General features: G+C 61.7%; 36 protein-coding genes and 1 pseudogene (1 of these 37 only partly in view). 18 read left to right on the top strand and 19 right to left on the bottom strand.

The window, feature by feature from the left end; genetic code table 11:
- From FY528_RS15245 to FY528_RS15270, 6 genes are all read left to right on the top strand, one after another.
- Positions 1-598: the 3' portion of a DUF3419 family protein gene (locus FY528_RS15245; RefSeq protein ID WP_149071895.1), read on the top strand. 545 nt of this gene lie to the left of the window's left edge; the window shows 598 of its 1143 coding nt (coding positions 546-1143); the start codon falls outside the window, past its left edge; it ends in the stop codon at positions 596-598.
- Entirely contained in the window at positions 595-1770 is a 1176-nt protein-coding gene (locus FY528_RS15250; RefSeq protein WP_149071896.1) for an aminoglycoside phosphotransferase family protein, read from the top strand. The genes FY528_RS15245 and FY528_RS15250 overlap by 4 nt, the downstream gene beginning before the upstream one ends.
- On the top strand, positions 1761-4427 hold the full coding sequence (locus FY528_RS15255) for a PEP/pyruvate-binding domain-containing protein (protein WP_149071897.1): 2667 nt from the start codon (positions 1761-1763) through the stop codon (positions 4425-4427). The genes FY528_RS15250 and FY528_RS15255 overlap by 10 nt, the downstream gene beginning before the upstream one ends.
- Before the next feature lie 410 nt (positions 4428-4837).
- Positions 4838-5899 (top strand): hypothetical protein, encoded by a 1062-nt coding sequence (locus FY528_RS15260; protein WP_149071898.1) that lies wholly within the window; start codon positions 4838-4840, stop codon positions 5897-5899.
- Between the two features lie 159 nt (positions 5900-6058).
- Complete coding sequence (locus FY528_RS15265) at positions 6059-6961, top strand: UbiA prenyltransferase family protein (protein ID WP_149071899.1); 903 nt, start codon at positions 6059-6061, stop codon at positions 6959-6961.
- A gap of 151 nt (positions 6962-7112) precedes the next feature.
- Complete coding sequence (locus FY528_RS15270; protein WP_187632140.1) at positions 7113-9365, top strand: efflux RND transporter permease subunit; 2253 nt, start codon at positions 7113-7115, stop codon at positions 9363-9365.
- Positions 9366-9452: 87 nt separating this feature from the next.
- Here the strand turns inward: FY528_RS15270 and FY528_RS15275 are convergent, their stop codons facing one another.
- From FY528_RS15275 to FY528_RS15310, 8 genes are all read right to left on the bottom strand, one after another.
- On the bottom strand, positions 9453-10859 hold the full coding sequence (locus FY528_RS15275) for an alpha-amylase family glycosyl hydrolase (RefSeq protein WP_149071901.1): 1407 nt from the start codon (positions 10857-10859) through the stop codon (positions 9453-9455).
- A gap of 134 nt (positions 10860-10993) precedes the next feature.
- Entirely contained in the window at positions 10994-13108 is a 2115-nt protein-coding gene (locus FY528_RS15280; protein WP_149071902.1) for a glycoside hydrolase family 97 protein, read from the bottom strand.
- 67 nt (positions 13109-13175) lie between these two features.
- Entirely contained in the window at positions 13176-14555 is a 1380-nt protein-coding gene (locus tag FY528_RS15285; protein ID WP_149071903.1) for an alpha-amylase family glycosyl hydrolase, read from the bottom strand.
- Positions 14556-14706: 151 nt separating this feature from the next.
- On the bottom strand, positions 14707-15870 hold the full coding sequence (locus FY528_RS15290) for a T9SS type A sorting domain-containing protein (RefSeq protein ID WP_187632141.1): 1164 nt from the start codon (positions 15868-15870) through the stop codon (positions 14707-14709).
- Between the two features lie 256 nt (positions 15871-16126).
- Positions 16127-17761: a RagB/SusD family nutrient uptake outer membrane protein gene (locus FY528_RS15295; protein WP_149071905.1), complete on the bottom strand. Its 1635-nt coding sequence runs from the start codon at positions 17759-17761 to the stop codon at positions 16127-16129.
- Positions 17762-17875: 114 nt separating this feature from the next.
- Positions 17876-20989 (bottom strand): SusC/RagA family TonB-linked outer membrane protein, encoded by a 3114-nt coding sequence (locus FY528_RS15300; RefSeq protein WP_149071906.1) that lies wholly within the window; start codon positions 20987-20989, stop codon positions 17876-17878.
- 511 nt (positions 20990-21500) lie between these two features.
- Positions 21501-23126, bottom strand: a complete 1626-nt coding sequence (gene susR / locus FY528_RS15305) for a SusR family glycan utilization regulator (protein ID WP_149071907.1) — start codon at positions 23124-23126, stop codon at positions 21501-21503.
- A 73-nt stretch (positions 23127-23199) separates the two neighbouring features.
- Positions 23200-23448 carry a hypothetical protein gene (locus tag FY528_RS15310; RefSeq protein ID WP_149071908.1) on the bottom strand — a complete coding sequence of 83 codons (249 nt, stop codon included), beginning with the start codon at positions 23446-23448 and terminating at the stop codon, positions 23200-23202.
- Positions 23449-23627: 179 nt separating this feature from the next.
- Here FY528_RS15310 and FY528_RS15315 point away from each other — a divergent pair, with 179 nt between their 5' ends.
- Both FY528_RS15315 and FY528_RS15320 read left to right on the top strand, forming a co-directional pair.
- A complete protein-coding gene (locus tag FY528_RS15315; protein WP_149071909.1) occupies positions 23628-24968 on the top strand; it encodes a YfcC family protein in 1341 nt (446 codons plus the stop codon).
- 131 nt (positions 24969-25099) lie between these two features.
- Complete coding sequence (locus tag FY528_RS15320; RefSeq protein WP_149071910.1) at positions 25100-26140, top strand: NAD(P)-dependent alcohol dehydrogenase; 1041 nt, start codon at positions 25100-25102, stop codon at positions 26138-26140.
- Positions 26141-26248: 108 nt separating this feature from the next.
- Here FY528_RS15320 and FY528_RS15325 read toward each other — a convergent pair whose 3' ends face one another.
- Positions 26249-26650, bottom strand: a complete 402-nt coding sequence (locus FY528_RS15325) for a DUF6960 family protein (RefSeq protein ID WP_149071911.1) — start codon at positions 26648-26650, stop codon at positions 26249-26251.
- A gap of 358 nt (positions 26651-27008) precedes the next feature.
- Here FY528_RS15325 and FY528_RS15330 point away from each other — a divergent pair, with 358 nt between their 5' ends.
- Both FY528_RS15330 and FY528_RS15335 read left to right on the top strand, forming a co-directional pair.
- On the top strand, positions 27009-28835 hold the full coding sequence (locus tag FY528_RS15330; RefSeq protein WP_262384017.1) for an alpha-amylase family glycosyl hydrolase: 1827 nt from the start codon (positions 27009-27011) through the stop codon (positions 28833-28835).
- Between the two features lie 157 nt (positions 28836-28992).
- Positions 28993-30840 carry a glycosyltransferase gene (locus FY528_RS15335; protein WP_149071912.1) on the top strand — a complete coding sequence of 616 codons (1848 nt, stop codon included), beginning with the start codon at positions 28993-28995 and terminating at the stop codon, positions 30838-30840.
- A 141-nt stretch (positions 30841-30981) separates the two neighbouring features.
- Here the strand turns inward: FY528_RS15335 and FY528_RS15340 are convergent, their stop codons facing one another.
- Positions 30982-31467, bottom strand: coding sequence for a hypothetical protein (locus FY528_RS15340; RefSeq protein WP_149071913.1), 486 nt, complete (start codon positions 31465-31467; stop codon positions 30982-30984).
- 272 nt (positions 31468-31739) lie between these two features.
- Here FY528_RS15340 and FY528_RS15345 point away from each other — a divergent pair, with 272 nt between their 5' ends.
- From FY528_RS15345 to trpS, 6 genes are all read left to right on the top strand, one after another.
- Positions 31740-32552, top strand: a complete 813-nt coding sequence (locus tag FY528_RS15345) for a DUF4198 domain-containing protein (RefSeq protein ID WP_187632142.1) — start codon at positions 31740-31742, stop codon at positions 32550-32552.
- Between the two features lie 71 nt (positions 32553-32623).
- The gene (locus FY528_RS15350) at positions 32624-32998 is read left to right on the top strand and encodes an STAS domain-containing protein (protein ID WP_073111726.1); all 375 of its coding nucleotides are present in this window, start codon (positions 32624-32626) and stop codon (positions 32996-32998) included.
- An 89-nt stretch (positions 32999-33087) separates the two neighbouring features.
- Complete coding sequence (locus FY528_RS15355; protein WP_262384018.1) at positions 33088-34104, top strand: ribonuclease Z; 1017 nt, start codon at positions 33088-33090, stop codon at positions 34102-34104.
- 26 nt (positions 34105-34130) lie between these two features.
- A complete protein-coding gene (locus tag FY528_RS15360; protein ID WP_149071915.1) occupies positions 34131-34886 on the top strand; it encodes a queuosine precursor transporter in 756 nt (251 codons plus the stop codon).
- 21 nt (positions 34887-34907) lie between these two features.
- A complete protein-coding gene (locus FY528_RS15365; protein ID WP_149071916.1) occupies positions 34908-35555 on the top strand; it encodes a hypothetical protein in 648 nt (215 codons plus the stop codon).
- A gap of 17 nt (positions 35556-35572) precedes the next feature.
- Positions 35573-36550, top strand: coding sequence for a tryptophan--tRNA ligase (gene trpS / locus FY528_RS15370; RefSeq protein ID WP_149071917.1), 978 nt, complete (start codon positions 35573-35575; stop codon positions 36548-36550).
- 263 nt (positions 36551-36813) lie between these two features.
- Here trpS and FY528_RS15375 read toward each other — a convergent pair whose 3' ends face one another.
- From FY528_RS15375 to FY528_RS15385, 3 genes are all read right to left on the bottom strand, one after another.
- A complete protein-coding gene (locus FY528_RS15375) occupies positions 36814-37662 on the bottom strand; it encodes a hypothetical protein (protein WP_262384019.1) in 849 nt (282 codons plus the stop codon).
- Positions 37663-37766: 104 nt separating this feature from the next.
- A complete protein-coding gene (locus FY528_RS15380; protein ID WP_149071918.1) occupies positions 37767-38921 on the bottom strand; it encodes a CaiB/BaiF CoA transferase family protein in 1155 nt (384 codons plus the stop codon).
- A 78-nt stretch (positions 38922-38999) separates the two neighbouring features.
- Positions 39000-39734, bottom strand: a complete 735-nt coding sequence (locus tag FY528_RS15385) for a class I SAM-dependent methyltransferase (protein ID WP_149071919.1) — start codon at positions 39732-39734, stop codon at positions 39000-39002.
- A gap of 146 nt (positions 39735-39880) precedes the next feature.
- Between FY528_RS15385 and FY528_RS15390 the strand changes: the two genes are divergently transcribed.
- Positions 39881-40915, top strand: a complete 1035-nt coding sequence (locus FY528_RS15390; RefSeq protein ID WP_149071920.1) for a Gfo/Idh/MocA family oxidoreductase — start codon at positions 39881-39883, stop codon at positions 40913-40915.
- Positions 40916-40967: 52 nt separating this feature from the next.
- On the opposite strand, the gene FY528_RS15395 is transcribed toward FY528_RS15390, so the two are convergent.
- On the bottom strand, positions 40968-42098 hold the full coding sequence (locus FY528_RS15395; protein ID WP_149071921.1) for a TlpA disulfide reductase family protein: 1131 nt from the start codon (positions 42096-42098) through the stop codon (positions 40968-40970).
- Positions 42099-42493: 395 nt separating this feature from the next.
- Here FY528_RS15395 and FY528_RS15400 point away from each other — a divergent pair, with 395 nt between their 5' ends.
- Positions 42494-44134, top strand: coding sequence for a DEAD/DEAH box helicase (locus tag FY528_RS15400; protein WP_262384020.1), 1641 nt, complete (start codon positions 42494-42496; stop codon positions 44132-44134).
- A gap of 155 nt (positions 44135-44289) precedes the next feature.
- On the opposite strand, the gene FY528_RS15405 is transcribed toward FY528_RS15400, so the two are convergent.
- From FY528_RS15405 to FY528_RS15425, 5 genes and pseudogenes are all read right to left on the bottom strand, one after another.
- Entirely contained in the window at positions 44290-45312 is a 1023-nt protein-coding gene (locus tag FY528_RS15405) for a T9SS type A sorting domain-containing protein (protein WP_149071923.1), read from the bottom strand.
- 111 nt (positions 45313-45423) lie between these two features.
- Entirely contained in the window at positions 45424-47145 is a 1722-nt protein-coding gene (locus tag FY528_RS15410; RefSeq protein WP_149071924.1) for a family 43 glycosylhydrolase, read from the bottom strand.
- 508 nt (positions 47146-47653) lie between these two features.
- On the bottom strand, positions 47654-49123 hold the full coding sequence (locus FY528_RS15415) for a glycoside hydrolase family 30 protein (RefSeq protein ID WP_149071925.1): 1470 nt from the start codon (positions 49121-49123) through the stop codon (positions 47654-47656).
- Between the two features lie 72 nt (positions 49124-49195).
- A complete protein-coding gene (locus FY528_RS15420; protein ID WP_149071926.1) occupies positions 49196-51622 on the bottom strand; it encodes a glycoside hydrolase family 3 C-terminal domain-containing protein in 2427 nt (808 codons plus the stop codon).
- A gap of 92 nt (positions 51623-51714) precedes the next feature.
- Positions 51715-51970, bottom strand: a pseudogene (locus FY528_RS15425) (sugar MFS transporter); the annotation flags it as partial.

Here is a 51970-nt window from a genome sequence, read left to right on the forward strand (position 1 = left end):
TGAGACCTACTTCGACGAAGCCAACCTGAGCCGGGGCCGCGACCCGCGCCTGTTCCGCTACGCCGAAGAATCGGGGGGGGCAGCCTTCTACCAGCGGCTGCGGCGCCAGGTAGCCACGGAGGTGCTGGCTGACAACTTCTTTTTCCGGTTTTTCTTTTTCGGGCCCGAGCACCTGCCGGAGCATATTCTGCCGATCTGCTACCAGGAAAAGAGCTTCACCCGGCTCCGGGCGCGTCTGCCTTACCTGCAGCTGCAGTCTGGCGAGGCCGTGGCCTACCTGCTGAGCCCGGCCGGCCGGGCCATTACCAAAGCCAGCCTGTCCAATATCTTCGAGTACGTGAGTCCGGTTGAATTTGCCGATGCCCTGCGGGCCCTGCGCACCCGCGGCAAGCTCCGGCTGGTGTACTGGAACCTGCTGCAAACCCAGGGCGACCCAGGCCACGGTGGCCTGCCGCTGGAAGCCAGCCCGGAGCCGGTGGCGCCCTCCCCCAATGCCTGCTTTTACCTGCCCGATGCCCGCGCCCTGGAGTTGGCGGCGGCCAGCGTGCTGGCTACGGTGGGCGGATACTCGGCCTTTACTTCGCTTTCTGCCCTATGAAAACCGCTGACTATTTTGCCCCGGCTTACCTGGAGCGGCTGCTGCGCACTACCCTGCCTTCGGCGCAGGTGCTGGCGGTAGAGCCGTTTGCCTTAGATAACTCCGCCAGCATTCTGGCTGTGCTGACGGCCGGGCAGAGCGAGCGGCCCATTGGCCATTACGGGTTGCGCGTACGGTATAGTAGCCCGGCTGGCGAGCAAACCGAAAATCTGGTATTGAAGCTCAAGCCTCCGGGGGCTGAAATATCGGCCATGCTGCAGAGCCTGGCTACGGCCTGCGGGGGCGAGCTGGGCGCGGTATATCCGGCGCACATGCTGCAGACGGGGTTTGCCAACACCCACCACCGGGAGCTGACGGTGTATGCGCAGCCGCAAGCCGGGCTGATGCCCCGGATCCGCGGTCTACACCAGGACGAGGCCACGGGGGTGTACGCCATTCTGATGGAGCACCTGGGCGAGGACCTGCAGCTGATGAACTCGGTGATGCACCCCGAGCAGTGGACCGACGCGCACCTGCGAGCGGCGCTAAGCCAGCTGGCCGAATGGCATGCCGGGCACCTGCTGCCGGCCGGCGCTCCGCCGCCCTGGGCTGATGCCCCTACCCTGGATTACATGCTGGCCCAGCGCCCTCTCTGGCAAGCCCTGCTGAATAATGCGGCTTCCCACCTGCCCGAGCTGTACCTGTCTTCCCGCACGGCCCAGCTCCAGGCCGCCCTTGATGCCCTACCCGCGTATTGGCCGGAGCTGGCAGCCGCGCCCCACACCTTGGTGCACAACGATTTAAACCCCCGCAACACCTGCTTCCGGCAAACCGACGAGGGCTTGCAGCTTTGCGCCTACGACTGGGAGCTAGCCACCTACCACGTGCCCGTGTACGACGTAGTGGAGCTGCTTTGCTTTGTGCTAACCCCGGAACGCTACGCCCAGCGCCTCGACTATCTAGAGTTCTACCGCCAGCAGCTGCACGCCCGCACCCAGCAGTTCGCCGACGCCGACCATTTCCGCCGGATTACCGGCCTGGCGGCCTTCGACTTTGGCCTGCACCGCCTGGGCATGTACCTGATGGCCCATACCGTCAGCCCCTACCCTTTCTTGCCGCGGGTGGTCGACAGCTACTTTGATACGCTCACGCAGCTGCGCCCCTGGCTGCCGGAACTGGCCTCATGCTCCTGACCGAAACCACTGGCCCAGGCACCAACGCTGTAGGCGGTAAGGCCCGCGGCCTGTACCAGCTGCGGGCTGCGGGCGTGGCAGTGCCCAACTTTGCCGTGCTGCCATCCGAAACGTTTGCCCCACTCCTTGCCCACTTGCCCACCGCTACCGACGCCGACCTGGATACACGCCAGCAGGCCCTTCGTGCGTTTCAACCAACTGACGCCGAAAGGGCGGCGCTGCAACAGGTGCTGGCGGGCTGGGGTTTTCCGGCCCGGCCCGTGGTCGTCCGTTCCTCGGTGGTAGATGAAGATGGCGCCGACAACTCGTTTGCCGGCCTGATGGATTCCTTTCTGAACCTGACCACGGAGGAAGCCGTGTGGGCGGCGGTGGCGGAGTGCGCGGCCAGTGCTTACTCGGCGCGGGCCCGGGCCTACCGGCAGCAGCGCGGCCTGCCCCCGGTGGCATTACCCGGGGTGATAGTGCAAGTGCAAGTGGCCGCCCGCACCAGCGGCGTGCTGTTCAGCACCTGGCCCGAGTACCCGCCCGAAATGGCTATCCACGCCCTCTGGGGGTTTGGGGAAGCCCTGGTGAGCGGGGCGCAGCAGCCCGATGAGTTCTACCTGCGCAAGGCCACGGGTGAAGTAAGCTACCAGCAGATTGCCGAAAAAACTCAGCAGCTCACGGCTCCCAGCACCACGTCGGGTTTGGCCGCGCAGCCGGTAGCGGCTGATGCGCAGCTAACGCCCAGCCTTCTGCCCACAGAGTTAACCCAGCTTCACGCCCTGGGCCAGCACCTGGAATCGGCTTTCGGCGCCCCGCAGGACGTGGAGTTTGTGGTAGACACTGCGGGTGCGCTTTGGGTGGTGCAGGCCCGGCCCATCACCCAGCCCATTCCAGAGCTGCTGGTGTTCGACAACTCCAACATCCAGGAAAGCTACTGCGGGGTCACCACGCCCCTGACGTTTAGCTTTGCCCGGCGGGCCTACGCCACGGTATACCGACAAACCATGCAGGCCCTGGGCGTACCACCCGCGGAAGTGGCCGCCCACGAGCCCGTCGTGACGCAGCTGCTGGCGCTGGTGCAGGGACGCATCTACTACAACATCAACAACTGGTACCGCGGCCTGCTGTTGTTGCCTTCCTTTCAGCAGAACAAGGCCGATATGGAGCGCATGATGGGGCTAGAGGAACCAGTGGATTTTGTGCAGCCCCCGCGCCGCAGTCGGCTGGAGCAACTGCGCAGCGCCCCGCGCCAAGCGGCCAACCTGCTGCGCCTGCTGGCCGCTTTTGCTGGCCTGCGCCGTGGAGTACCGAAGTTCCAGACGCAGTTTGCCGCGGCCTACCAGCGTTTCTACTCCCTGCCCCTTGCCCAGCTTAGCCAGGCGGAGCTGCTGGCCGAGAAAACCCGCTTGGACACGGAGCTGCTAGCCCACTGGACCACGCCCATCATCAACGATTTTCGGGTGATGATGTATAACGGGCGGGCTCTGCGCGGCCTACGGGCCGCGGGCGTAGCTCAGCCCGAAGAGCTGTTGCGCCGCTACCTGGCCACCGACCAGCAGCTGGCCAGCGTGCAGCCCGTGCATCGCTTGCTGAAGCTGGCCGCTGAGGCCCGCACCTTCCCCGGCCTGGCCGAGCTGGTGCGGACCTGGCCCGCAACCATAGCGGAGGAAGTAGCCCAACGTTACCCGGCGTTTCACCTTGCCGTGCAGGACTTTATTGCGGAGTATGGCGACCGGACGGTTGGGGAGCTTAAGCTGGAAACAACGACCATGCGCACGGCCCCAACCATTTTCTACCAGTATCTGCGGAACCTGCTGATGGGGCCCGATAAGACCAACGCATTGGAGCCCGCTGAAGGGGACGCTGTAACCGGGGCTGCTACGGCGGAAATAGCGGGGCTACTCCGGCAGCGCGGAGGCCTGCAGGGGTGGGCCCTAACACGCACCCTAGGGCGCCTGCAGGATGCCATTCGGCAGCGGGAGGCACTGCGACTGGAGCGGACCCGCCTGTTTGGGATGTACCGCAGCCTGTACCGGGCTGCCGGCCGCCAGCTGGCCGCGCAAGGCCGCCTGAGCCGTGCCGAAGACGTATTCTACCTGACTGAGGATGAGCTGACCGCCGCGCTTGGGGCACCGGTCGGTTTATCCTCCCCTGCTCTTCCGCTGCCATCCGTGCCTGCTACTATCTGGCTGAGTTCCCCAACGGCTACTTCCCCCGATTTGCGGGTGGTGGTAGCAGCGCGGCAACAGGAGTTTGCCGCCTACGAACAGGCCGAAGTACCGACCCGCGTAACAGTGCCTGCCTCGCCTCACCGGATGGCCCCACCCCTGGCCGCTACGGATGGCTTGTTGCAAGGCACGGGCTGCTTTCCCGGCATTGTAGAAGGCGAAGTACTGGTAGTGCGGCGCCCCGAAGACGACCTCAGCGTAGCGGGCAAGATTGTGTGCGCCCTCCGCACCGACCCCGGCTGGGCCACCTTGTTTCCCGCCTGCAAGGCCGTAGTTATTGAGAAGGGTTCCTCCCTTTCGCACTCCGTCATTATTCTGCGGGAGCTGGGCATTCCCACCATCATCAACGTGCCTGGCCTGACGCGGCAGCTGCAAAGCGGGCAGCGCGTGGTGCTCGACGGGCAAGCTGGCACCCTGCGAATACAACCCAGGCCGGCGGGCTGAAGCCGTTGTTTCGGGTTTGTTCCTGACTTTCAACCAGCAACCCGAAACAGCAGCTTCGGTAGCTACGGCATATCAGCAGTTACTTAGGGCACCGGCGGCACCGTGTTGCGTCGCTCCGGCGTGTTCTCAGCGTTTACCTGTAATAGCCTCTGGCAAAAGCTTTTTTGGATAGCCCGAAGAGGCCCCGGTGGCGGGGGATACACTTTTACAGACTAGCGCAAAAGTGTATCCCCCCAGCCGGGTACACTTTCACGCCTACCTGGAAAAGTGTGCCCGGCCGGGGGGATACATTTTTTCAGACCGACAAAAAATGTACCCCCAGCCAATACAGCCGTCCAACTAACCGCCGTGTTTTGTCTGACGCCTGCGCGGCCGACGCGTGATCATCACCCCCACTTGCACCCTTGCTTATGTTGTATTGCTTGCCTTATGACCACCAGCTCCCCGAGTCGTTCTGGCAGATTCCGGCGCGGGTGTATGCCCCTGAAGCCGCCGCACCCCGGGAGTCGCCGGAAGTGCTGGCGGCCGTGGTAGCCGAGGAAGCAGGACGCCATACCATACAGGTGTACACCGACCACGCCTCCGTGCGCCTGCTGGGCATTTTCCCCGACGACGGCCCGGATGCCTTTTTCGGCCTCTGGGAAACCCTGCCCGATGCGGCGCTCAACCAGCAGGCATTTGCCCAGCTGGCGGCCGAGGCCAAGCGGCGCGGCTACCGCCGGCTGGTGGGGCCGCTGTGCTTTACCACCTTTCACCGCTACCGCCTGCGGTTAGGCGCGGCGCCCTCGTGGGGGCAGTTTGATGCGGAACCCGTAAACCCCGCCTACTATGCCGGGCTGCTGACGGATTCGGGCTTTACGCCCACGCTGACGTTCGAAAGCCGCCTGCTGCAGCCCGCAGTAGTACCGACGGTGTACGACAACAAAGCCGCCCTGCTGGCTCAGCTTCAGCAGGTGCCATTTGAGTTTTTGCCCCTGACGCCGGACGTTTGGCAGGAACACGAAGCGGCTATTTTTGAGTTGGTCCAAGCCATTTACGGGGCCAATCCGGCCTACCGGCCGGTGTCGGCGGCGCAGTTTAAGCTGCTCTACAACCGCACCTATGCCGAGAAGCTGTGCCCGCATACCTCGGTGCTACTGCGCGAGCGAAGCACGGGGAAGCTGGTGGCCCAGAGCTTCTGCAACCCCAACTATGCCCCCCTGAACCTGCCCGCTACTGAGCCGGCTACCTTCCAGCGGCACTACCCGCTCCTGCCACACCGCACGCTGCTGGCCAAAACCGTGGGCGTGCACCCCGACTACCGCCAGCAGGGCCTGATGTCTTACCTGGGTGCCTACGGGATGGTGTCGTTCCGGGAGTACTACGACGACATCATCTTTTGCCTGATGCGCACCGACAACTTTTCCCGCCACTTCACCGACGGCTTCCCCTACGAAACGGCCCACTACGCGCTGTATGCGCGGGAGCTGTGAGGCTTGTCGTTCGGGAAGTAAGACCGTCATGCTGAGTGGAGTCGAAGCATCTCTACCGCTTCGTCCGCATCATCCAACGAAGCGGTAGAGATGCTTCGACAAGCTCAGCATGACGGACATTTTATCTTTTTCTTTCCGTTACTTCACCATCTTGCCCTCATGAATCTACCAGCTTTCGGGGCGTATCTGCGGCAGCGGTTTCCGCCCGTAAACATGGCGCTGTTTGCCATCTTGTTTGGCACCGTGTACAGCGTGGCGGCGGCTTTGCAGGCCGGGCCGGCGGCTCAGCGGGCCTGGGGCTGGCCAGAGTGGCTGGGCGTGGCGGCCACCATCAGCTTCTTTTTCCGGCTGCGGGTGTTCGATGAAATAAAGGACTACGCCACCGACCTGGAGCACCACCCCGAGCGGGTGCTCCAGCAGGGCCGTGTGACGCTAGGGCAGCTGCAGGCCGTAGCCGCCTTGGGTACGCTGCTGGAAGTGGCGTGGTCGGTGGGTATGGGCTGGCGGGCCGTGGTGGGCTGGGCGCTGGCCGTGGGCTATAGCCTGCTGATGCGTTACGAGTTCTTTGTGCCCACCTACCTGCGGCCCCGGCTCGTGCTCTACGCCCTCACCCACATCCTGGTGATGCCCCTGCTCATTGGCTGGCTGTGGGCAGCCTACGCGGCCCCGCCTTTACTCACGCCGCCACTGGGGCTGCTGGCCTTATTGAGTGTGTTTGGGGGCCTGTCCTTTGAAATAGCCCGCAAAATCAGAGTGCCGGCCGATGAACGCCCCGGGCTTGACTCCTACTCCCGCGCTCTGGGCTACGGCGGCGCCGTGGCGGCGGTGCTGCTGGTGCTGCTGGCCGGGGTGCTTACGCAGGGCGTGCTGCTGCAGCGGCTGGAAGCCCGCGCCTGGCCCTTCTGGCTGGTAGCCGTGCTCTACGCCGCTACGGCGGCAGCCTACGGCTGGAGCTTGCGCCGCCCCTCGGCCCGGGCCCTCAAGCTGGCCGAGCTGCTGACCTCCCTGTTCATGCTCAGCAGCTACGTGTCCATCATTGCGGAAATAGCGCGACGGTGGTAGCTGAGGTCAGTGAGCAGCACGCAAACACCACTAACGCGTCCTGCTGAGCTTGTCGAAGCATCTCTACCGCTTCGTCCGCATCATCCAACGAAGCGGTAGAGATGCTTCGACTCCGCTCAGCATGACCGTCTGTTACTCAACTTTCACATTGATGATTGATTTCCTCTACCGTTTCCGTTTCTGGCTGCTGACCCTGGTAGCTGGGCTGGTGGTGGTACTTACTCCCGGCGTACGCACGGCCGTGCAGATCGACAACAGCCTTTCGGTGTGGTTTCTGGAAGGTGACCCAGCCCTGCGCGCCTACCGCGACTACCAGGCCCGCTTCGGCAACGATGAGGTAGTGACGCTGGTGGTGCACGACTCCGCCGGTTTGCTGCGGACGCCCTACCTAGGCAGCCTGTCCGCCCTGAGCCAGGAGCTGGCCGCCCTGCCCGACGTAGCCGCCGTGCTGGGGCCGGGCACGACTACCATTGCCGGGCGGGGCCTGATGGCGGGGGCGCATCCGCTCCTTTCCGCCCAAACCAGCGAGGCCAAGGTGCGCCAGGACCTTAGCCGCCTGCCCACGCTTCGGGAGCAGCTGTTCTCGCCCGATTTCCAGACCACCCGCCTGCTCATCGAGCTGAAAACCAGCCCTACGTTCGATGCCCGCCGCGCAGATATTCTGGCGAAGATTCGAGGGGTGGCGGCCCGGCACCTGCCCCCGGGGCACTACTGGCTGGGGGGCGTGGGCGTGCTCTACGCGGGCCTGAACGCGCTGTCGGAGCAGGACTTTGGGCGGTTTCTGGGGCTGGGCTACGGGCTAATGTTCCTGGCTTTGCTACTGCTTTACCGCAACCTGCGCCTGCTGCTGTACGTGGGGGGCATTGTGGGGCTGGCTACCTACCTCACCCTCGGAGTGTACGGGGCTATGGGCTACCGCCTCAACCTGATGACGGTGCTGCTGCCCATGGTTCTGATTCTGCTGGGCATTATGGATGCCCTGCACATCATTAATGAGCGCAACCTCGTGCTCACCGAGCCCGGCCAGACGCCCCACTCGGCGGCCCTGACGGCCCTACGCCACACGCTGGCGCCCTGCCTGGCCACTATGCTCACCACGGCGGCTGGCTTTCTGGCCCTGGTTTCCAGCCCCATGGCCATTCTGCGCACGTTTGGGGGCTTTGCGGCCTTGGGCATTGTGCTGTGCTTGTTTTTCACGTTTCTGCTGGGCGTCCTGCTCTTGCCCGGCTACCAGGGTCGCCCGCGTGCCACCATGCAGGCGGCCGGCGGGTTGGCCCGGCTCTATACCTGGGTTGATGCCCACCCGCGCCAGCTCACGGCCCTGGCATTGGTGCTCACGGTGGCGGCCGCCTTTGGAGCGCTGCGGCTGCGGGCCGACACCTACACGTTGGGCTATTTCCCCGACGACCACGCTGTCGTGCGGGACCACCAGGCCATGCAGCGCACTTGGGGCGCCTACATGCCCCTGGAGCTGCTGGTGGAGCCCCGCCCCGGCCACACCCTGCACGATGCCGCCGTGGTACAGGCGGCAGCGGCTTTTGCAGACTCGGCCCGTACCTTGGCGGGCGTGGGCCGGGTGGCAGGCTTCCATACACTCTACCTTGCCGGCCTGGAAACGGTAGTGCCCGCCAGCCGGGCACGGGCGGCCCTGGGCAGCCAAAGCCTGCTCAACCGTGTGCACGCCCGCCTTGTCCCCGACTACCCCCAGCTCACCCGGCAGTTCATTGACGAAGCCTCGGGTACGGGCCGCATTACGGTGGCCGGCCCTATGCTCTCGGCGCGGGAGCTCACGGCGAAATCGGAGGTGCTGCTGCGCATGGCGCGCCACACGCTGGGGCCCGTGGCCACGGTGCGGGCGGCCGGCTACCAGCCACTCTACGCCCGCATCGTCGACTATGTGACCCGCTCCCAAGCCAGTAGCCTGGGTTGGTCGGCGGTGGTGATATTCGGGCTGGTATGGTGGTTTGTGGGCAGCTTCCGGCTGGCTTTGCTCACGCTGGCGCCCAACCTGCTGCCGGTGCTCTTGCTACTGGGCCTCATGGGCTGGGCCGGCATTGCCCTCGATACGGCTACGGCCAGCATTGCCGCCATTGTGCTCAGCCTCTGCACCGACGATACCGTTCATTTCGTGCATCACTACCAGCAGCTGCGCCGCCAGAACCTAGCGCCGGCGGCGGCTCGCTTTGCCACCATCACCCATGTGGGCCCTACCATTCTGCTATCCAGCGGGGTGCTCTTCGTGGGCTACTTGGCCATGACGCTGGCTTCGCTGAAAACGGTGATGCTGTTTGGGCTGCTCACAGCCGTAAGCATTGCCGCTGCCTTCTACGCCGAGCTGCTGGTGTTTCCGCTGCTGCTGGCCCGGTTTGACCGGGAGAAACCGGCGGTGGAAGCTGTGAAGTAGCCGAACCTTGCTTCAACGAGCAAAAAAATGCCTCTGCCTCCCGACGAATCCGGGAAGCAGAGGCAGTGTAGAAGAGACTATACGTCCCTATTTCTTCAGGACAATGTAGCCGTAGGGCAGCAGGGAAACCGTGCTTTCCAGCGTCCGGGAGCCGCCTTGCAGGGCATCGGTCCAGGTGGTGTTGGCTAGGGCTGCCGGCAGCGTGTACTGCACGGTTGTGTTACGCACGTTCACCAGCACCAGCGCTTGTTCGTTGCCTTCGGTTTTGGTGAAGGCGCACACATCGGCGCTGCTGTAGGCAGTAGGCGTGCCGTGGCGGAGGGCGGCGCTGGCGGCGCGGGTGCGTAGCAGCTGCTTATAGGCCTTGGTCACGTCGGGGCGGGTGTCCCAGGTCACGTTCACCGACGTGAAGGGAAATGGAATAGCCGTGCTCATCCCCGATTCCTGGCCGTTGTAGATCATGGGCACTCCTTTGTAGCAGGACGCAATGACGAAGGCCGACATGGCCCCCGCATCCCCACCAAACAGGGCCACGGGCGTGCCATCGGAGCCGTTCACGTCGTGGTTGGTGGTGTAGCGCACCACTTGCTGGGTGCCGGTGGCCTTCTGGTATTCCGACGCGTTGAGCTGGTCAAACCGGGTGGCTGGCTGCCCCCGGCGGTATACGTCCCAGAGGCCGCCGTAGAAGCTGAAGCCAAAGTTCATATCGAAGCCGACCGTGAAGTTATCGGCCCGGGTGCCCTCGGCCAGCAGCAGCAGCTTATGGGATTTAATGTTGCGCAGGGTATCCGTGGCTTGCTTCCAGAAGTCCACGGACTGGAAGTCGGCGTAGTCAAAGCGGTAGCCATCCACGTTGGCCTTGTACACCCACGATTTCATGGCCGCAATCATCTCCAGGCGCATGGGCTGGCTGGCGAAGTTGAGCTGGGCAACATCGTTGTAGGTGACGCCATTGTTGGAGGGGGATACAATGGTGCCCGCCGCATTCTGCAAATACCAGTCGGGGTGGGCCGTAATCCAGGCATGATCCCAGCTGGTGTGGTTGGCTACCCAGTCCAGCATCACGGCCAGACCACGGGCGTGGGCCGCGTCTACCAAAGTGCGCAGGTCGTCCAGGCTACCAAATTCCGGGTTCACGGCCGTGTAGTCGCGCACGGCGTAGGGCGAGTTCACGCCCCGCAGCTGACCTATCGGGTAAATCGGCATCAAATACACCACGTTTACCCCCAGGGCCTTGATGGAGTCCAGGCGGGCCGTGACGCCGGCAAAGTTCCCGGCCTGGCTGAAGGCGCGCATGTTCACCTGGTACAGCACGGCATCCTGGCGGTCGGGCACGGCCGCGAACGGGGTGCCGTACTGGGTGGGCTTTTCCGTAGCGGGCGGCGGGTCAACGGGGGCCGGCGCTACCGGCGACTCGGGCTTGCAGCCAACCAGCAGGCTGGCCGCCGTCAGGCAGGCGAGGCTATACTTGAGCGCGGTGTTGAAAAAGGACATACGATACAAATGAGTTTGTGAAGACTTGGGAAAGGCGGCGGTCAGCTACCATCGGGCAACCTGCTGAACGCCTGGGTGGCGGCCGATAGTTCGTCGCTGAGCGTCATGCAGAGCGGAACCTGGAATGACGTTGATCAACGGCTGACAGGTTTGATGCTCACAGCCGCACCACCCCCGGCCGCCAACTGCAGCTTCAGGGTTGACTTGCTGTCCACTTTCTGCTTGCGAATCTGGTAGCTCATGGGATTTTTGTCCCAGCTGGCATCTTTCCCGTCGGCGTAGATGGTCGCCTCGTAGCGCTGGCCGGGCGTCAGGAAATCCAGCTTCAGGGTTTGGGCGCGGGCGTTTTCGTCGGTGATAGCGCCTACGTACCACTCTTCCTTACCCTTGGCTTTGCGGGCCGTGGTGATATAGTCGCCGGGCTCGGCGGCCAGGATGCGCGTATCGTCCCAGTCGACGGCTACGTCTTTGATGAACTGGAAGGCATCGGGGCGCTTTTCGTAGGCTTCGGGCAGGTCGGCGGCCATCTGCAGGGGCGAGTACAGGGTCACGTACAAGGCCAGCTGCTTGGCCAGGGTGGTGTGCACCTGGCGGCCTTTGTTCTGGGCTGGGTTCCAGTCTTCCAGCTTGATCTGGAAAATGCCGGGCGTGTAGTCCATGGGGCCGCCCATGAGGCGGGTGAAGGGCAGAATGGTTTCGTGCTCGGGCGGGTTGCCGGTGCTCCAGGCGTTAAACTCGTTGCCTCGGGCGGCTTCCGAAGCCAGCCAGTTGGGGTAGGTGCGGTGCAAGCCCGTGGGGCGCACCGACTCGTGCATGTCTACCATAATCTGCCGCTGGGCCATGTTCTCGGCGGTGCGGTTGAAATGGTTAACCATCCACTGCCCGTCGTGGTGCTCCCCGCGCGGGATGATGCGGCCCACATAGCCGGTTTTCACGGCGTCGTAGCCGTGCTCCTTCATAAAGGTCAGAGCCCGGTCCTGGCGCCGCTCATAGTTGGTCACGGAGCCCGAGGTTTCGTGGTGCATGATGAGCTTCACGCCCTTGCCGGTGGCGTACTGCTGCAGCTCCGCCACGTTGAAATCGGGATAAGGCGTCACGAAGTCGAATACCTCTTCCTTCCAGTTGTTGGCCCAGTCTTCCCAGCCCACGTTCCAGCCTTCCACCAATACGCCCTCAATCCCGTTTTTGGCGGCAAAGTCGATGTAGCGCTTCACGTTGGCGGTGTTGGCGCCGTGGCGGCCGTTGGGCTTCAGAGCGTTCCAGTCGGTGGAGGCCAGCTTGAGGTTGCCGGTATCGGAGTAGTTCCAGCTGGCCTTGTTCACGTGCATCTCCCACCACACGCCCACAAACTTCTGGGGCTTAATCCAGCTGGTTTCGGTGAGGGTGGTGGGCTCGTTTAGATTCAGGATGAGCTTGGAGGCCAGCACGGCCGGGGCATTGTCGGCCACTACCACGGTGCGCCAGGGCGTGTGCTCGGGCGCCTGCAGGTAAGCCGCCGCCCCAGTGGCCGAGGGCACCAACTGGCTGGTGAGGCCGAAGGTTTTGGTGTCCACGTTCAGCATCAGGGCCGGGTAGTTCACCAGCGCGGCCTCGTGGATGTTCACGTAGAGCCCGTCGTCGGACTTGAGCATGAGTGGGGTCTGCACCCGGTTCGGCGCCGATTTTTCCTGAATCGGGGTAATGTCCGCGCTGTTGACTTCGCTTAGCTTCGAGGTGGTGTAAGTGTATTCGTTGGAGTCGTAGTCGCCGGGAATCCAGAACGCCTTGTGGTTGCCGGTTAGGTTGAACTCCGTTTTCTCTCCCTGCACCGTGAAATAGGTGAGGTCTTTTTGCCGGGGTACTTCGTAGCGGAAGCCCACGCCGTCGGCAAATACGCGGAAGACGATATCCAGCTGCCGGCCGGGGGCCTGGGCCTGCCGCAGGTGCACCGTGAGCTGCTGGTAGTGGTTGCGGATGCTTTTCACCTCGCCCCACACGGGCTGCCAGGTCTCATCTGCGTCCTTTACCTCACTGCCGATGAGCTGCAGCTGACCATCGAAGCCCGGCGTGCCGGCCAGCTCCAGGCCCAGGCGGGAAGGCGTAATCACGGCCCGTTGTCCGTAGGAAACCGTGTACGTGGGCTGCCCCGCGGGGCTGAGCGCAAAGGTTAAACTCACCTTATCGAGGCGGGCCGTGAGTGGGGCAGCCGTAGGTTGAGCGGCCCCCCGGAGGCCGGCCGTAAGCAAACAAAGAAGCAGTACTTTTCGCATGATCTAAACAAGAATTCCGACCGCGTGGGTTGTGTAAAGCCCACCCACGCCCGGAATATCGGACAAACTATTTGTGCAGCACCAGATACTGATACGGCGCCAGGGTAAGGGAGCGGGCTGCGTCGGCGGGCTGCCCACTAAAGGCGTGGCGCCAGCCGGCACCGGCCAAACTGGCGGGAATGGAGAAGAGTTTCGGAGAGCTGCGCAGGTTGACCAGCACCAGCACCTGCTCCTTACCCGCCGTTCTGGTGAAGGCGCACACGTCGTCGGTGCTGTAGGAGGTTAGCTCGCCGCGGCGCAGGGCCTTGCTGCCGTTGCGGAATTTGATGAGGCGCTTGTACTCGGCCGTCAGCGCGGGGGTGGGCGTCCAGTCGATGGGCTGACGCGCGCCCATGAAGGGTACGCGCTGGCCGTAGCCCACTTCCTGCCCGTTGTAAATCATGGGCACGGCCTGCATGTAGGCCGCCGTCACAAAGGCCGCCATTGCCCCTTGAAGGCCGCCAAAAAACTCCTGCGGGGTGCCTTCCCAGGCATTCAGGTCGTGGTTGGACACGTAGCGCACCATGCGCGCCGCGGGCGGGGCGTGGCGGTACACGGCCGCGTTCAGGGAGTCGAGCAGCTTCACGCTTTTGCCCTGGGCAAAGATTTCATGCTTTAGCACATTGATAAAGCCAAAGTCGTAGCACAGCGGGAAGCCGGCCCGGAAGAAGTGTTTTTTCTTGTCGCCCTCGGCCAGCAGCAGCACCTTGCGCCCCCGGATGGAGGTGAGGCTCTGGCTGGCTTCCTGGAAAAACTCGAACGTGGGCCCATCGGCGTAATCAAACCGGAAACCGTCGACGTTGGCCTGGAACACCCAGTAGCGCATGGCCTGAATCATGGCGGAGCGCAATTGGGCGTTCTGGAAGTCCAGCTGCACGATGTCCTTCCACTCGGGAATGGGGTTGACGAGGTTGCCCGCGTCATCGTGCACGTACCAGTCGGGATGGTCCTTGGTCCAGGCGTGGTCCCAGCTGGTGTGGTTGCCCACCCAGTCCAGCATCACGGCCAAGCCGCGGGCGTGGGCGGCGTCTATCAGCATGCGCAAATCCGTGAGCGTCCCAAACTCAGGATTCACGCTGGTGTAGTCGCGCACGGCGAAGGGCGAGTCCACGGCCTTGAGCTTCCCAATCGGGAAAATGGGCATCAGATACACCACGTTTACACCCAGGGCCTTAACCGAATCAAGCCGGGCCGTGACGCTTTGAAAGTCGCCCGCCCGGCTGAACCCGCGCATGTTTACCTGGTAGATAGTGGCGTCCGGACTGTCGGGCACGCCCCGAAAGGGCTTGCCGTACGGGGCCGGGTCGTGGTAGACGGCCGGGGGGCCGGCTTTTTGCGCCAGCCCCGGTTGGGCGCCCGCCAGCAGCGGCAGTGCCAAAAGACAGGCCGCGAGTAAGGTATTTTGCATGGTGAACAACTCAATACCAGCCCGGCAGCCCTATTGCTACCTGACTGGCGAAACGTTATTTGGTTGGTAGCAGCCAGCGGGCGGGCGGCAGACCTTCCCAAGGGGCCGGAAACCTTCCACAAGTTTCCGGCCCGGGAAAAGTATAGCCGCACTAGCGGGTTACGGCCAGGCGGCGGGTCGCTATTTTTTCCCCTACCTGGACCTTCACCAGGTATGCACCCACCGCCAGGTCGCCCGTGGCTACACTCAGTTCGTGGAAGCCGGCCGACTGGCGGGCTGCCAGCAGGGTCCGCACCTCGCGGCCCAGCAAATCCGTCACGCGCACCGATACAGCTTGCGCCTTATCAAGCACCCGGTAGGCAATAGTTGATTTTCCCTGCGCAGGGTTCGGAAACACGCTCATGGCCACCACCGCTTCTTCGGCCTTGCGGCTGCTGGTCACCACCAGGTTAAGGGCTGCCACCTGGGTGCCGGCCAGGGCCGTAAAGTCGGGGCTGAAGCCGAGGTTGTTGTTGCCATTGCCGGGAATTTCCGGAATTACATCCGACGACCAGTAGCCGTCCCCGCTCACGTAAGCGGCCATAGCGTGCACCACCGAAGCCCCCGAGGGCAGGCCCAGGGCGGCATTGTCGAACTCATATTCGAGTCCATAGGAACCCGCACCCCCTTCCGTGGCATTGCCGGGGTTGCTGGTAATGTCTCCGGTGGGCGTGGTTGGGGCCAGATAGGCTACCCGGGTGCCCGCAAACAGGCTGTAAGCACCAGTCGTGGCCGAGGCCGGCAACGTGTTGGCCGAGCCGCCGGGGTTGACGGGTGCGCTCAGTCCGTCGCCCAGGGACTTGGCCATGCCCGTGGTGGCCGTGTAGATGGCGGCCTGCACGTCGTTGGTGCCGGTGGCGGCAATGGCCACGTCGGTTTCCATCTCCATTTTGGTGCCGCCAATGCCCCCGCCCGCGAAGGTGCCAAATACTGTGGTCGTGCCCGCAATAGCCGGCAGGGCCGTGCCCACGGGCACCCCGGTTCGGTTCGGCAAATCCAGATAGAGCTGAAAGTTATTGCCACTGGCTTCCAGGGTGCCGGCCAGCCCGATGTAGAGCTTGGTGGCAGTGTTAGCCCCGTACATGCGCAGCAGGCCCGCATTGCCGAAGCCGGCCCCAGCAACGTGCGGCGTAGTAAAGGCCCCCAGGGACGTGTATTTGCCGCCGGTGGCTCCTATTTCGTTGGCGTTGATGATGCCATCCAACGTAATCTGGGCCTGGGCGCTGGTGGCGCCGGCCAGGGTGCTAATCAATGCCAGGGTAAGTGTTTTTTTCATGACGAAGGAGCGGGTGAGAAGAAAGGATAGGTGAGTGAGTGCCGCGGGCCGCGGAGCAGGCAAGGACCCTCCCCCACCGGCGCTGGGCCCAAGTGTGTCGGCCGCCATCAGGAGTATTCCGGCAACCAGCACCGGCCCAGGGCAGCCCGGTAAGTGGGGCCACCGGGCCCTGACGCAAGAGCAGCGCCAGGGCCCATGCCGCATTAGTAACCTGGCTGGTTGCCCACTGCCGGGCCAGGGCGGCCCGGCGGGCTATTTAGTTGTAGCCGTCGTTCTGCTTGAGCGTTGGGTTGGCTACCAGGTCGGTAGAAGGCAGCGGGTAGAGGTTGCGGTAGGCGGGCACATCGTGGCCCTGCTTGTCGTCGCCCGAGCCGGCGTAGCCTTTGAAGGGCCAGTTGTAGCCGGTTGTGAACTTGCCGAAGCGCACGAGGTCGGTGCGGCGGGTAGCCTCCCAGTACAGCTCGCGGCCGCGCTCTTCCAGAATAAAGTCGGGGGCCGTGAGCTGTGCCAGGGTGATCCGGCCGTTGGTATTGCCATAGGCCCGGTCGCGCAGGGCATTCACGTAGTCCAGAGCCTGGGCCTGGGTCCCGCCCTGGCCGCCGCGCAGCACGGCTTCGGCGTACATCAGGTACACGTCGCCAAGGCGAAGCAAGGGGAAGTCGGTGTCCACGAAGATGAGCTGTGGGTCGTTGCCGTTGGCTCCGGTGGAGGTCTTGTTCCGCCACTTCGTCACGCCGTAGCCCTCCGTGAAGATAGTCAGGTCGTTGATTTCCAGCGTCTGGCCCGAGGTAAAGAACATGGCGCGGGTATCGAAGTCACTGCCGGTGGCGGGAAACAGCAGCGGCAGGTTTTTGCGGGTGCGGTTGCCGGCCCAGCCGCTGTTAATGCCAAAGCCGCTGGTGAGCATCTGGCCGCCTACGGCCGCGTGGGTCAGGTAGGTAGTGCCACCGTAGCCCTGCGAGGCCACCCCGTCGCTGGTGAGGGGAAAAATGATTTCCGAGGCGGACGTCACGTTGTTGTCGGCCAGAAAGAGTAGCCGGTACTCGGGGGCCAGTGCGTAGTTAGCCTTCAGGATGTTATTGCAGTACGTGAGGCAGTCGGTATAGCGCGCGGTGCCGGTATACACCTGGGCATTCAGGTAGAGCTTGGCCAGCAGGGCCCAGGCAGCACCCTGGTCGGCGCGGCCGTAGGGGGCCGTGTGGGCGGGCAGCAGCGCGGTTTCAATAGCTTTCAGCTCAGACTCCACGTAGGCAAACAGCGCCGCGCGGGTGGTTTGCTTGGGCAGGTTCTTGCTGGGCGCGTCGGCCTCGGTCACGAAGGGCACGTTGCCGTACAGGTCGATGGCGTGGTAGTAAGCCAGGGCGCGCAGGAAGCGGGCTTCGGCCCGGTAACGGCGCGCATTTTCGGCATCGAGGCCCACAATGCCGCGGCGGCTGAGCTTGTCGTCGCTGGTTTCGCGGATAAACTCGTTGCACAGCGCCACTTCGTAGAAAATCCGGGTGTAGCTGTTGTTGATCAGGTCGTTGCTGCTGGTCCAGCTGGTGGTATTCAGCTCCTGGAGCGGGGGGCTGTTCCAGGCCACCACGGCCTGGTCGGCTACCAGCTCCTGCAGGTACCAGTAGGCGCGCAGGTACGAGGTTTCGCCTTCATCCTTGCCCTGGCCGGCAAATACGTCGGGGTTGCCGGGGTTACCCGACAGGTTGAAACCGGCGTAGCACTTGGCCAGCACCAGCAAATGGTTGGCGGGGTCCTTGTACACCGACTCGGTGTTCAGGTCATAGAACGGTTCCCGGTCGAGGTCTTTGTTGCAGGCCGTGAGCCCGCCGGTAAGCAGCGCGGCGGCCGCAGCCAGGGAAAGAGCGCCGCGGCGCAAAAGGCTATGGAAGTTCATGCGAGTAAGTTGTTAGTTGCTGGTTGTCAGTTGTCAGTGGGCCTGTGGCCTTCTCGTGCTGGCGTCAGGGCAGTTGGAGCGCCAACACCTGACAACCAGCAACTGACAACTCGCTTAAAAACCCAGGTTGATGCCGGCCGTGACGGTGCGGGGCAGCGGGTAGATGTTGCTGTCGATGCCGGTGGCGCGCTCGGGGTCGAGGCCCGAGTAGCGGGAGAGCAGCAGCAGGTTCTGGCCCGCCAGGGTGAGGCGCAGGCTGGTGCCGGCTTTCAGCAGGCTGCCAAAGTCGTAGCCCAGCGTCACGTTCTGCAGGCGCACAAACGAACCATCTTCCAGGTTGATGTCGCTGAAGGGCTGCCCATTGCGAAACCCGGTTGTGTAGATGGCCGGCACCACGTTGGCCGCATAATTCAGCGTTGTGTTCAGGCCGTAGTAGTTGTTCTGGCCACCGGCCACGTTGTTGTACACGTAGCCGCCGATGTTGGAGCGCACCGTAAAATCCAGGCTGGCTTTGCCGTAGCTGACACTCGAGCTGAAGCCCAGAATGGCCTTCGGGGCGGGGTTCTTCCCATACACTTTGTCGCGCTCATTGATGGTACCGTTGCCGTCCTGGTCCACGTACTGGTCGGTACTGAGGCTGGCCGTGGGGCCCTGCAGGGGCCGGCCGGCTTCGTCGTACTTCTGCTGGTACAGGAAGAAGGTGTTGGGCGCGTAGCCCACCGCATTTACCTGCACAAACTGGAAGTTGCCCACGTTGCCCGTGGGCGTACCCAGGTAGGTGGGGTCTTCCACCTGCGTGAGTCGGGTAATCCTGCCCCGGTTCATGGTAGCGTTGAAGTTCACCGTCCAGTTCAGCTTCTCGCCGCGCAGCACGTCGTAGTTCAGGGCCAGCTCAACGCCGCGGTTTTCCAGGCTCCCAATGTTGGTGAGCAGGGTGTTGGACAGGTTGCTGCCGGCCGGCACCGGAATCACGGCCAGCAGGTCGTCGGTCTGGCGCAGGTACACATCCACGGTACCCGTCAGGCGGTTGTTCAGGAAGCCAAAATCCAGGCCCGCGTCATACGTTTGGGTTTTTTCCCACTGCAGGTTGGCATCGTAGGCGGCCGGCTTCAGGGTGCGTACGGTATCGGTGCCAATTATCTGGCTGATCACCGGCGAACTAAGGCCGTAGCTGGCCAGATAAGGGTAGTTGCCGGCCACGTTATACACGTCCTGCTGGCCCGTGCTGCCGTAGCTCAGGCGCAGCTTCAGGTCCGAAATTACGGTCGTCTCTTTCAGGAACTCCTCCTGGTTGATGCGCCAGGCCACCGAAGCGGCCGGAAAGTAGCCCCAGCGGTTGTCGGGGCTGAAGCGCGAGGAAGCATCGGCCCGCAAGGTTGCCGTAACCAGGTATTTGTCCTTGAAGTTGTAGTTGGCGCGGCCGTAGTACGAGAGCAGCGTGTATTGCGTCTTGAAGGGATTCTGGGCGGGTTCCAGCGGGTTGATGCGGCTGCCGTCGGCCTTGTAGCCAAACCGGAAGGGCGCGTACGTGTAGAAATCCTGGTACGAATAACCGGCCAGCGCCTCTACCCGGTGGTTGCCCAGCTGCTTGGTGTAGTTGAGGTAGGCCTCCAGCAGGTCGTTGTCTTTTTCCTGCCGGTAGGAGTTGTTCAGGCCCTGCGTGGTGTACGCTACCGGCGACTCGGCCCCAATAAATACGGTCCCCGCACTGCGCGAACGGTCGTAGCCCAGGTTCAGGTTGGCGTGCAATTCGGGCAGGAAGTGCAGGGAGTAGTCGAACTGCACGTTGCCAATGCTGCGCAGCACCGTACTCCGGTCCCGTTTGTCGTTGAGCAGGGCCACGGGGTTGCGGTCGGTCAGCGGGTTCGGAATGGCCCCGTCGCGCCACTCGAAGTAGCCGTTGAAGCCCGTCGCGTCGTTCACGTAAATGGGCTGCGTGGGGTTGAAGCGCACTGCTGCCCCAATGGCCCCCTGGTCGGCGAAGCGGTAATCAGCCCAGGTGCCCTTGAAGTTGAGGTCGATGCGCAGATGATTGTCCAGCAGCCTCGGCGACAAGCCCACGGAAGCCGAGTTGCGCTTCAGGTTGCCGGTTTTCAGCGTACCGTCCTGGTTGAGGTAGCCCAGCGACACCCGGTACGGCAGGTGCTTCACGCTGCCGGTCACACTCACGTTATTGTCGGTGGTCCAGGCAGTTTGGTAAATGGCCGCCTGCCAGTCGGTGTTGGCCGAACCCAGGTAAGTCTTGTTATTAGCCGGGATAATGCCCTGAATTACGGCATTGTTCAGCAGCGTCCGGTAGGCCTCGCCGCTCAGCACGTCTACTTGGCCGTAGTTCTCGGAGCGCGTCACCAGCGAACTGACCGTAACGCGGGTTTTCTCCCCTTCCAGGCCTTTTTTGGTGGTGATGAGAATAACCCCGTTGGCTGCCCGCGAACCGTAGATGGCCGTAGCGGAGGCGTCTTTCAGAATCGTAAACGTCTCAATATCATTGGGATTCACCAAGGCCAGCGGGTTGCCGGCCCCGTTGATGCCCTGGTTGTCTACCGGTACTCCATCGATAACGATGAGCGGGTCGTTGCTGGCATTCAGGGAAGACCCGCCCCGAACGCGGATGGTGCTTACCTCGCCGGGGGCGCCCCCGCCGGTGGTAATCTGCACCCCGGCCACCTTACCCTGCACTAATTGCTCGGGCGCGGTTACCTGGCCTTTCACAAAGTCTTTGGCCGATACGGTCGTAACGGCGCCGGTCAGGTCCTGGCGGCGGGTGGTGCCGTAGCCTACCACCACGGCTTCGTTCAGCAGGGTGGTGTTTTCCGTCAGCGTGGCACTCAGCTCCGTATTCTGGCCCGACACCGTAGTGAAGGGCAGGCGCTGGGTGTTGTAGCCCACGAAGGAGACAACCAGCACGTGCGGGCCATCGGGTACGTTGCTGATGCTGAACTGCCCGTCGGCGTTGGTGGAGTTGCCCAGGGAGGTGCCTTCTATCAGCACCGTCACCCCCGGTAGCCCCTGCCCGGCCTCATCCACGATGCGGCCACTCACCGAGCCCACCACCGGCGGGGCGGGGCGCAGCAGCTCAGTGGGGGAGCCCGGCACGGTGCCGGCCACTGCGGCCGGCCGCACCGGGGCGGCCAGGGCGGTGCCGGCCACCAGCATACTGAGGGCCGGCGCGAGCAGGACGCGGGTAAAATTGCGGGGATTGTGTGGGAAGGGTAAGGGTACTGGCATACGAGTAGGGGGCTAGCAGAACCTGTGGAGTGCGTTGCCTGCCCAGTGCACTACCGGTCGCAACAAACGTTTGCGGCCGGCACTGATAGCAGGAATGGCACAAAACAATACCCCCCCTTACTCAACTAAAATTTGTCAAAACGCAATCAAGAAAATATAAGACTATATGCGCTTCAAATAACTGATTTACAGAAATTTAAACTTAAAACTTAGCGTAAAAATATGAACCCAGTATCGTAGTTATCAAAGCCTATATCCTGAAATTACCGGGGTTTTACCAGCTTGAAAGCACCTTGAACAGCCCTGGCTCCTGTGGGCTGAGTAGGTACTCCCTTGCGGGCGGCCATTGCCCAGGCTCAGTTCCCCGCTAGGTATTTGCCCGGCCATTCGGTGGACTGCCAGGACGGCGTTAACAAGCCCGGCACGTGCGGTTGGCGTATTCAGCGCACCTGACTTATAGCAGCCAACCCACGGGCGGCGCAGCCCCGGTAGTGCCCCGGGGCCTGGCTACCTACACCGCCTGAATGGCCTGGATGCGGGCCTCGAATTCCTCGTTGGGGACCAAGGAGCGGTTCTTTACCCGGGTCTTGTAGGTATAGATGGTGTTGATGGAATAGCCCAGCATCCGGCTGATCTGCTCGCTGTCGTCGATGCCCAGGCGGATGAGGGCGAAAATGCGCAGCTCCGTCGTCAGCAGCTGGTCCTCGGCGAGCTGCACCTGGTCTTCGGGCTTGAACAGGGCATTGAACTGGCTGATGAAGTGGGGAAACAGCCGCAGGAACACCGTATCGAAGCCCTTGAACAGCTCGTTGCGCTCCTTCTTGATGTTGATGTTGTCGGCCAGCTTCTGCACGGCCGTGTACTGCTTGTTGCCGAGCTGGGTATCGAGCGTCTTCTTCAGGGCTTCCAGCTTGTCGATGTACTGGGAGTTGTTGTGGAAGTAGTAGGCTATGTATTCTTCCTTGATCTTGTTGGCCTCGTTCAGCCCGCTGTTCAGCTGGTACAGCTCCTGGTTGCGGGCGCGCAGCTCCCGGTTGGTGAGCGAAATCAGTTTGTCGGCCTTCTGCAGGCGGCGCAGCTGCTTGAAAATGATGAACAGGAAGCCCACCACAAACAAGGCCAGCAGCGTCACCACCGTGGAGTAGGTCTTCAGCGACTTGCGCTGGTTTTCGATGATGTTGATTTTCTGCCCTTCAATCAGGGAAGAAATGTGGCTGATTTCAATCTGCCGCTGCCGCGCCTTGTAAAACGTGGCCTGCGCCCGCGCTTCCCGGATGAAGGTATAAGCATTTTCCAGGTCCCCGCGCCGGTAGCAGTAATCCGACAGCTGGAACATGGCCACTGTTTCCTTGGTCGCGGTCTTCACGTCGGCAATGGCCGATACCAGCAGCAGCGCAAAGGCCCGTTCTTCCTGCTTGCCAACAAAAGCCATGTGAGCGGCGGTGCTGGCACTCACGGCCAGCTGGTGCAACGAGAGCTGCGGTAGCCGCCGGATTTGCTCGTAGAGCCTGGTGCCCTCGGCCAGCCGGTTGTTTTTCAGGGCCAGGAACTGCTGCAGCGAGAGTTGCTCGTAGGAGCCGGGGCGGCTGTAGCGCAGGGCCGTATCGGTATAGGCCAGGGCCTTGGCGTAGTAGGCGGGCCGGTACACTGCGTCCTGGTTGAAGTCGCCCAGGTCGCTGTAGGCGCGGGCCTGCAGGAAGTAGAAGTCCACCTTGTCGGCGTCGCTTAGCCGGCCGGGCTCTATGGTTGCCAGCGTTTCGAAGGTTTCCTTGAACATGCCCGAAGACAGCAGAATAAAGGCCAGCTTGAGCTTGGCTACTTCCACCTTGCCCGGGTCATGCAGCTGCTCCGCTACCTCCATTACCTTCTGGCTGTAAACGAAGGCCGAGTCGTACTTAAAGGCCTTATACTCGTCGTAGATGCGCAAACCCAGGTCGAACCTGGCCGCGGCGCTGCCTTTGCTGGCCTGGTAGGCGGTAGTGAGGGCCGCAATGCGGGCCAAGCGTTGCGCGTCGTACGCCTGCTTGTGCGCCAGCGCGGTGTTCAGCTCCGTGAGCAGACTATCGGTGGTGTTTGGGCCGGCCCAGACGGGCCCCGCGCAACACACCATAACGCACAAGAGCAGCAGGAACTTCACCAGGCAGGCAAGCTAAGGAGCCGAAGTCGGCGGGGGCCAAAAGTAGTAAATATGTTGAGCCGGCCAGGGGCCGCTACGCCCACTCCCCGGGCAGCTGCACCGCCTCCAGCCAGGGCTGCAACTGGGCCGGGTTCTGAAAAGGGTTGATGAACAGCACCCGCTCCTCCCCCACTAAGCGCCACACCTCGGCGTAGAAGTCGCCAAAGGCAAAGAGCTGCAGGCGGCAGCCGTGCTCGGCGCGGTCGGCCAGGTGGTGCCCGGCCTGGGCCAGCCGGATTCCCTGCTCGGTCTGGTGGAGTTGCTTAAAGGTGTGTAGGTCCATCTACTTAGCCGTTAGCGGTCAGCTGTTAGCCTGACCGCTAAATTACACGATAGAAACAACGTATGGGCACAAGCCCCACCCCCATGGCTGTTAGCTGATGGCTGTTAGCTAACAGCTATTGGCTAACAGCCATCAGCTAACAGCCATCTGCTATTCCCCACAACGCGTACTTTCGCCGGATGAAAACCCTGCGCTTTCCGCACCCCCTGGTGCTGCTTACCGGCTTTGTTCTGCTGGCCTGCCTGCTAAGCTACGTGCTGCCCGCCGGCGTATTTGAGCGCCACGCCGACGCCGTCACCGGCCGCGATATTGTAGTACCCGGCTCCTACCACCGCGTGCCCGCCACGCCCGTGAGCCCGCTGCAGGCGATAGTAGACATCCCGAGAGGTCTGGGCGAGGCCGCTTCCGTCATCTTCCTGGTGTTTCTGGCCGGCGGCGCTTTCACCGTCGTCGACCACACCGGGGCCCTGCGCCGGGGCGTGGACTGGCTGCTGGAAAAGTTTCGGGGGCGCGAGGCAGTGGTCATTCCCATCATATCGGTGCTGTTTGCCACCATGGGTGCCCTGGAAAACATGCAGGAGGAGATAGTGCCTCTCATTCCGGTGCTGCTGATTCTGATGCGCCGCATTGGGTATCCCGCCATTACGGCTGCCGCCGTCAGCATTGGCTCGGCAGCCGTGGGGGCAGCGTTTAGCCCGCTGAATCCTTTTCAGGTGGGCATTGCTCAGAAGCTAGCCCAATTGCCCCTGCTTTCGGGCGGTGGGTTTCGGCTGGCCTTTCTGGCCCTGGCCCTGGCTATCTGGATTGGGGGCACCGTGCGCTTTGCGTTGCGCCACCGGGTGGCCCCGGAAGTTGATGCCGCGGCTGCTACCGCCGAGCAGGGTGGCCGCCACGGCATCGTGCTGGCCTTGCTGTTCGTCACCTTTGCCTTTTTTGCCTACGGCGTATTAGAGCTGGGCTGGGAGTTTGAGCAGATGGCGGCGCTGTTTTTCGCCCTGGGCGTAGCCGCCGGCCTCATTGGCGGCCTGGGCCTCACGGGCACCGCCGAGTCGTTTATCGTGGGCTTCCGCGACATGGCGTTTTCGGCCATGCTCATTGGCTTCGCCCGGGCCATTTTCGTGGTGCTGGAGCAGGGCCAGATTGTGGATACCATCGTCAATGCCATGTCGGCGCCGCTGGCGGGCCTGCCGGTCACGCTTTCGGCGCTGGGTATGGTGGGCGTGCACACGGCCCTGCACCTGCCCGTGCCCAGCGTGAGCGGGCAGGCCGTGCTCACCATGCCCCTGCTCGTGCCCCTCTCCGACCTCATCGGCCTTTCGCGGCAGGTGACGGTGCTGGCCTACCAGTACGGCGCCGGCCTCTGTGAGCTGATTACGCCCACCAACGGCGCCCTGGTAGCCATTGTGGCCGGCTGTGGGGCGCGCTTCGACCAGTGGTGGCGGTTTGTGCTGCCGCTGTACCTGGCGCTGCTGGCGTTGGCGGTAGTGGCTATTGTGGTGGGCATTGCGGTGGGCATCTAGCCCGGCGGGCACTTCGACCCTATTTGCCAGCGGCTGCGGATGATTACTCCCGCAATGCGCTGTGATTTTGTAGCAGGCAACCCTATTTTTCGCCCGCGGCACGTACGCATCATTCTCAACCAACCCTCCCCATGATTCAAACCAAAGCCTACGCGGCCCAAAGCCCCGAAACCGACCTCGCCCCCTGGACCTTTGAGCGCCGTGCCGTGGGCGCCCACGACGTGCAGATCGAAATCCTCTTCTGCGGGGTGTGCCACTCCGATTTGCACCAGATTCGCAACGAATGGTTTCCCGGCATCTTCCCCATGGTGCCCGGCCACGAAATCGTGGGCCGCATCACCAAAGTTGGCGACCATGTAAAGAAGTTCAAGCAGGGCGACCTGGCCGGCGTGGGCTGCATGGTGGACTCCTGCCAGGTGTGCTACAACTGCAAAGACGGCCTGGAGCAGTACTGCGTGGAAGGCAACACCCAGACCTATAACAACCTGGGCCGCGACGGGGCACCGACGTACGGGGGCTACTCCAACACCATCGTGGTACGCGAGGAGTTCGTGGTCAGCGTGTCCGACAAGCTCGATCTGGCCGCTGTGGCTCCGCTGCTCTGCGCCGGTATCACCACCTACTCACCCCTGAAATACTGGGGGGTGGGCAAAGGCCACAAGCTGGCCGTGGTGGGCCTGGGCGGGCTGGGCCACATGGGCGTGAAATTCGGCGTGGCCTTTGGGGCTGATGTAACTGTGCTCAGCACCTCGCCCGCTAAGGAAGCCGACGCCAAAGCCCTCGGGGCCCACCACTTCGTGGTAACGTCCGACGAGGAGCAGCTCAAGGCCGTGCAGGGCTCCTTCGACTTCATTCTGGACACCGTGGCCGCCGACCACAACATTCCGCTGTACCTGTCCCTGCTCAAAACCAGCGGCACGCACATCCTGGTAGGGGCCCCGCCCAAGCCCCTAGAAATTCCGGCCTTCGCCCTCATTCCGGGCCGCAAGAGCGTATCGGGCTCCACCATCGGCGGCATCCGGGAAACCCAGGAAATGCTGGACTTCTGCGCCGAGCACAACATCGTGTCCGACATTGAGCTCATCAACATCCAGGACGTCAACCAGGCCTACGAGCGGATGGTGAAAGGCGACGTGCGCTACCGCTTCGTCATCGACATAGCCAGCCTGTAGAACTCAGGCCCGGAAGCGTAGCCGGCTCCCCGGCTTTGCTGCGCGTGGAGCTACGCGTGGTAAGCTGGGAGCCGGCTTTTTTGCGTCGGCGCGCGGGCCTCCACTACCTCAGGCAAACCGCAGCTCTTCGGCCTCGAATACGCGGGGCACTTTGCGCTTGCGCTCCACCAGCTGGAAACGGGCCCGGTCGGTAGCCTCGTCCCAGAACACGTCGGAGATAAGGCCGCGGTGCGGGGCCCGGCCGGGCTCGGGCGCTACTTCCTGCACGGCGTCGCCGAAGGAGAAGGCGGGCTTGCCATATAGCTCCTTGAACAGCTCGGGACGCACCTTGAACTGCTGCTCATCGTAGCGCAGCAGCAGCCATTCTTCATCTTCATCGATTTTCTCGAACAGCTTGCCCACGGGCTCCAGCCACTCAAACGTGCGCCGGTTGGCCGGGTGAATGTAGCTATAGCCGTAGGCGGGCGTCCAGCCATACAGGCCGTGAACAACGGGTTTAGGACGAGGCACTGGGGAAATTAAATAAGCGGTTCAACCATCAGCCAGCTGGCGCTGGCGCGGAGGCTTTAAGTAAAAGCCCGGCTACCTCATAACGCGCTGCCCGCCCTATCTGTTCAGGCGCCGCGGGGGTAAGCACCCTGCCCGCGGCCGGCCACCGGGGGGGTGCCGGCAAGCAGGCCCGGCTTGCTGCCCGGCCTGCGTACCGCCCAGCTACGGCCACGGGCTGCTTCCACCACAACCCATCACGCGTTTTTGGATAAAAGCCGGCAAAACCCGCCAGCCGGGCCGGGAAAGTATAACCAAATCGGTAACTCCACAGTAGAAGAGCTCAGATAAACTTTCGCACTGCTTTTCTGACCTAACCTATATGCCCCAGGCTGACACTCTTACTGCGCCCACGCCTCAGGCGGGCATGGGCGCTATTCCGCACTCCCAGGGTACCACATTCCGCGTGTGGGCGCCCAACGCCACGGCCGCGGCCCTCGTGGGCCCTTTCAACGACTGGAACCCCGCCACGCACCCCCTCACCCACGAAGCCGACGGCTACTGGGCCACTGATATTGCCGACCTCGGCGCCGGCACCGAATACAAGTTCTGGCTGCAGACGCCCGCCGGCGAGCTAACCAAAAACGACCCCTACGCCCGTCAGGTGACGCACTCGGCCGGCTCCTCCGTAGTTCCCGACTACTCCTTTGACTGGGAAGACGACCAGTTTCAGATGCCGGCCTGGAATGAGCTGGTGGTGTACGAGCTGCACGTGGGCACCTTCAACGCCCCCGACCCCAACCGCCCCGGCACCTTCCTGAACGTGGTGGAAAAGCTGGGCTACCTGCGCGACCTGGGCATCAACGCCATTGAGATTATGCCGGCCACCGAGTTTCCGGGCGGCCGCAGCTGGGGCTACAACCCCGCCCACCCGTTCGCCCTCGAAACCGACTACGGTGGACCCCAGGCCTTCAAGGAACTAGTGAAACAGGCCCACCGCCACGGCATTGCCGTGATTCTGGACGTGGTCTACAACCACTTCGGGCCCGGCGACCTGGACCTCTGGCAGTTTGACGGCTGGCAGGAAAACGACGGCGGCGGCGTATACTTCTACAACGACTGGCGCGCCGAAACGCCCTGGGGCCACAACCGCCCCGACTACGGCCGCGACGCCGTGCGCCGCTACATCCGCGACAATGCCCTGATGTGGCTGGAAGAATACCGCGTGGATGGCCTCCGCGCCGATGCCATTGCCCACATCCGCAACGTAGACGGCACCAACGACCCTTCCCGCGACCTGCCCGAGGGCTGGAGCTTGATGAAGTGGATCAACGAGGAAATCCGGGAGCGGATGCCCTGGAAAATCACCATTGCCGAGGATTTGCTGGGCAACGAGTTCATCACCCGCGCCCCCGAAGACGGCGGCCAGGGGTTTGCGGCCCAGTGGGACGCGGGCTTTGTGTACCCCATCCGCGAAGCCCTGACGACTCCGCACGACGCCGACCGCAACCTGGCGGCCGTGGCCGAAGCCGTGGCTAAGCGCTACAACGACGACGCCTTCCAGCGCGTCATCTACACGGAGTCGCACGATGAGGTGGCCAACGGCAAAAGCCGCGTGCCGGAGGAAATCATGCCCGGCGACGCCCACACCTGGTTTCCGAAAAAGCGGGCGACCCTGGGTGCCGCGCTGGTGTTCACGGCCCCCGGCGTGCCCATGATTTTTCAGGGCCAGGAGTTTCTGGCCGATGGCTACTTCTCCGACGACCAGCCCCTGGAATGGGAGCACGCCGAAACCCACCGTGGTTTAGTGACGCTCTACCGGGACCTGATCCGCCTGCGGCGCAACTTCGAAGGCAGCACCCGGGGCCTGCAGGGCCAGCACATCGACGTATTCCACGTCAACGACCAGGAAAAAGTAATGGCCTTCCGGCGCTGGGCCGAGGGCGACGGGGGCCCCGGCGACACGACCATTGTGCTCTGCAACTTCGCCGACCGCGCCCACGAGGCCTACACCATCGGGCTGCCCTGTCAGGGCCACTGGCGGGTGCGCTTCAACTCCGACTGGGCGGGCTACGACGAAGAATTCGGCAACTTCGAAAGCGTGGACACGCACAGCGAGGAAGGCGAGTACGACGGGTTTGCCTGCCACGCCACCTTTGGGCTGGCCCCCTACTCGGTGCTCATTATTTCCCAGGAATCAGGCGAGTAATCGGGCTGATGCTGAGGGCACGGCTGCCGGCCAGGAAATCTTTCCTGGTTGGCAGCCGTGTTTTTTATTGAAAAAGCGGGGGCTTGCTGGCATTGCATCCCGTTTGCTGCCTACTTTACCGGCCCGTCCGGCCTCCACCTTTCTACGCTTGCCCGCTATGCAGTTTCCTTCATCTGCCCCCGACCTTGTTGCCCCCAATGCCCTGCTGGTGGAAGTAGCCTGGGAAGTCTGCAACCAGGTAGGTGGCATCTACACCGTTATCCGCAGCAAAGTACCGGCTACGGTACAGGGCTGGCAGGACAGCTACTGCCTGTTAGGGCCCTACTTCGCGCAGCAGGCCCAGGCTGAGTTTGAGCCTATGACGGAGGCCGAGCTGGCCGCAGCCACCGACCCATTTTCGCGAGCCGTACGCCGCCTGCGGGAACAAGGCGTGGGTGTGCACTACGGCGTGTGGCTGGTAACGGGCCGTCCCCGGGTGGTGCTCCTGAGCCCGTACGATGCCTACGGGCAGCTGGGCCAGATCAAAGCCGACCTCTGGCGCGACCACGGCATCCCGACCCCCGACCACGACGACCTGCTGCACCAGGTAGAAGCGTTTGGCCACCTGGCCAAGCGCTTCGTGCAGGCCTTGGCTACCGAAGCGGCCGCGGATGCGGCCCAACCCCAGGTGCTAGTGCACTTCCACGAGTGGATGACGGGCGTAGCCATTCCCGACCTGCGCCGCGAGCAGGTGCCCGTGCGCATTATCTTTACTACCCACGCCACGCTGCTGGGCCGCTACCTGGCCATGAACGACCCCAACTTCTATGACCACCTGATGCAGGTGAGCTGGGAGGCGGAGGCGCGCCACTTCAACATCGAAACGGCCGTGCGCATAGAGCGGGCCGCCGCGCACGGCTCCCACGTGTTTACCACGGTAAGTGAGCTGACGGTGCGGGAGTGCATCTACCTGCTCGACCGGATACCCGACGCGGTGCTGCCCAACGGCCTAAACATCGAGCGGTTTGTGGCCCTGCACGAGTTTCAGAACCTGCACCAGCAGTACAAGGCCAAGATTCACGAATTCGTGATGGCGCACTTCTTCCAGAGCTACTCGTTTGATCTGGACAAGACGCTGTACCTGTTTACCTCGGGCCGCTACGAGTACCACAACAAGGGGTTCGACCTGACGCTGGAGGCGCTGGCCCGCCTCAACTACCGCCTGCAGCAAAGCGGGCTGGAAGGCCAGGTGGTTATGTTTTTCATTACCAAGCGTCCTTTCTACAGCATCAACCCGCAGGTGCTGCAAAGCCGTGCGGTGCTGAATGAAGTGCGCGAAACCTGCGAAGCCATTGAGCGACAGGTGGGTGAGCGGCTGTTCTACGCCGCCGCCGGTGCCACCGACTACAAGCTGCCCGAGCTAGGCAGCATGGTAGACGATTACTGGAAGCTGCGCTACCGCCGCACCCTGCAAAGCTGGAAAACCAACAGCTTGCCCCCGGTCATCACCCACAACTTAGTAGACGACCACAACGACGACATTCTGAACTTTGTGCGGCGCGCCAACCTGGTCAACAACCAGCACGACCGGGTGAAAATCGTGTATCACCCCGATTTTGTGTCGCCCACCTCTCCCCTGTTTGGTATGGAGTACGGGCAGTTTGTGCGGGGCTGTCACCTGGGCATCTTTCCAAGCTATTACGAGCCCTGGGGGTACACGCCGCTGGAGTGCGTAGCCCGCGGCGTGCCTGCCATCACCAGCGACCTGTCGGGCTTCGGCGACTATGTGATGCAGAATGTACCGCAACACGAGGAGAAAGGCATTTTCGTGGTGCAGCGCCAGGAAAAAAGCTTCGACGAAGCCGCAGAGGAGCTCACCAACATGCTCTGGACTTTTGTGCTGCAAACCCGCCGGGAACGGATTATGCAGCGCAACCAGGTAGAAAGCTCCTCGGAAATGTACGACTGGAAAAACCTGCGCGTGTACTACGACCGGGCCTATCACCTGGCCCTGGAGCGGAGCTAAGGTTAATTACTAGTTATCAGTTGTTTGTTGTTGTCAGGTATCAGGATAACCTGATAACTAGCGTGGTCGTGTGGCAGGGTGCGGGGCTGGCCATTGCGGCAGCAGGATAACAACCAGCAACTCGCAATGAAAAACTAAATGCTACGCCATCTGGCGGACGGGTTTGTAGAGAAACAGCAGCCCCAGGCCCGCTATCAGGCAGGCTAGAGTGGGCAACAGCCCCGTGGGCGTGAGAAAGAACGTGGGCGCGCTGAGGGCCACCAGGGTGCCCGCGGCGTGGCAAAAGGGCCGGGCCGCCCGGGAGCGGCCCTGGCTCAGCAGCTGGGCCTGCTGCAACATGCGCAGACTCAGCCCCATAAATACCACGCCCATCAGCATCAGGGAATAAAACTGAAAGTCATAGGCAAAGGTGTGGGTCATCAGGCGCTCCAAGGCCTGGCAGAGGTTAGCCAGCAAATGGGCCCCCATCCGCACCGCCACCCAGGTAGGTCCCAGCACCAGAGCAAACAACGCCAGCCGGCGGATGGGCGGTTTATAGCGCACCAACCACTGCCGCCAGCAGACAAGAGCCAGCAGCAGCGTCAGCCCCGCTGTTAGTGCATCAAGGTGTAGCCACACGAAGCTCATAGAATAAATCAGCCGGATCAATACCTAAGCAAAAGTACCTGCTTACTGCCCCTGCGTCAATCACATAAGCATGTGAAGGCTCCCAGGCCCTACTCAGCTAGCTACAGTACAATTGGCGCCGGAGAATCAGAATTGGCGCTGTAGAAGTATGCCGCTTATTGCCTACCTTCTTTTCCCTTTCCCTCCTACCACACCAAACACTTCGCTACCTGGCTGGTTATTTTTATTCATTTCTCTGTTTTAAGTTAAGTATGCGGCTGCCTGGGCTTCTTATGCTGGTAGGGTTTCTGGGCTGGGCCTCCTGGGCCACTGCCCACGAATTCTGGCTGCACCCCAGCCGCTACCGCGTATCGCCCGGCACCCTCGTTTATGTTCGTCGGTTGGTTGGGCAGCAATTGACGGGCTCCCCTTGGTCGGGCACGAGCCAGCGCCTGGCCCGGCTGGTGCAGTACGCCCCCAACGATACCGTAGACCTGACGGCCGTGGCCACGCTGGCCGACACCCTGCGCACCACCTTGGAACTGAATGAGTCGGGCACGCACATGCTGTGCCTGGATACCAACGAAACGGCTTTGTCTTTATCGGCCGCCGATTTTAATGCTTACCTGAAGGAAGAAGGGCTGGAAAGCATTCTGCTTGTGCGCCAGAAACGCAAGCAGCTGGACAAGCCGGCCCGGGAAACCTACCGCCGGTGCGCCAAAACCCTCGTGCAGGTTGGCGGTACCCTGGCCGGGCCCTTCAACGCGCAAGCCGGGCAGGACCTGGAATTCATTGCGGATCAGAACCCCTATGCGGCCCGGCCCGGCTCCCTGCTTACGGTACAATTGCGGGAAAAAGGCCAACCCATTCGGGGGCAGCTGGTGCAAGCCTGGGTAAAATCCCAAACTCCCGCCCAGGCGCCCGCTCAGTTGCAGCGCCTGTATACGTCGCCGGAAGGCCGGGTGCTGATTCGCTTGCCCACGCAGCCCGCCGAAATCCTGGTGAGTGCCGTCCGGATGCACCCGCATCCGCACCCCGACCAAGCCGATTGGCAGAGTACCTGGGCTACACTTACCTTCGGGGTAAATCAACCCTATAAGCGTTGATAGGCCCTATTTCCGCAACGATTTTTTTTACTACCTTCGCAACTCCCGTAACCTCCGAACTGTCCGCTGGTATGAAGTACTCGATTGATAAAAAAGAAACCTACACAATCATCACGATTGACGAGAAGAAGCTTGACACTACGGTGGCGCCGGATCTGAAATCGGAGTTTGTGAAATTGAATGCCGAGGGCATTAACAACCTGATTCTGGACTTGCAGAACGTAAAGTACACGGACTCTTCGGGGTTAAGTTCTATTCTGATTGCCAACCGTCTGTGCAATTCCACTGGCGGTCTGCTGGTGCTGACCGGCCTGCAGGACCACGTCATGAAGCTGATCACCATCTCGAAGCTGGAATCGGTACTGCACATTCTGCCCACCGTGGAAGAAGGCATCGACCGGATTTTCCTGCACGCCATTGAGCGCGACCTGACCAGCAAAGAGTAGCCTGTTTATGGGCTGTTGGCTGTTGGCTGTTAGCTGTTAGTTTTTCTGCTGACAGCTACCGGCCAACAGCCTTTTTATTTACCTGGCTGATGCGCTGCCTGGCCGAAGGGCTACCCAATCCCGCCGCTTCTCCGCAGCCATTTAACCAGCTAGCCAGCCAGCCATTTTACATGGAATTTGAGCTAAGGATTTTGGGCAGCGGCTCGGCCACGCCAGTACCGGGCCGCCACCACACGGCCCAGGTGTTGAGCGTGGGCAACATGCATTACCTGCTGGATTGTGGCGAAGGCACGCAGCGCCGGCTGATGGAGCACAAAATCGGCCCCATGCGCCTCAGCGTCATCTTTATTTCCCACCTGCACGGCGACCATTTCTTTGGCTTGTTTGGCTTGCTGGGCACTATGCAGCTGCAAAGCCGCACCGAGCCGCTGCGCCTCTTCGGCCCCGCTGGCCTGGAAGAAGTCCTGACCACGCAGTTCCGCCACTCGGGCACCCAGCTCAGCTTCGACCTGGAATTTGTGGTGGTGGACCCCACCGTGCACCAGTTGGTGTATGAGGATAAGCTGCTGACGGTGCACAGCTTGCCCATGCGCCACCGCATTGCCTGCTGCGGCTACCTGCTGCGCGAGCAGCCCCGGCGCCGCTCCCTGCTGCGGGACCGGCTGCCGGCCAGCCTCTCCCCCGCCCAGCTCCAGCAGCTCAGCCAGGGCGAAGACCTGCTCGACGAAACTACCGGCGAGGTAGTGCTCCGCTATGCCGAGGTAACGGGCCCACCCAAACGCGCCCGCAGCTACGCCTTCTGCTCCGACACTGTGTATTTGCCGGGGTTGGTGGAGCTGGTGCGCGGGGTGGATGTGCTCTACCACGAAGCCACCTTCCTGGATGAGCTGCGCGAGCGGGCCGCCGTTACGTTTCACGCCACGGCCCGGCAGGCGGGCCAGCTGGCCCGGGAAGCCGGCGTGGGCCAATTGCTCATCGGGCACTTTTCTTCCCGCTACCGCGACCTGGAGCCCCACCTGCGCGAGGCCCGCTCCGAGTTTGCGCCTACGCTCCTGGCTCTGGAAGGCACCGTGGTAAACGTTCCTAATCAACCAACTGCCGAGTAAGCGGCGCGTTGTTGTACTTTGACCGTATGGTTCCAACTTCTTCTTTTGCCCACAAAAAGCAGCAGCTCTACCTGGTTCTGAGCGGCATTTTTATTGTAAATGCCCTGCTGGCCGAAATCATCGGCGTGAAGATATTCTCGGTGGATGCCCTGCTGGGGCTGCCCGGCAACCTCACGGCCGGGGTGCTGATCTGGCCCGTGGTATTCGTCACCACTGACATTATCAACGAGTACTTCGGGCGCAAGGGCGTGCTGCGGGTGAGCTTCCTCACGGTAGGGCTGATTCTGTACGCCTTCCTCGTGATTCTGGCTACCACCAAGCTCCCCCCGGCCCAGTTCTGGCTTGACATCAACAAAGTAGATGCGGAAGGCCGACCCTTCAACATTGAGTTTGCCTACCAGAGCATTTTCCGCCAGGGCCTGGGCATCATCACGGGCTCTATTGTGGCCTTTCTAATTGGCCAAGTGCTCGATGCCACGGTGTTTCAGGCCCTGCGCCGCATCACGGGCAGCCGCCTTATTTGGCTGCGCGCCACGGGCTCCACGCTGGTCTCGCAGCTGGTCGATTCGTTTGTGGTACTGTTCGTGGCGTTTTACCTGTTCGGCAACTGGAGCTTCGAGCAAGTACTGAGCGTGGCCAACACCAACTACTGGTATAAGTTCGCCTCGGCCATTCTGCTCACGCCGGTGCTCTACCTAGCTCACTACCTCATCGACCGGTACCTGGGCCAGGATGATACGGTGGAGCTACAGCAGGAAGCCGCGGCCAATGTGAGTGTGTAATTCTTTTGTTTTTCCTGTTTTATGCGTCTACTCTTATTAGTAGCATTTCTACTATTTCCTGCTCTATTATTCGCTCAATTTAATTCGTTTAAACTTGGCTCGTATATCCTTGCTGATAATCAACAGGTCCGGCATGATGCCAAACTTAAGTTGCAAGATGCTAAGCTACTAATAGCAAAAGACGAGAAGGGAAGCACTATTAAGATTACGCCAAGAGAAATTAGTAGCTTTCGAATTGGCATTAAGCGCTATCGGAAAGCAAATGGTTTCGAGGAGAGCAAGGCGTTTACTGAGGACGCAGCAGATGAAGTTTTCGTAGAACTGCTGGACAGTGGCCAAGTAATGCTTATGCGCTATGAATACACCACTAAGTCAGGGCCAAGTGCAAGCCCAAATGGTGCTATAGCTTCTGGTGGCAATTTCGTTCATGAAACCTACTTATTGAAATGGTCTAATGGAACGGTTGTGTCGGCTGTTCCGGCGGGTGGGATAACTGGCAGTAATAAAATGTTTAGGGAGATGATACTGCTCTATCTGAGCAGCCGGCCAGATTTAATTAAACTGGTAGAGGATAAACAGATTATTCTATCAGATCTTAAACGTCTTATTCATGCACTCAATACTGGTACACCCTACGTGCCAGAGCCTGTCCATAACATTCGCGACTGATCTTTTTCTTTCCAACTATGCCCCGCATTCTCACTGGCATTCAAAGCACCGGCCGCCCGCACCTGGGTAACCTACTCGGTGCTATTCTGCCCATGATTGACTTGTCGCGCAATGCCGCTAACGAGTCCTTGTTTTTCATTGCCGATCTGCACTCCCTCACCACCGTGCGCGACGCGGAGCTGCTGCGCCAGAACACCTACGCGGTAGCGGCCGCCTGGCTGGCCTGCGGCATCGATACGGAGCGCAACCTGTTCTACCGGCAGTCGGACGTGCCGCAGGTGACGGAGCTGACGTGGTACCTCTCGTGCTTCACGCCGTTCCCGATGCTGGCCAACGCCCATTCGTTTAAGGACAAGTCTAGCCGCTTGGCCGATGTGAATGCCGGCTTGTTTACGTACCCCGTGCTCATGGCCGCCGACATCCTGCTCTACGACGTGGACATTGTACCCGTGGGCAAGGACCAGATTCAGCACCTCGAAATCACGCGGGATATTGCCTCGGCCTTCAACAACCGCTACGGCGAAACCTTCGTGCTACCTCAGGTGCGCGTAGATGAGCAGGTAATGCTGGTGCCCGGCCTCGATGGCCAGAAGATGAGCAAGAGCTACGGCAACATCCTCGACATTTTCGTGGACGACAAGGCCCTGCTCAAAACCATCAAGAGCATTGTATCAGACAGCACGCCCCTGGAAGCGCCCAAGAACCCGGACACCGACACTACCTTCAAGCTCTACTCCCTGCTGGCTACGCCCGAGCAGGTGGAGGAAATGCGCCAGAACTACCTGCGCGGCGGCTACGGCTACGGCCACGCCAAGCAGGCGCTCTACGAGGTAATTCGTACGCGCTTTGCCCGGGAGCGGGAGTTGTTCAGCTACTACATGAACAACCTGCCCGAAGTGGATGCCCGACTGGCCGAAGGTGCTCAAAAAGCCCAGGCCTACGGCTCCGACGTCCTGAACAAAGTGCGTGAGAAAGTAGGTTACCTCAGAAGGTAATGTGGGGAATGTGCGGCGCTTCGCTAATGTGAGAAATGTGCTGATGTTGGCATATGTCATGGCAAGCAGCGCGAAGCCATCCGTCCTCTGAAACGTGCTGCCCGTTCTTCCACCAGAAAGCCCTTACTCGTTGCGCACGGGTAAGGGCTTTTCACATCTGGGGGTTTGGCACGTTGTTCAGGACGGATTACTTCGGCTACGCCTCGCAATGACCGCAGGTCATTAACACATTTCCCACATTCCCTCACATTAGCACATTACACTCAATACGGCAGGCCGTCGATGTTGCTGTGCTGCTGACTGTAGAAGCTGAAGCCCACTTTGCTGCCGCGGCTTACCTGCTGGTTTTCGATTTTCTGCTTAACGGTAATCTTCTGGATTTCGGGCAGCGGGGGTGCAATCAGGTCGTTGTTCACGGCCGCAATCATGGCGCTTTCCACGAAGAGCTTCATGGCATCCGAGGTCAGGAAGTTGTCCGACATATCCAGATCGGGCATTTCCAGCTGCTGCACGCCTTCCAGGAAGTAGTGGTTGTCGATGTTGATCAGCAGGCGGCCCACTAAGTAGCCGGGGTCGTTGAGGCGCTGGTACTTGATGGAGTCGGCCATGAAGTTGTAGGCCATGATGTGCCCGAAAAAGCGCCGCCGGAAGTCCTCCTCTACGTAGGCCGTGGGCATGGGGCCATAGGTATCGGGGAAGGTGACGATGTTGGAGTGGAGCACGAACACGAGCAAATCACCCGAGAACCGGATGTGGAACTCCATTTCATTCACGGGCCGGTACTCAATCACCACGGAGGCATCTACGGGCGTGAGCTTGCGGCTGAGCTCCACCACCAACTCCTGCGACACCTTCCGCAGCAGATCGAAGGCGGCAATGGTATTGCGGTAGATGGCCTGCTTGGCCGTGGACTTCTGCCGGAGACCTTCAAAAATCAGCGTCAGCCGCTCCGTAACGGCTTCAGGTGTTACGGAATCGATGTGCGGCATCACGTCCGGGTGGTTGTTATCGGGCGCGGCCTGGGGCGCGGTGGGTTCCGGCGCGGCAGCTCCGGGCGTTTCCGCCGCGACCACCATTTCCGGGTCTGCGTTCTTCTTGGTGCGTTTTGCCATAGCTAAAAAAAGGCGGGCTAAGCCAGCCATAACGGGTACATCCTGTTGCCTACGCGCCCCCGCATCGGAGGTTGGCGCTGCCAGGAATGTACGATACTCCCGGTTTATCCAGATGTTTCTTCCGCGGCGGCGGTGCTTTGTAGCGGCGGGGGAGCGGGCAGCACTGCTGCAGTAGGCCAGGCCGGACTCCGAAAAGCTACTGTGCGGAGGCCTTGGTGAGCAAATTCTGGTGTAGCGGGCAGCAGCATGGCCTGCGCCGACGGGTGCCCCAGGGCCTCGCCTACCGTGCGCACTGCCCCGGCCGGCACCGCCAGTTGCCCCAGCTCCGCCAGCAGCGCCTGCCCCTTTACCTCAGCAATGCGTGCCCGCAGCAACTCTTCCAGCTCCGCACGGTGCGCTACGCGGGCTGGGTTGGTAGCAAACCGGGCGTCGGCGGTCCACTCCGGCTGGGCCAGCACGGCGCAAAGCTGTTGAAACTGCCGGTCGGAGCCCACGGCCAGCAACAGGCGCACTCCGTCGGCGGCTTCGTACACAGTGCCGTAGGGCACGATGCTGGGGTGGCCCGAGCCCAGCGGCTGGGGCTCCTGCCCTGTCACTAAAAAGCTAGCGGCCTGGTTGGCCAGGGAAGCCAAGGCGCTGTCCCAAAGAGAAACCTCAACCAAAGTACCCTGGCCCGTCCGCTCGCGCTGGTACAGGGCGGTGAGCAGTCCGGCTTTCAGCTGATGAGCCGTGAGCAAATCAATCAGGGCCACGGGCATTTTCTGGGGAGGCTGCCCGGGGCCGGCGGCGTTCAGGTGCATAAACCCCGCTTCGGCTTGCAGCACAGCATCGTAGCCCGCGCGGTTCACGTCGCCCCCGTACCCCGTGATGTGCCCATAAATCAGCCGCGGGTTCAGGGCAGAAAGCGTGGCGTAATCGGCCCCTAGCTTTTCAGCGTCGCCGGGCTTGTAGCTGGCCAGCACGATGTCGGCGCGGGCCGCCAGCTCGTGTAGGGAGGCCCGGCCCGCAGTGGTGGTTAAGTCAAGCACCAGGCTCTGCTTGCCCCAGTTGGCGCAGGAAAAGTACGCCGACACGGAGGTATGGGCGTCTTCGCCACGGGTTTTCCAGGTGCGGGTTACGTCGCCGGCGGGGGCTTCTATTTTGAGCACGTCGGCACCCAGCTCGGCCAGAAACTGACCTACCTGCGGGCCGGCCAGCACCGAGGCCAGCTCAAGCACGAAAAGCCCCTGCAGTGGCAGCGAAAAAGAACTATCGACCATGGGCCGAAGGTAGGTACCCCTTCGGAATTTCGTTTTGATGTAGGCTCCGGCTAGTGTTTCAGTATGCAGTTACCGGCCCTACTCTACGCGCCCCAGCCGCACGAACACCGGAAACCGTACTTCTCGCTCTTCTTCCCCCCAGATCCGCGTCAGGTCGTCGGCCAGGAGCAGTACGGCGTCCTGCCCGTGCTGCTTTTGGTACTTCACCACGCTCGACCAGGTGCGCAGGTAGTTCAGGAAGTGCCCAGCCGTCCAGCGGCGGGACTCCGTGAAATGCGCGTACTCCACGGCGGCGAAGGGAAAAGGCAGGCGGGTGTACTCGTCGTCGATGTGCCAGCGGTTTTCGTCCCAGTACGGGCGCATGGTTTCGGCGTAGAATCGGCGGATGAGCGGGTCCAAGTCGGCCCTAACCTGCACTAGGCCGTAGCCCCACTCAGCTACTACACCGCCGGGGCGCAGCACGCGGCGCACTTCCTGGTTGAATGCCTCGGGCTCAAACCAATGTACCGCCTGCCCCACCGTCACCACGTCCACCGACTGCGTGGGCAGGGCCGACTGCTCGGCCGGAGCCAGCTGGTAGGTGATATTGGGCAGCCGGGGCGCTTCGGCCAGCTGGGCCGCGCTGATGTCGGTGGCGGTGACGTGCGCAAAGTGGCGGGCCAGCACCACGGCCACCTGCCCGTTGCCGGTAGCACAGTCCCAGGCGTGGGCCCGGCCCGAAACGCGCGGTAGCAGCCACTCATACAATGCCGCCGGGTAGTCGATGCGGTAGCGGGCGTAGAGGCTGGCTTGATCGGAAAAACGGTCGAGCATGGGCGCGGAGGTTAGGGCGTTTGGAAAAGAAATGATTGGCCGGGCTCCTTAGAGACGCATATTTGCGGCGGCGCGTTGATTTCCTTTGCGAAGAAAGCACTAGCCGCACAGCCCGCAAGCCCTCAGACGTCTTACCCCTGCCTCCTATGTCCTCTCCTATTGCTACTGGCCTGCTGGCCTACGGTATGTCAGGGCGCGTATTCCACGCTCCTTTCCTGACGGCCCCCAACTTCCGGCTGCAGGCCGTGGTAGAGCGCACCCGCAAGGAAGCCGCGTCCCGCTACCCCGAGGTGCGCAGCTACGACAGTGTGGCCGAACTGCTGGCGGATGAGGCGCTGGAACTGGTCGTCGTGAACACGCCCAACGACACCCACTTTGACCTGGCCCGGCAGGCCCTGCAGGCTGGTAAGCACGTGCTGCTGGAAAAACCCGTTACGGCTACCCTGGCGGAACTGGACGAGCTGTTGGCCCTGGCTGCCGAGCAGGGCAAGCAGCTGCTGGCCTACCAAAACCGCCGCTGGGATGCCGACTTCCAGCTGGTGCGGCAAGTGGTGGAAAGCGGGCGGCTGGGCCAGCTCACGGAGGCGCACTTTCGCTTCGACCGTTACAAGCCCGGCCTCAACCCCAAGGTGTTCAAAGAAGACCCCACCGTGCCCGCTAGCGGCTTCCACTTCGACCTGGGCGCCCACGTGCTGGACGAGGCCCTGAGCTTGTTTGGCCGCCCTCAGCACGTACACGTAGCGCAGGCCAGTCAGCGGCCAGGCTCCCGCGTAGTCGATTATTTCCTTGCCCACCTCACCTACCCCGCCGGCCTGCAGGTGTTTGTAACGGTGAGCTTGCTGGCTGCCGCGCCGGTGCCCGCCTACGTGCTGCACGGCACGCAGGGCTCCTTCCAGAAGCGGCGCGCCGACGTGCAGGAAGCCCAGCTAGCGGCTGGCATGCGCCCAACGGATGCGGCCTATGGGTGGGAACCGGCCGAGGCCGCCGGACAGCTCACGATGGTTGAGGCCGATGGGCAGTTTTCCCACGCCACGCTGGAGGCCCCGCGCGGCAACTACTCTGGTCTGTTTGAGGCGGTGTACCAGACTATCCGCCACGGCCAGCCCTACCCCGTCCGGCCCGAGGAGCTGCGCTGGCAACTGGAGATTCTGGAGCAGGCCGCCGCAAGGCCAGCGAAGTAAGCTTCACCAAAGCAAAAAACGGTGCCAGGGCTTTGGTGAGTGCACGTGATGCTTACTTGATGTACTGGGCCAGCGTGGCCTGCAGGGCTTCGCCTTTCAGGTTGACCGCCACAATCTTGCCCGCGGGGTCAATCAGGTAGTTCTGTGGAATACCGCGCACGGCGTAGCTGCGGGCCGCGGCATTTTCCCACCCGCGCAGGTCCGATACCTGGGTCCAGGTCAGCTTATCGTCGGCAATGGCTTTCACCCACTTGGCGCGGTCCTTCTCACTATCGAGCGACACGCCCAATACCTCGAAGTTACGGCCCTTGTAGGCCGCGTAGGCGCGGGCCACGGTGGGGTTTTCCTGGCGGCAAGGGCCACACCACGAGGCCCAGAAGTCCACCAGCACATACTTGCCCCGGTAGTCGCGCAATGACACGGTTTTGCCATCCGGAGTTTGCTGGGTGAAGTCCGGGGCCGTGGCGCCGATGGCTACGGCTTTCAGCCCTTCCACCAGTTGACCATACTCCCGGCCCTGGGCTGTGTTTCTGAGTGCCGGGCTAAGGGCGGCATAAAGCGGGCCCACGGTGGCATACTGCGGCAAATCCAGCATCTGCATTCCCAGCAGCGCATCCAGGCTAACGAGTGAGTTTGGGTTAGCTTTAATAAAGGCGTAGTTGGCCGTGGCAATCTGCTTATAGAAGGCTTCAAAGCGGGACTTCAGCTTCTCCGTGAAGGCTGGGTCCTGCCGTTGCTGCTCGGTAGCCTGCTGGATTTCGGCCCCAAAGGCCTGCATAGCGCTAATAATGGGCTTCAGGGAAGCATCGAGTCGCGCGTAGTCCTTGTTCAGTGGCCCCCCGGCAATGGTGGCGTGGGTGAGCGAATCGGGACTGGTGACCAACACCGGATTGGCCTCCAGGTACACGCGCGTACGGTCGCCCGGCTGTCCATACAAACTGCCCAGCCGGCCGTTGCGCCGCATAATCAGCTCGGCCATACCAGGCGCTTCGGTGGTGCCTTTCAGCTCGAATACTCCATTTTTAATCGTAGCAGAGTCCGTGACGGTCATTCCTCGCAGCAAATACACCTTGGCCGGGGCGCTCAGCGGACCTAGCTTGCCTTTGATGGTGAACGAAGTGGCTGATTGCGCAGATGCCAGCCCCGGCGCAGCCAGCAGCAGGGCGAGTAGATACTTTTGCATAGGAATAGAAACGAAGTGAATGGAGCTACTGCCGTTGGCGCATTGGCTCCAGTAGGCAGCCGGGCCAAGTAACGCATAAAACGCTGCGACTAATATGGCGGATTGTGTGTTAGCCTGATAGAGCGGCAGATAAGTCCGCAGGCAGCCCAACCGTATCTACCAAGCCTGCACGTGCGTCCACATGCAAATCCCTGTATCTTTGTTGCAGACCACCGGCGCCTTTCGGGGCTGTTTTAGCTGGTCTGGCCGCACCGGCTGCTTTCCGCTCCTCCACCGTGCGCCGCTGCAAGCTGACCAGAGACTCAGGGTCAGCCATTTATCATCCTAATTCTCGCTGAACCTTGACGTTTCACGAATTCAACCTTCACGACGACCTGCTGGCTGGCATTGATGCCATGAACTACCAGCAGGCCACGCCCATCCAAGAGCAGGCTATTCCCAAGATTCTCGACGGCAAAGACCTGATTGCCTGCGCCCAGACCGGCACCGGCAAAACGGCGGCTTACCTGCTGCCCCTGCTCGATAAGATTTCCCACGCCAAGCACGGCACCACCAGCACCCTGGTATTGGTGCCCACCCGCGAGCTGGCCACCCAGATTGACGAGCAGGTGACGGGCTTTGGCTACTTTGTGGAAGCCAGCTCCATTGCCATCTATGGCGGCGGCAAAAGCGAAAACTGGGAGCAGCAGAAGCGCGCCCTTACCTCCGGGGCCGACATCATCATTGCCACGCCCGGCCGCCTCATTGCCCACATGCAAATGGGCTACGTGAAGTTCGAGGACCTGAAGTATCTGGTGCTCGACGAAGCCGACAAGATGATGGACATGGGCTTCTCCGATGACATCCTGAACATTGTGCGCCAGCTGCCCAAGCACCGCCAGACGCTGCTGTTCTCGGCCACCATGCCCAACAAAATCCGCGACTTCTCCCAGCAGATTCTGCAAAGCCCCGAGGAAATCCGTCTGGCCGTAAGCAAGCCCGCCGCCGGCATCGACCAGCAGTTCTTCATGGCCTTCGACCGCCAGAAGATTTACCTGCTGGAGCACATCATCAAAACCCAGGATGTGCAGAGCATGGTGCTGTTTACGAGCCAGAAAGCGGCCGTGGCCGGCATTGTACGGGCCGTGAATAAGCTGGGCGTGGAGGCCCGCGGCATCAGCTCCGACCGTACCCAGGAAGAGCGCGAGGAAATCATGCGCGCCTTCAAAAACAAGCAGTTCCCCATTCTGGTAGCCACCGACGTACTCAGCCGCGGCATTGACATCGACTCCCTCAGCCACGTGGTGAACTACGATATTCCGCGCGCCGCCGAAGATTACGTGCACCGTATTGGGCGCACCGCCCGCGCCGCCACCAAAGGCACGGCCATCACCTTCATCAGCGACCAGGATCAGGACCGTGTGCTCAAGATTGAGAAGCTCATTGAGCGCGAAATCGAGAAGCAGAACATTACCGAAAGCCTGGGCCTGGGCGAAGCGCCCGAGTTTGACCCCAAACGCTTCAGCGGCCTGCGGGGCAAAATTGGTGGTCGGCCCGAGCGGGGCGGCCGCTCCGGCGGCAGTGGTGGCAGCGGCGGGCGTGACCGGGGGCCTCGCCCCGAAGGAGGCCGCGGGCCCCGCGGGGAAGGTGGCCGCTCCGGCGGCCGGGGCGAAAAAGGCTCCCGCCCCGAGCGGGGCGACAAGCCTGACGCCGACCAGCAGGCCCGCATTGCCCGTGCCGAGGCGGCACTAGCGGCTCTCGACGCCGGCCAGGCCCCTGCCCAACCCTACCAGCGCCCCCCGCGTGAGCCCCGCCCCGAAGGCGAACGGAAAGAAAGCACCGGCCAGGCCCGTCCACCGCGTGAGCCGCGTGCACCCCGCCCACCCCGTCCCGAAGGCGAAGCTGCCGGGACACAACCACGCGCCGAAGGTGAGCCAGCCGGCGAAGGCCAGCGCCGCCGCAAGCGCGGGGGCCGCAACCGCAAGCGCACCGACCGGCCGGCGGGCAGCAGCCCCGAAGCAACGCAGTCGGCCCCGGCTGCCCCAAGCGCCGAGTAATACTCAGTCTTTAAAAAGCCCTGCTTATTTAAACGGGCAGGGCTTTTTTTATGAGCCAGTCAGCCCGGGTAGCTCAGACTTCGCAGATAAGAAAACACCTTCCCCGCAGAGCAGAGAAGGTGTTTGCGGGTTTAACCTACCTAAGATTTCCCGGATTATCTTACCAGTAGCAGGCGCTGGGTATGCATCTTTCCGTCGAGGCGCAGGCGGCAGGTATACACGCCGGCACCCAAATTTCGGGCGGCCAAGGCTACCTCATATGCCTGGCCTTGCTCCGCTAAGCCATCATACAGCGTAGCCACCAGCTGGCCCAGCGCATTGTACACCTGAACCTGGGCCTGGGCTTTCTGCATGGAGCGGAAACGAATGGTTGTACGCTCGTTGAAGGGATTTGGATACGCCGTAAATACCTGCTCTAATGTGGGTTGAGCAGCACGTAAGGCGGAAGAGCGGCTTTCGGCCTGCCCGGCGTTGCACCCGCCAAGCTGGTCCTGGTGCCCGGTAAGGTGTTGAGCCACGGCATTGGCCGCCACGCACAGTTCCTGCCCTTTGTGGCACACTAGCACTTTATCGTTGTTGTTGCCGCAGCGGGCATCTACTACCGTGAGGGTCACACTCGCGGTAGCCGTGCAGCCATAGCGGTTGGTGGCGGTAACAGTGAGCGGATAAGTACCGGGCTTCGTAGCCGTGAAAACGGGCTGGGCCACGGTGGTGTTGCTCAAGCCTTCAGTAGGGCTCCATTGGTAGCTGCTGCCCCCACTAGCTGTCAGCGTTACGCTCTGGGGGCCATAGCCGAGATATAGCGTAGTGGCTACGCCGCCGGTGTAGGTGGTATTGTTTGGCGTAACGGTAATTGCAGCAACCGGCAGCTCGCCGGTAACCGTGACGGTGGCGGGAGCCTGAGCCTGGTTGCCACTGGCGTCGCGCGCAGTCAGCATTACCCGGTTGGGGCCTAGGTTGGCACAGGTGAAGGTGGCGGGCTCCACGCTCAGGGTCTGGATTCCACAGGCATCACTTGAGCCATTGTCAATATCGGCACCAGAAATGGTGGCCACGCCGTTTACCAGTTGTACGCTGATGTTCCTGGTGGCGGCCGTCGGTGCTAGCTGATCCAGCACGGTTACCACGGCAGTAGCGGTAGCTACGTTGCCGTTGGCGTCGGTTACGCTGAGCACCACAGAATTTGGGCCCAGGTTTGCGCAGCCGAAAATGGTCTGACTGGCTTTCAGGGAAGCTATACCATAGGCATCCCGGCTGCCATTGTCGAGGTCGGCGGCAGCAATGGTAGCCTAGCCCTGGGCATTCAGGACCACAGTTAGGTCCTTGGCCAGCGCCAAGGGTGGCACTTTATCTTCGACCACAAACGACCACAGGTCCCCGGCCGCTACCACGCCGCCCGTGTTGCTGTCTACACGCCAGAAATACTGCCCCAGAGCACTTGTTTCGGGCAAAGTATACGTGGTGGAGGTGAGGCCGGTAGCCTGCACGCGCAAGTCGGCGGGTGAGGTGCCCAGCAACAGATTGTAGGTAGTGGCCGAGCCATTCCACTGCAGGGTGCCACTCTCGGGGCTCACTCCATTCGTCGGGGCCGGAGCCGTAGCCGCCGCCAGCGTGGTGTTGGCACTGGTAATGTACCAGCGCTGGCACAGGGCTCCGTTCTGGTCCCAGAGCGCCAACTGCGTGCCCGCCGTGGTAGAGGCGGCCGGCACTTCAATCACCCGCGTCCCGGTCAGGGAAGTCATCAGATAGGCCCCATCGGCCGTGCGCTCAATCTTAAATTTCTGGCAGTTGTTGTTCAGGTAGGGCCAGAGCTGCAGCTTGGCCCCATTGCCTGCGTTGCAGTTCACCACGTCGGCGGCCAGGCCGCCCTGGGCATTGGTAATCTTGTAGGTGCCGTCGCCAACGGGCGTAAAATCCCATTTCTGACACGTGAGGTTGTTGTATTGGCCCTGGGCAATGGCTTGGCCCTGCACCCCGGTGCAGCCCCAGGCATCCCACGACAACCCGCTGTTCTGGTTGGTGACGCGGTAGCGCCCCGCCGCCACCCAGTCGCGCGTCACGAAGGGCCAGCCATCCACGGAGCTGATGCCCATATTAGCAATGTCGAGCTTGGCATTGCCATTGTCGTTTCGGTCGTAGTAGTGCAGGGAAACGAAGTTGGTGCCGTTTTCGCGCAGCAGGCCAAAGTGACCGGGGCCTACGTACTTGCCCGAAGTGGCCAGCAGCCGGGTGCCACCATTGCTGCGCAGGTCTACGTTGCTTTTATCTACGTAAGGCCCGTTGATGTTGGTGGAGCGGCCCATTACCAGGAAGTAGGTACTATTTACTCCTTGGCAGCAGGCTCCACGGTTCACCACCAGGTAGTAGTAGTTGCCTTCTTTGAACAGATAGGGCGCCTCCCAGGAAGCCCGGTTTCCACCGGCCACGTGTACAATGGGGGCTCCTGCTTTTCTCAGGCCGGTGGCTGCATCTAGTTCTACGACGCCAATTCCGCCGGAAAACGAGCCGTAGGTCATATATACCCGGCCATTACTGTCCTTGAGCAAGGCCGGATCAATGGCGTTAATATCCGTCTGGGTGGCAGAAGAAACCACCATCCCCAGATCGGTCCATTTGTAGTAGGGAGAGTTTTGGTCCAGCGTAGGGCTGGTAGCTACCCCAATGGCCGAGCGGGGCGACCCAAACGTGGAGCAGGAGTAGTAGAGGTAGTACTTCCCGTTCATGTACAGCACGTCCGGGGCCCAGAAGGTCCCGTCGAACCCCGGTACTGCCTGGTTGATCCAGGTGGGCCAGGTGCCAATGGGGAACACCGTTTTGGGTGCACTTTGCCAGCGGAACAGGTCGGTGGAATAGGCCGCATAAATCCCGGCACCCGTGGTAAACATCCAGTACTTGTTGCCGTCTTTTACGAGGGTTGACGGGTCGTGGGAGCCGTAAGCACCATCCAGCGCTGCTACCCGGCCCGCCAGGCCCAGTACCAGCAGCCACAGCAATACTCCCCTGCTGGCCATACGCCACCAAGCAGATAGATTTGCAGGAGTCAGCTGGCCGGAACTGTGTTGGTTAGCCAGGCCATTTGTTGCATTGAGTTTTGGGGGTTGAAGTACAAGCTGCATCATGAGAAAAATATGTGGGAATTGGAAAAAGATGAACACAATCGATTGTGAGAATACAGAAAGCTCGATTCACAATCGATTGTGTATTGCTTCAAGTAGTAAGGACTAGGACAGAAAAGACAGTTGAGAGTGGTAGGCGGCTGGCTGGTTTATTATGCGCCGGGTAAGGTAGAGCTTAGCGCCAAGGCCTTCGCACTTCGTAAAGTAATGGAAGTTATTGGTAAGAGCCTATATCCTCGCTCTTTAATGAGGGTTATAACATTTTGGCCTGTCGCACCAAGTCTCCTGCATAGGCTCCTCAACACGGGCCTGAAACACCCGCAGCAACGGCCGTTTGCGCATGAAAAAGCCGCTTCTATTGCAGTAGAAGCGGCTCGGTACGCGGCACTCACCCAAAATTCAACTAGATACTCATCGTCACAATTCCGTGGGCGGGACAAGTGGTACGAGCCGCCTTGCCATCAATCAGCAATTGAAAATCTACTGCCTTGTCTCCCTTGTTCATGGCCACGACGGCAATGTTGCCATCGGTATTCAGAAAGGCCGTGGCTTGCAGCTGCCCGCTAAACGAGGAGCATACGATGCGCTTGGCCCCGGGCCGCACGAACTTCGAGAAGTGCCCAATGTAGTAGAAGGAGTTCATGTAGTGCACGTCGCCCGTGCGGGTGTCGGCAATGATGGGGGCGTAGCAGTAGTTCTGCACGTGGTTGGGCCCACCCTTCTCGTCCAGAATCATGTTCCAGTCCGTCCAGCCATCCGACCAGTTGTTCAGGTCCTGGATGATGGACTCGCCGTACTTCTCGCCCCATTGCCACTCCTTGATGCGGCTGAAATCGAAGGGGTACAGGCAGCCCTCCGTGAACAGCAGGTGCTTATCGGGCCAGGCATCGTGGACCTGCTGCACGTTCTCGTAGTTGTCATCCATGTACCAGTGAAAGGCGGTGCCCCACACGTACTGGGCCGTTTCGGGGTCGTTGAGGGCGGCCGCGGCGCGCTGCACCATGGGCCCGCGGTTGTGGTCCCAGATCATGAGCTTGAGCCGGTCAAGGCCGGAGCGCCGCAGCTCGGGCCCTAAGAAGTTCTTTACAAAGCTGGCTTCCTCGTCGGCCGTGTAAATACACGACTCCCAGGTTTGCACCGCCAGGGGCTCGTTTTGCACTGTGAGGCCCCAAATAGGCACGCCAGCTTTTTCGTATTCCTTAACGAAGCGTGAGTAATAGCGGGCCCAGGCCCGGCGGTGTTCGGGGCGCAGCTTGCCCCCCTGCAGCATGTTGTCGTTGGTTTTCATCCAGGCCGGGGGGCTCCAGGGCGAGGCATACATGGTAATGGCGCCGCCGGCGGTTTTCAGGGCTTCGCGGATGAAGGGCAGCCGGAACTTCTCGTCGTGGGCCAGGGAAAAGCTGGTTAGGGCCGTGTCGCCCGGCGCAACGTACGTGTACATGTCGCTGCTGAAGTCGCAGCTGTTGATGTGCGTGCGCCCCAGAGAGTAGCCGATGCCTTTACTCTTATCGAAGTAGGCGCTAAGAATTTCCTGCTGCTTGGCTTTGGGGAGCTTATAAAATGTTTCAGCGGAAGCATCGGTGAAAGCCCCGCCAATGCCCACGATGGTCTGAAACGTGCGGCGGTAATCTACGAACAGCGTGGCCACGTTCTCGCCGGGCTGGCCGCTGGGCTCGAAGCTTACCGGAGCTTTGCGGGCCAGCCGGTCGTTGGTGTTTTGGGCCGTTACGTATACTTCGGCCTGCCGCACGTTGGGCGTAGGACCCGTGTAGGCAGTTGCGGTGGAACTAGTGGTTTTGGCCAGTTGGGGGCTACAGGCCACCAGCGCGGCCCCAAGTCCCAGGGTAGTCAGGAAAAAACGGGTAGAAAACATAGGCAGGAGGATTAACCGTCACGCCCCAAGGCGAGAGCAGCTAAAGCAAGAGCGGTGAGGCGGGAAAACAGGCTAATACACTTCCAGCTGACGGGTATAGGCGTTGTTGTCTTCCAGCCATTCCTTCAGCTTCTTGTCGGAGTCGATGGTGGCTTGCACGGAGAGCTTGCCGACTGCCGGGGCCTTCCAGGTGCTTTGAGTAGCCGGCAGCAGCATGGCCTGGCCCGGCTGCAGCGTCACGCTGGTACCCGGCGCGCTGGCCACAGTGGCATTGTTGACGGAGAAGCTCAGGTTCAGCTTCTGCCCGGTTACCGGCGCATTGCCGAGGTTGCGCACCAAGGCATAGAAGCGTACTTGCTCCCCAGCCTTGGGGAAGCGCGGCAGGCTGAATACCTCGGTTACTTTCAGGTCGGGCCGGGGGGCACCGCTTTTCAGCGTCAGGTCCTGAGTTAGGGGCAGCCGGTCGGAGGCGCCCCCGACGCGCACGGTATAGCGGCCGGCATTTACCTGGTAGGCTTTCTGCTGCTCGTTCCAGCGGTAAAAGTCCTCGGCGGTGAGCTGGAACGTAACCGTTTTCTTTTCGCCCGGGGCCAGCGCCACGCGCTCAAAGCCTTTCAGCTCCTTTTTTGGAATCCATACCGGCGAGTTGTGCGTGGTCAGGTAGAGCTGGGTTACTTCATCGCCGGCCATTTTGCCGGTGTTCTGCACGTCTACCATCACCTGCACCGGGGCACCAGCTACCAGGGAATTGCTGGCTGTGCGGAGGTTGGTGTACTGGAAGGAGGTGTAGCTGAGCCCAGCCCCGAAGGCAAACTCCGGCGTCAGGGCTTTCTCATCAAACCACCGGTAGCCATTGCCGAAGTCGTCGGTGAAATCGTCGTTCCATTCCGGTAGCTGGGCGTCGGCGGTGGGCATAGTCACGGGCATGCGGCCCGCGGGGTTATAGTCGCCGAACAACACGTCGGCCAGGGCTGTACCGGCTTCCTGCCCAGCGTAGAACGAGTACAGCAGGCCTTTGGTAGCCGGTAGACTTTCGTGCATCGACACGACGCCCCCGCTTTGCAGCACCACCACCAGATTCGGATTGACCCGGGCCAGGGCCCGAATCAGCTGCTGCTGCATGCCGGGCAACGTGGTGGAGTTGTTTACCCGGTCGCTGCCGCCGTTGTACCCCTCCCCTTCCTGGGTCAGGTCGAGGCCGCCGGCAAACACCACGACATCGGCTTGGCGGGCCAACTCCGTAGCGGCGCGGAAGCCTGTGGTATCGATACTATTAATGTCGCAGCCTTTGGCGTAGTACACCTTGGTGGCGCCGAGTTTGGTGTCGAGGCCTTGCTTGAGGCTCACGGCGTAGGCCGGCGTCGTCTCGCTGCTGCCAAAGCAGTTCAGGTTCGACTGATCGGCATTGGGGCCGATAACGGCAATGTGCTTAACTGCAGCTTTGCTGAACGGCAGAATGTTGCCCGTGTTCTTCAGCAGCACAATGGACTCACGCGCGCCTTGCAGGGCCACTTCCTTGTGCGCTGCGGTGTTAGCCGATTGCGCCGGCGAAGAGGTAGGGTAGAAATCCAGCATCCCGGCCATGATCTTGGTGCGCAGTACATTGCGCACGGCCGCATCGATTACGCTCATGGGCACTTTGCCGCTGGCGACCAGCCCGGGCAGATCCTTCTGATAGTCGTCGGAGCCCATGCAGATGTCGTTGCCAGCCACAATGGCTTTTTGGCTGTCATGTACCGCATCCCAGTCCGATACCACGTAGAACGGAAAGCCCCAGCGCTGGCGCAGCACCGTATTCATCAGGTACGGGCTTTCGGCTGCGTGCTCCCCGTTGATGAGGTTGTAAGATGACATCACGCTCAGCGGCCCGCCTTCCTGCACGGCCATGCGGAAGTTGTAGCCAAACTGCTCCATCACGCCGCGGTCGGTGAAAATCTGGTTGCGGGTGTGGCGCGTGCTCTGCTTGCCTTCAATCATGAAGTGCTTGGCCGTGGCTATAACCGGAGTGGTTTGGATGCCGCGGATGGTATAGCCGCTCAGCTGCCCGATGAGAAAAGGGTCTTCGCCCCCGGCTTCGGCATTGCGGCCGGCGCGCGGGTCCTGCACGATGTCGAGGCAGGGCCCTAACTGCTGATGCTTGCCGTACGCCCAGAACTCCTCACCCATGGCTTGCCCAAGGCGGTAAGCCAAGGCCCGGTCCCAGGTAGACGCCACGGCCATGCCCGTGGGGAAAGACGAGGCCCGCTCGAAGCGCACCCCATGGGGGCCATCGTCCATCACAAAGCCCGGTACTTTCAGCCGGTCGTTGGTGGGCGTGGTCATAAATCCGTTGTTGTAAAGCTGGGCCAGCTTTTCTTCCGTGCTCATCTGCTTGAGCAGGGCCTCCACGCGGGCATCGGCGGTGGACGGCAGTTGCTGGGCTTGCGCCGGGCCGTAGCTCAACAGGCCAAGAGAGAATACAAACGCCGCACGACGAAACGACTCTAGAAAATTCAGCATAAATCAGTGGGGTGGAACGCTTAGCTGCCGCTCATCGAAATGACGGCCACATCAGGCAGAGAAGACAATAGAAGAGGTGCTGTGCCCCGGCGTTAGGCCGTTCTGACGTGTCCTTTCAGGCCGTACCAGAGAATGTAGGCGTAGCAAAGCACGGGCAGCAGCAGGGCCAGGCGCAGGGAGCTGGCGTCGGCCACGGCCCCGAAGAGCATGGGCACCAGGGCTCCCCCCACGATGGCCACGTTCAGCAGGCCCGAGGCTTCCTCCGTGTGGCGCCCCAGCCCGGCCACGGCCAGCGTGAAGATGGTGGCAAACATGATCGAGTTCATCAGCCCCACGGCCAGCAGGCTC

The sequence above is a fragment of the Hymenobacter lutimineralis genome (assembly GCF_008271285.1).
GTDB classification, from domain to species: Bacteria; Bacteroidota; Bacteroidia; order Cytophagales; family Hymenobacteraceae; genus Hymenobacter; species Hymenobacter lutimineralis.

Bases quoted from the DNA above. Each gene is read 5' to 3' on its own strand.
- FY528_RS15340 (WP_149071913.1), bottom strand. From the start codon at position 31,467: ATGAGCTTCGTGTGGCTACACCTTGATGCACTAACAGCGGGGCTGACG.
- FY528_RS15415 (WP_149071925.1), bottom strand. From the start codon at position 49,123: ATGTTTTCTACCCGTTTTTTCCTGACTACCCTGGGACTTGGGGCCGCG.
- trpS (WP_149071917.1), top strand. From the start codon at position 35,573: ATGCCCCGCATTCTCACTGGCATTCAAAGCACCGGCCGCCCGCACCTG.
- FY528_RS15255 (WP_149071897.1), top strand. From the start codon at position 1,761: ATGCTCCTGACCGAAACCACTGGCCCAGGCACCAACGCTGTAGGCGGT.
- FY528_RS15300 (WP_149071906.1), bottom strand. From the start codon at position 20,989: ATGCCAGTACCCTTACCCTTCCCACACAATCCCCGCAATTTTACCCGC.
- FY528_RS15295 (WP_149071905.1), bottom strand. From the start codon at position 17,761: ATGAACTTCCATAGCCTTTTGCGCCGCGGCGCTCTTTCCCTGGCTGCG.
- FY528_RS15345 (WP_187632142.1), top strand. From the start codon at position 31,740: ATGCTGGTAGGGTTTCTGGGCTGGGCCTCCTGGGCCACTGCCCACGAA.
- FY528_RS15420 (WP_149071926.1), bottom strand. From the start codon at position 51,622: ATGCTGAATTTTCTAGAGTCGTTTCGTCGTGCGGCGTTTGTATTCTCT.
- FY528_RS15250 (WP_149071896.1), top strand. From the start codon at position 595: ATGAAAACCGCTGACTATTTTGCCCCGGCTTACCTGGAGCGGCTGCTG.
- FY528_RS15320 (WP_149071910.1), top strand. From the start codon at position 25,100: ATGATTCAAACCAAAGCCTACGCGGCCCAAAGCCCCGAAACCGACCTC.
- FY528_RS15315 (WP_149071909.1), top strand. From the start codon at position 23,628: ATGAAAACCCTGCGCTTTCCGCACCCCCTGGTGCTGCTTACCGGCTTT.
- FY528_RS15380 (WP_149071918.1), bottom strand. From the start codon at position 38,921: ATGGTCGATAGTTCTTTTTCGCTGCCACTGCAGGGGCTTTTCGTGCTT.
- FY528_RS15265 (WP_149071899.1), top strand. From the start codon at position 6,059: ATGAATCTACCAGCTTTCGGGGCGTATCTGCGGCAGCGGTTTCCGCCC.
- FY528_RS15360 (WP_149071915.1), top strand. From the start codon at position 34,131: ATGGTTCCAACTTCTTCTTTTGCCCACAAAAAGCAGCAGCTCTACCTG.
- FY528_RS15335 (WP_149071912.1), top strand. From the start codon at position 28,993: ATGCAGTTTCCTTCATCTGCCCCCGACCTTGTTGCCCCCAATGCCCTG.
- FY528_RS15390 (WP_149071920.1), top strand. From the start codon at position 39,881: ATGTCCTCTCCTATTGCTACTGGCCTGCTGGCCTACGGTATGTCAGGG.
- FY528_RS15375 (WP_262384019.1), bottom strand. From the start codon at position 37,662: ATGGCAAAACGCACCAAGAAGAACGCAGACCCGGAAATGGTGGTCGCG.
- FY528_RS15385 (WP_149071919.1), bottom strand. From the start codon at position 39,734: ATGCTCGACCGTTTTTCCGATCAAGCCAGCCTCTACGCCCGCTACCGC.
- FY528_RS15410 (WP_149071924.1), bottom strand. From the start codon at position 47,145: ATGGCCAGCAGGGGAGTATTGCTGTGGCTGCTGGTACTGGGCCTGGCG.
- FY528_RS15285 (WP_149071903.1), bottom strand. From the start codon at position 14,555: ATGCAAAATACCTTACTCGCGGCCTGTCTTTTGGCACTGCCGCTGCTG.
- FY528_RS15280 (WP_149071902.1), bottom strand. From the start codon at position 13,108: ATGCGAAAAGTACTGCTTCTTTGTTTGCTTACGGCCGGCCTCCGGGGG.
- FY528_RS15350 (WP_073111726.1), top strand. From the start codon at position 32,624: ATGAAGTACTCGATTGATAAAAAAGAAACCTACACAATCATCACGATT.
- FY528_RS15330 (WP_262384017.1), top strand. From the start codon at position 27,009: ATGCCCCAGGCTGACACTCTTACTGCGCCCACGCCTCAGGCGGGCATG.
- FY528_RS15260 (WP_149071898.1), top strand. From the start codon at position 4,838: ATGTTGTATTGCTTGCCTTATGACCACCAGCTCCCCGAGTCGTTCTGG.
- FY528_RS15365 (WP_149071916.1), top strand. From the start codon at position 34,908: ATGCGTCTACTCTTATTAGTAGCATTTCTACTATTTCCTGCTCTATTA.
- FY528_RS15395 (WP_149071921.1), bottom strand. From the start codon at position 42,098: ATGCAAAAGTATCTACTCGCCCTGCTGCTGGCTGCGCCGGGGCTGGCA.
- FY528_RS15270 (WP_187632140.1), top strand. From the start codon at position 7,113: ATGATTGATTTCCTCTACCGTTTCCGTTTCTGGCTGCTGACCCTGGTA.
- FY528_RS15290 (WP_187632141.1), bottom strand. From the start codon at position 15,870: ATGAAAAAAACACTTACCCTGGCATTGATTAGCACCCTGGCCGGCGCC.
- FY528_RS15310 (WP_149071908.1), bottom strand. From the start codon at position 23,448: ATGGACCTACACACCTTTAAGCAACTCCACCAGACCGAGCAGGGAATC.
- FY528_RS15275 (WP_149071901.1), bottom strand. From the start codon at position 10,859: ATGTCCTTTTTCAACACCGCGCTCAAGTATAGCCTCGCCTGCCTGACG.
- FY528_RS15355 (WP_262384018.1), top strand. From the start codon at position 33,088: ATGCGCTGCCTGGCCGAAGGGCTACCCAATCCCGCCGCTTCTCCGCAG.
- FY528_RS15400 (WP_262384020.1), top strand. From the start codon at position 42,494: ATGAACTACCAGCAGGCCACGCCCATCCAAGAGCAGGCTATTCCCAAG.